This window comes from Nakamurella flava, from assembly GCF_005298075.1.
Taxonomy (GTDB): Bacteria; Actinomycetota; Actinomycetes; order Mycobacteriales; family Nakamurellaceae; genus Nakamurella; species Nakamurella flava.
Window position 1 is genome coordinate 1 of record NZ_SZZH01000007.1, and the last position, 56768, is coordinate 56768.

51 protein-coding genes and 3 tRNA genes (1 of these 54 running past the window's edge) are annotated in these 56768 nt (G+C 71.0%); 23 read left to right on the plus strand and 31 right to left on the minus strand.

Annotated features, from left to right (window positions below):
• Positions 1-39: 39 nt before the first annotated feature.
• A complete protein-coding gene (locus FDO65_RS20210) occupies positions 40-1590 on the minus strand; it encodes an alpha/beta hydrolase domain-containing protein (protein WP_137451568.1) in 1551 nt (516 codons plus the stop codon).
• A gap of 241 nt (positions 1591-1831) precedes the next feature.
• Positions 1832-2179 (minus strand): iron chaperone, encoded by a 348-nt coding sequence (locus FDO65_RS20215; protein WP_137451569.1) that lies wholly within the window; start codon positions 2177-2179, stop codon positions 1832-1834.
• Between the two features lie 69 nt (positions 2180-2248).
• Here FDO65_RS20215 and speB point away from each other — a divergent pair, with 69 nt between their 5' ends.
• The gene (gene speB / locus FDO65_RS20220) at positions 2249-3352 is read left to right on the plus strand and encodes an agmatinase (RefSeq protein WP_137451570.1); all 1104 of its coding nucleotides are present in this window, start codon (positions 2249-2251) and stop codon (positions 3350-3352) included.
• A gap of 1 nt (position 3353) precedes the next feature.
• Here speB and FDO65_RS20225 read toward each other — a convergent pair whose 3' ends face one another.
• From FDO65_RS20225 to ypfJ, 5 genes are all read right to left on the minus strand, one after another.
• On the minus strand, positions 3354-4061 hold the full coding sequence (locus tag FDO65_RS20225) for a DUF1345 domain-containing protein (RefSeq protein WP_137451571.1): 708 nt from the start codon (positions 4059-4061) through the stop codon (positions 3354-3356).
• A gap of 25 nt (positions 4062-4086) precedes the next feature.
• Positions 4087-4665, minus strand: a complete 579-nt coding sequence (locus FDO65_RS20230; RefSeq protein ID WP_137451572.1) for a bacterial proteasome activator family protein — start codon at positions 4663-4665, stop codon at positions 4087-4089.
• Between the two features lie 54 nt (positions 4666-4719).
• Complete coding sequence (locus FDO65_RS20235; RefSeq protein ID WP_137451573.1) at positions 4720-5727, minus strand: NAD(P)H-quinone oxidoreductase; 1008 nt, start codon at positions 5725-5727, stop codon at positions 4720-4722.
• Positions 5728-6205: 478 nt separating this feature from the next.
• Positions 6206-7111, minus strand: coding sequence for an EamA family transporter (locus FDO65_RS20240; protein ID WP_240757755.1), 906 nt, complete (start codon positions 7109-7111; stop codon positions 6206-6208).
• A gap of 126 nt (positions 7112-7237) precedes the next feature.
• The gene (gene ypfJ, locus FDO65_RS20245) at positions 7238-8218 is read right to left on the minus strand and encodes a KPN_02809 family neutral zinc metallopeptidase (protein ID WP_137451574.1); all 981 of its coding nucleotides are present in this window, start codon (positions 8216-8218) and stop codon (positions 7238-7240) included.
• A 292-nt stretch (positions 8219-8510) separates the two neighbouring features.
• Here ypfJ and FDO65_RS20250 point away from each other — a divergent pair, with 292 nt between their 5' ends.
• The gene (locus FDO65_RS20250; RefSeq protein ID WP_240757759.1) at positions 8511-9185 is read left to right on the plus strand and encodes a TetR/AcrR family transcriptional regulator; all 675 of its coding nucleotides are present in this window, start codon (positions 8511-8513) and stop codon (positions 9183-9185) included.
• On the plus strand, positions 9185-11602 hold the full coding sequence (locus FDO65_RS20255) for an MMPL family transporter (RefSeq protein ID WP_137451575.1): 2418 nt from the start codon (positions 9185-9187) through the stop codon (positions 11600-11602). The genes FDO65_RS20250 and FDO65_RS20255 overlap by 1 nt, the downstream gene beginning before the upstream one ends.
• A 52-nt stretch (positions 11603-11654) precedes the next feature.
• On the opposite strand, the gene FDO65_RS20260 is transcribed toward FDO65_RS20255, so the two are convergent.
• From FDO65_RS20260 to FDO65_RS20270, 3 genes are all read right to left on the minus strand, one after another.
• The gene (locus FDO65_RS20260; RefSeq protein ID WP_205850207.1) at positions 11655-12476 is read right to left on the minus strand and encodes a DUF1365 domain-containing protein; all 822 of its coding nucleotides are present in this window, start codon (positions 12474-12476) and stop codon (positions 11655-11657) included.
• A complete protein-coding gene (locus FDO65_RS20265; protein ID WP_205850208.1) occupies positions 12473-13741 on the minus strand; it encodes an NAD(P)/FAD-dependent oxidoreductase in 1269 nt (422 codons plus the stop codon). Before FDO65_RS20265 ends, FDO65_RS20260 begins: the two co-directional genes overlap by 4 nt.
• Before the next feature lie 234 nt (positions 13742-13975).
• Positions 13976-14419: a PPOX class F420-dependent oxidoreductase gene (locus FDO65_RS20270; protein ID WP_205850209.1), complete on the minus strand. Its 444-nt coding sequence runs from the start codon at positions 14417-14419 to the stop codon at positions 13976-13978.
• Between the two features lie 111 nt (positions 14420-14530).
• On the opposite strand from FDO65_RS20270, the gene FDO65_RS20275 reads away from it, so the two are divergent.
• Positions 14531-14618 (plus strand) — tRNA-Ser (locus FDO65_RS20275).
• Positions 14619-14635: 17 nt separating this feature from the next.
• On the opposite strand, the gene FDO65_RS20280 is transcribed toward FDO65_RS20275, so the two are convergent.
• From FDO65_RS20280 to FDO65_RS20290, 3 genes are all read right to left on the minus strand, one after another.
• Positions 14636-16384: an ATP-binding protein gene (locus tag FDO65_RS20280; RefSeq protein ID WP_137451576.1), complete on the minus strand. Its 1749-nt coding sequence runs from the start codon at positions 16382-16384 to the stop codon at positions 14636-14638.
• Between the two features lie 92 nt (positions 16385-16476).
• Complete coding sequence (gene hisC / locus FDO65_RS20285) at positions 16477-17568, minus strand: histidinol-phosphate transaminase (protein WP_137451577.1); 1092 nt, start codon at positions 17566-17568, stop codon at positions 16477-16479.
• 136 nt (positions 17569-17704) lie between these two features.
• Positions 17705-17962, minus strand: a complete 258-nt coding sequence (locus FDO65_RS20290) for a hypothetical protein (protein WP_137451578.1) — start codon at positions 17960-17962, stop codon at positions 17705-17707.
• Positions 17963-18047: 85 nt separating this feature from the next.
• On the opposite strand from FDO65_RS20290, the gene FDO65_RS20295 reads away from it, so the two are divergent.
• On the plus strand, positions 18048-19013 hold the full coding sequence (locus tag FDO65_RS20295; RefSeq protein WP_137451579.1) for a helix-turn-helix domain-containing protein: 966 nt from the start codon (positions 18048-18050) through the stop codon (positions 19011-19013).
• Between the two features lie 90 nt (positions 19014-19103).
• Positions 19104-20054 (plus strand): hypothetical protein, encoded by a 951-nt coding sequence (locus FDO65_RS20300; protein WP_137451580.1) that lies wholly within the window; start codon positions 19104-19106, stop codon positions 20052-20054.
• Here the strand turns inward: FDO65_RS20300 and FDO65_RS20305 are convergent, their stop codons facing one another.
• Positions 20055-21104 (minus strand): CorA family divalent cation transporter, encoded by a 1050-nt coding sequence (locus tag FDO65_RS20305; protein ID WP_137451581.1) that lies wholly within the window; start codon positions 21102-21104, stop codon positions 20055-20057.
• A gap of 91 nt (positions 21105-21195) precedes the next feature.
• Between FDO65_RS20305 and FDO65_RS20310 the strand changes: the two genes are divergently transcribed.
• Positions 21196-22002 (plus strand): lipase family alpha/beta hydrolase, encoded by an 807-nt coding sequence (locus tag FDO65_RS20310; protein WP_137451582.1) that lies wholly within the window; start codon positions 21196-21198, stop codon positions 22000-22002.
• A 31-nt stretch (positions 22003-22033) separates the two neighbouring features.
• On the opposite strand, the gene FDO65_RS20315 is transcribed toward FDO65_RS20310, so the two are convergent.
• From FDO65_RS20315 to FDO65_RS20360, 10 genes are read right to left on the minus strand one after another with little or no spacing between them, the layout of a single operon-like run.
• The gene (locus tag FDO65_RS20315; RefSeq protein WP_137451583.1) at positions 22034-22690 is read right to left on the minus strand and encodes a LysE family translocator; all 657 of its coding nucleotides are present in this window, start codon (positions 22688-22690) and stop codon (positions 22034-22036) included.
• 27 nt (positions 22691-22717) lie between these two features.
• Entirely contained in the window at positions 22718-23527 is an 810-nt protein-coding gene (locus tag FDO65_RS20320) for an ABC transporter permease (protein WP_137451584.1), read from the minus strand.
• Positions 23524-24483 carry an ABC transporter ATP-binding protein gene (locus tag FDO65_RS20325; protein WP_137451585.1) on the minus strand — a complete coding sequence of 320 codons (960 nt, stop codon included), beginning with the start codon at positions 24481-24483 and terminating at the stop codon, positions 23524-23526. The genes FDO65_RS20320 and FDO65_RS20325 overlap by 4 nt, the downstream gene beginning before the upstream one ends.
• A gap of 5 nt (positions 24484-24488) precedes the next feature.
• Complete coding sequence (locus FDO65_RS20330; protein ID WP_205850210.1) at positions 24489-25634, minus strand: LolA-like protein; 1146 nt, start codon at positions 25632-25634, stop codon at positions 24489-24491.
• A 35-nt stretch (positions 25635-25669) separates the two neighbouring features.
• Positions 25670-27319 (minus strand): dipeptide ABC transporter ATP-binding protein, encoded by a 1650-nt coding sequence (locus FDO65_RS20335; RefSeq protein ID WP_137451586.1) that lies wholly within the window; start codon positions 27317-27319, stop codon positions 25670-25672.
• Complete coding sequence (locus tag FDO65_RS20340) at positions 27316-27894, minus strand: GbsR/MarR family transcriptional regulator (protein WP_137451587.1); 579 nt, start codon at positions 27892-27894, stop codon at positions 27316-27318. Before FDO65_RS20340 ends, FDO65_RS20335 begins: the two co-directional genes overlap by 4 nt.
• Positions 27891-29399, minus strand: a complete 1509-nt coding sequence (locus tag FDO65_RS20345; RefSeq protein ID WP_137451588.1) for a serine hydrolase domain-containing protein — start codon at positions 29397-29399, stop codon at positions 27891-27893. Before FDO65_RS20345 ends, FDO65_RS20340 begins: the two co-directional genes overlap by 4 nt.
• A gap of 34 nt (positions 29400-29433) precedes the next feature.
• Positions 29434-30333 carry an ABC transporter permease gene (locus FDO65_RS20350; protein ID WP_205850211.1) on the minus strand — a complete coding sequence of 300 codons (900 nt, stop codon included), beginning with the start codon at positions 30331-30333 and terminating at the stop codon, positions 29434-29436.
• Positions 30326-31348 carry an ABC transporter permease gene (locus FDO65_RS20355; protein ID WP_205850212.1) on the minus strand — a complete coding sequence of 341 codons (1023 nt, stop codon included), beginning with the start codon at positions 31346-31348 and terminating at the stop codon, positions 30326-30328. The genes FDO65_RS20350 and FDO65_RS20355 overlap by 8 nt, the downstream gene beginning before the upstream one ends.
• Positions 31345-33015, minus strand: coding sequence for a peptide ABC transporter substrate-binding protein (locus FDO65_RS20360; RefSeq protein WP_137451589.1), 1671 nt, complete (start codon positions 33013-33015; stop codon positions 31345-31347). The genes FDO65_RS20355 and FDO65_RS20360 overlap by 4 nt, the downstream gene beginning before the upstream one ends.
• A gap of 305 nt (positions 33016-33320) precedes the next feature.
• Between FDO65_RS20360 and FDO65_RS20365 the strand changes: the two genes are divergently transcribed.
• The 6 genes from FDO65_RS20365 to FDO65_RS20390 all read left to right on the plus strand — a co-directional run bounded on the left by FDO65_RS20365 (position 33321) and on the right by FDO65_RS20390 (position 39260).
• Positions 33321-33851, plus strand: coding sequence for a hypothetical protein (locus FDO65_RS20365; RefSeq protein WP_137451590.1), 531 nt, complete (start codon positions 33321-33323; stop codon positions 33849-33851).
• 116 nt (positions 33852-33967) lie between these two features.
• On the plus strand, positions 33968-34348 hold the full coding sequence (locus FDO65_RS20370; RefSeq protein ID WP_137451591.1) for a DUF6394 family protein: 381 nt from the start codon (positions 33968-33970) through the stop codon (positions 34346-34348).
• Entirely contained in the window at positions 34345-36300 is a 1956-nt protein-coding gene (locus FDO65_RS20375; protein ID WP_205850213.1) for a potassium channel family protein, read from the plus strand. Before FDO65_RS20370 ends, FDO65_RS20375 begins: the two co-directional genes overlap by 4 nt.
• 147 nt (positions 36301-36447) lie before the next feature.
• Positions 36448-37053, plus strand: coding sequence for a carboxymuconolactone decarboxylase family protein (locus FDO65_RS20380; RefSeq protein WP_137451592.1), 606 nt, complete (start codon positions 36448-36450; stop codon positions 37051-37053).
• Complete coding sequence (locus tag FDO65_RS20385; RefSeq protein ID WP_205850214.1) at positions 37050-37946, plus strand: RNA polymerase sigma-70 factor; 897 nt, start codon at positions 37050-37052, stop codon at positions 37944-37946. The genes FDO65_RS20380 and FDO65_RS20385 overlap by 4 nt, the downstream gene beginning before the upstream one ends.
• 612 nt (positions 37947-38558) lie before the next feature.
• Positions 38559-39260 carry a PAS and ANTAR domain-containing protein gene (locus FDO65_RS20390; RefSeq protein ID WP_166442317.1) on the plus strand — a complete coding sequence of 234 codons (702 nt, stop codon included), beginning with the start codon at positions 38559-38561 and terminating at the stop codon, positions 39258-39260.
• Between the two features lie 25 nt (positions 39261-39285).
• Here the strand turns inward: FDO65_RS20390 and FDO65_RS20395 are convergent, their stop codons facing one another.
• Positions 39286-40734 carry an MFS transporter gene (locus FDO65_RS20395; RefSeq protein ID WP_137451595.1) on the minus strand — a complete coding sequence of 483 codons (1449 nt, stop codon included), beginning with the start codon at positions 40732-40734 and terminating at the stop codon, positions 39286-39288.
• 94 nt (positions 40735-40828) lie between these two features.
• On the opposite strand from FDO65_RS20395, the gene FDO65_RS20400 reads away from it, so the two are divergent.
• The 3 genes from FDO65_RS20400 to FDO65_RS20410 all read left to right on the plus strand — a co-directional run bounded on the left by FDO65_RS20400 (position 40829) and on the right by FDO65_RS20410 (position 44956).
• A complete protein-coding gene (locus FDO65_RS20400) occupies positions 40829-41848 on the plus strand; it encodes an AsnC family transcriptional regulator (RefSeq protein WP_137451596.1) in 1020 nt (339 codons plus the stop codon).
• A 113-nt stretch (positions 41849-41961) separates the two neighbouring features.
• Positions 41962-43428 carry an MFS transporter gene (locus tag FDO65_RS20405; protein WP_166442318.1) on the plus strand — a complete coding sequence of 489 codons (1467 nt, stop codon included), beginning with the start codon at positions 41962-41964 and terminating at the stop codon, positions 43426-43428.
• 313 nt (positions 43429-43741) lie between these two features.
• A complete protein-coding gene (locus FDO65_RS20410) occupies positions 43742-44956 on the plus strand; it encodes an NADH:flavin oxidoreductase/NADH oxidase (protein ID WP_137451598.1) in 1215 nt (404 codons plus the stop codon).
• A gap of 283 nt (positions 44957-45239) precedes the next feature.
• Here the strand turns inward: FDO65_RS20410 and FDO65_RS20415 are convergent.
• The 3 genes from FDO65_RS20415 to FDO65_RS20425 form a co-directional block, all read right to left on the minus strand.
• Positions 45240-45312, minus strand: a tRNA-Arg gene (locus tag FDO65_RS20415).
• 57 nt (positions 45313-45369) lie between these two features.
• A tRNA-Ser gene (locus FDO65_RS20420) sits at positions 45370-45457 on the minus strand.
• An 81-nt stretch (positions 45458-45538) separates the two neighbouring features.
• On the minus strand, positions 45539-46051 hold the full coding sequence (locus FDO65_RS20425) for a GtrA family protein (protein ID WP_137451599.1): 513 nt from the start codon (positions 46049-46051) through the stop codon (positions 45539-45541).
• A 206-nt stretch (positions 46052-46257) separates the two neighbouring features.
• Here FDO65_RS20425 and FDO65_RS20430 point away from each other — a divergent pair, with 206 nt between their 5' ends.
• Positions 46258-46737 carry a hypothetical protein gene (locus FDO65_RS20430; protein WP_137451600.1) on the plus strand — a complete coding sequence of 160 codons (480 nt, stop codon included), beginning with the start codon at positions 46258-46260 and terminating at the stop codon, positions 46735-46737.
• Positions 46738-46753: 16 nt separating this feature from the next.
• On the opposite strand, the gene FDO65_RS20435 is transcribed toward FDO65_RS20430, so the two are convergent.
• Positions 46754-47734, minus strand: coding sequence for an aldo/keto reductase (locus tag FDO65_RS20435; protein WP_137451601.1), 981 nt, complete (start codon positions 47732-47734; stop codon positions 46754-46756).
• Between the two features lie 88 nt (positions 47735-47822).
• Between FDO65_RS20435 and FDO65_RS20440 the strand changes: the two genes are divergently transcribed.
• A complete protein-coding gene (locus tag FDO65_RS20440) occupies positions 47823-48329 on the plus strand; it encodes a hypothetical protein (protein ID WP_137451602.1) in 507 nt (168 codons plus the stop codon).
• Here the strand turns inward: FDO65_RS20440 and FDO65_RS20445 are convergent.
• Positions 48301-49095 (minus strand): 3-hydroxybutyrate dehydrogenase, encoded by a 795-nt coding sequence (locus tag FDO65_RS20445; RefSeq protein WP_137451603.1) that lies wholly within the window; start codon positions 49093-49095, stop codon positions 48301-48303. The two genes, FDO65_RS20440 and FDO65_RS20445, sit on opposite strands and share 29 nt — an antisense overlap.
• A gap of 417 nt (positions 49096-49512) precedes the next feature.
• Between FDO65_RS20445 and FDO65_RS20450 the strand changes: the two genes are divergently transcribed.
• From FDO65_RS20450 to FDO65_RS20470, 5 genes are all read left to right on the plus strand, one after another.
• Positions 49513-51096, plus strand: a complete 1584-nt coding sequence (locus tag FDO65_RS20450; protein WP_137451604.1) for a PTS mannitol transporter subunit IIBC — start codon at positions 49513-49515, stop codon at positions 51094-51096.
• 204 nt (positions 51097-51300) lie between these two features.
• Positions 51301-51738 carry a PTS mannitol transporter subunit IIA gene (locus FDO65_RS20455; protein WP_137451605.1) on the plus strand — a complete coding sequence of 146 codons (438 nt, stop codon included), beginning with the start codon at positions 51301-51303 and terminating at the stop codon, positions 51736-51738.
• 5 nt (positions 51739-51743) lie between these two features.
• A complete protein-coding gene (locus tag FDO65_RS20460; RefSeq protein WP_137451606.1) occupies positions 51744-52904 on the plus strand; it encodes a mannitol-1-phosphate 5-dehydrogenase in 1161 nt (386 codons plus the stop codon).
• Between the two features lie 114 nt (positions 52905-53018).
• Complete coding sequence (locus tag FDO65_RS20465) at positions 53019-55265, plus strand: 6-phosphofructokinase (protein ID WP_137451607.1); 2247 nt, start codon at positions 53019-53021, stop codon at positions 55263-55265.
• A gap of 255 nt (positions 55266-55520) precedes the next feature.
• Positions 55521-56246: a DivIVA domain-containing protein gene (locus tag FDO65_RS20470; RefSeq protein WP_137451608.1), complete on the plus strand. Its 726-nt coding sequence runs from the start codon at positions 55521-55523 to the stop codon at positions 56244-56246.
• A 7-nt stretch (positions 56247-56253) separates the two neighbouring features.
• Here FDO65_RS20470 and FDO65_RS20475 read toward each other — a convergent pair whose 3' ends face one another.
• Positions 56254-56768: the 3' portion of a gamma carbonic anhydrase family protein gene (locus FDO65_RS20475; RefSeq protein WP_137451609.1), read on the minus strand. The gene runs 10 nt beyond the window's last position; 515 of the gene's 525 nt are visible here — the last part of the coding sequence; its start codon lies off the right edge, out of view; its stop codon occupies positions 56254-56256.

Here is a 56768-nt window from a genome sequence, read left to right on the forward strand (position 1 = left end):
CCCCCCCCACCGCCGGATCTCCATCGAGCGAGGCCTAGGTCAGCAGACCTTGACCTTGGTCGCCTCCTTGATGAGCCACCGTCCGTCCTCCCGGGTGAGGAAGCGCTGGTCGACCAGCCGGTCGACGTCCTGCCGCACCTGCCGGAGGTAGTTCCCCTGGTTGCGGTAGAGGTCCTTGAGCGTGGCCTGGTCGAAGGGCTTCTCCCAGCCGGCGATGAAGCAGAACGAGGCGCCGGTCGCCGTGCCGTTCCAGGTGCTGGTGGGCACGTCCAGGTACGGCGAACGGAGCCCGCCCTGCACGTTGCCGAACCGGTCGAGCACCGGGGCGCCGTTCTCGACACGGATCGGCTCGGCCCGCGGCGGGGCGATGCCCCTACGGACCCAGGCGTCCATGTTGCGGAGCGCCGCGTCGAAGAAGATGGCGCTGGGGAACCGGCTCCGGGGTCCCTCGTTGCAGGACAGCGGCGGGACGTCCCGGCCGGCCTGCACGATGTCGTCCGGGGCGGCGGAGTAGTAGAGCTCGTCCGGGGTGGCGTGACCGGCGCCGGCCATCTCGTAGTGCCGGTACTGATCGCCCGGAGCGTCGCTGTCCGGACGCCGGGACGCGATGCCGATCAGGTAGTCGGACTGGGACATGATCCGCATGATCGGGACGCCCACGTTGCTGAACTGCCGGCGGGGGTCGTCGACCGGCGGGGCGGCCTCGCACTGGTTCATCGGCACGGCGCCGACGAAGGCGCCGCCGGCGACCGCGACGATGTAGGCGTCGTAGACCGGCTTGCCCTGCGCGGCGACGACCCGCGGGTGGATGCCGTTGATGTAGTTGACCAGGTAGCCGCCGGTCTGCGAATAGCCGAAGCCGTAGGCCTTGGTGACCTGGCTGCGGTTCTTCGCATAGCGCAGCGGGTTGGTCGGGGCGTCGCTGCGCAGCCACGTGCCGACCTGGCTGTAGATGTCCCAGGCCAGCCCGTTCTCGGTGCTGCGGGAGCTGTCGGTGGCGACCGCCTGGCAGTTGGCCGGGTCGTCCGACGGGAGCGGATTGGCGAACGACAGGGGCGCGTAACGCTGCGGGTCGAACGTCTTCAGCGCGTCCACCGAGATGGGCTTGGCGGTGATCCCGACCCAGGCGTCGCCGTTGGCGATGATCTGCCGCTGGGCCACCGCCCAGCCGATGTTGAGGTCGAACCGGTTGGACGGGTTGAGCATCTCGACGACGACGTTTCCGCTGAACCGCTTGCCGTTGTCCGGGCGGCGGACGAGGACGCGGGTGGTGTACGGCGCGTCGGCCGTGCGGATCTCGGCCGGCCCGGGCCCGGGCCAGGTGTAGACGTTGGCCTTCCCGCTGACCAGGTACTCCTCCTCGACGTACTGGTCCTTGCGGAGGTCCTGTGGGCGCAACTGGTGGTCGGCCGCGCCGAACGGGTAGGAATCGGCGGTGACCGGGAGGGGCGCGCTGACCGTGGGGACGGGGATGCCGCCGGGCGGTGGGGACGGGGGTGCGGCCGCCGCCGGGGTGGTCACGCTGACGGTGCTGCCGATGACGAGTGCCGTCAACAGCAGCCCGGCGAATCTGCGGGCAGGGTGGGGCATCGACCTCTCCTACGAACGACGGTGTCCGGTGGGTCCGCGGTCAGGGCGCGCCGAACGGGGGCGTGGGCCTGGGGCCCGACCCGAGGGATGCGCCCTGCGATGACGCCGGGTGAGTGACCACAAACTATGTGTTCACACGATCGGTTCACAAGGTCTTCACAGAATCGACAGTCGTTCTGCGACAACGACTTTCGTTGTGCAACGGCACACTGCCGTACCGCTGCCGGCGATGGTTCGCGCGTCAGCGACCGTCGATCTGCGCCAGGCGCGCCGTGACCAGGGCGCGGACCAACTCCTCGTCGATCGGCTGATCCGGGGGGAGCCGGATCGTGCCCTTGGCGTGGTCGATCCCGGTGAGCCGGTCGGCGACGGCCTCGACGGCGGCGGCGCTGAACGGGTAGACACCGATGTGCTTGCGTGCCCGCATCACCGCCAGCAGGCCCTTGCCCCGGAACAGCAATGCGGGCATGCCGTAGCTCGTGCCCTGCTCGGCCTGCGGGGCAACGGTCCGGGCGACGGCGTAGATGCGGCCGACGAGGTCGGCGTCGGCCGGTTCCAGGCCGGCCAGATAGTCGTCGACGGTCCCCATCGAGCCATCCTGGCCGGACCGGCGGGTGTCCGCGACCGGAGCGCCACCTCTGCGCGGCACACTGACCGCATGACCCGCTACGGCTCGATGTACGGACCGGACATCACGTTCACCGGGGTGCCGCGGTGCGACCTTTCCGACCCGGCCAGCTGGGCCGACGCGCAGGCGGTCATCATCGGCGCCCCGTTCGACTCGGGCACCTCCTACCGTTCCGGTGCGCGGATGGGACCGATGGCCCTGCGGTCCTGCGACTACTCCGAACACACCGGCTCCCGGCCACATCTGGCCCTGCGCGTCGATCCCCTCCTCGACCTCGGGGTGGTCGATGCCGGAGACGTCGAGATGGCCCCCACCGAGATCACCCGGTCACTGGACGCGCTGCGCCAGGCCGTGCACACCGTCGCCGCGGCCGGGAAGATCCCCGTCGTCCTGGGCGGCGACCACACCGTCGCCCAACCCGACATCACCGCCGTCGCCGAGCATCTGGGGTTCGGCCGGCTGGCCGTCATCCACTTCGACGCGCACGCCGACACCGGCGACATCCAGTTCGGGTCGCTCTACGGGCACGGCCTGCCGATGCGCAGGCTCATCGAGTCCGGCGCGGTCCCCGGGGACAAGTTCCTGCAGATCGGCCTGCGCGGCTACTGGCCCGAGCCCCCCGAACTGCAGTGGATGGCCGAGCAGGGCATGCGCTGCTACGAGATGGCCGAGATCGGCCGCCGGGGGCTGGACGCCGTGCTGACCGAGGCGCTGGCCATCGCCGCCACCGACACCGACGGCGTCTGGCTGTCCGTCGACATCGACGTCGTCGAGCCCGGTCTCGCACCGGGAACCGGCACCCCGGAACCCGGCGGGCTGACCGGTCGGGAACTGCTGGACGCCGTCCGTCGCATCGGTCGCGAGGCGGACCTGGTCGGCCTGGAGATCGTGGAGGTCGCCCCGGCCTACGACCACGCCGACGTCACCGCCATGCTCGGCAACCGCGTCGTGCTGGAGACGCTGTCCGGGATCGCCCGGCGGCGCGCCGATCTCGCCGCCGGCACCGTCTGGGACGAGACGACACCGCTGATGGCCCTGCGGGTTCCGGGCAGGTCCGGCGCCCCGGCCGTGCAGGACGCGGTACGGACGGCGCGGGAGAGGGAACAGGACCGCGAGCACGAGCGGCCGCTCTGAGTCAGCGCAGGATCCCGATCGCGAACGCCAGCACCGCCGCGTTGAAGAAGAACGCGACCACCTGGTGCACCAGGACGTGCCAGCGCATCTCGGTGGTGGTCACCAGGGTGTCCGAGGCCGAGAACGCGGTGCCGATCGTCATGGCGAAGTACAGGAAGTCGACCGGGCCAGGAACCTCGGTCTCGGGGAACCGCAACCCACCGCCGATCCGGTCGTAATGCCCGGCGTACCACCGGGCGTAGGCACTGTGCAGCAGGACCCAGGCCAGCAGCATCGCGATGGTGCCCGTGATGGCGTGCCAGAACTGCTGCTCCTCGGTGAGCTGCTCCGCGTCGCCCCAGGCCACGTCGATCGCGGCGCCCAGACCGGTCAGGCTGACCATGGTGACCATCAGGAACGTGATCCGCAGCCGGCCGGTCCACGGGTGCCGATTCAGCACGCGTGTGCCCCGCCGGCTCCGTCGCAGCACCACCGCGCCGACGACGATGTAGACGAAGGCGACGACGTTCCACCAGACCAGGAACCACACCCCGAGGTCGTCGGCGGTGGTGAGGAAACCGACGCCCAGGACGATGAGCAGGATCTCCGTCGCCCGGACCGACGCGATGCGGAGCAACGCCGCGGGACCGGCCGACCGGGTCACCTCCATCGCCGTCGGCACGTCACCAGTAGCCGCCGGTCGCCGCCCGTTCCCCTCGTCGATCGTCATCTCGCCCCCCCGGGTCGTCCTCGGCTCAGATGTACTGGCCGGTGCCGGACCCACCGCCCAACGGATGCCCGGGTCCGCCCTCCCCGCCGCCCAGGCCGGGCGGCAGCGCACCCCGACGCATCTGTTCGAGCTGTGCGCGGGCCGCCACCTGCTGGGCGACGAGCGCGGCCTGCAGTCCGTGGAACACACCCTCCAGCCAGCCGACCAGCTGGGCCTGGGCGATCCGCAGCTCGGACTCCGACGGCACCTCGTCCGAGTCGAACGGCAGGGACAGCCGTTCCAGTTCCTCCCGCAGATCCGGCGTCAGTCCCTCCTCCAGCTCCTTGATCGATCGCTGGTGGATCTCCTTGAGCCGGGCCCGGCTGGCCTCGTCCAGCGGCGCCGACCGGACCTCCTCGAGGAGCTGTTTGATCATGGTGCCGATCCGCATGACCTTGGCCGGCTCGCCGATCGCGTCGCCCGGCGACACCGGACCGTCCTGCCCCTGGTCGCCCGACGTGGGGCCGTCACCGGACCGTCCGTCGGTGGCCGGCACGTCGGCGTAGCCCACCGGCTGGCCGTCCGGGCCGATGACCACGACCTTCTGGTTCGGCGTCTCGGTCACGTCGTGTCTCCTATCGGTGGTGGTGCTGATCCGGATGCGGACGGTACGGGTCCGTCAGCTGAACTGTTCCCCGCCGGGGGCCCGCAGCAGCACCTTGCCCAGATGTCCACCCTCGGCCAACCGGCGATGGCCCTGACCGGCGTCGGACATCTCGATCACGCGGTCGATGACCGGGCGCACGCGACCCGCGGCGATCAGCGGCCACAGGTGCTCCACGACCGCCGTGACCACCTCGCCCTTGGACCCCGGACCGGTCACCGGACGGGACCGCAGCGCCGTCCCGATGACGCCGGCGCGTTTGCGCAGCAGCGCGCCGATGTCCAGTTCGGCCGTCGTCCCGCCCTGCATGCCGATGACGACGAGGCGGCCGCCGTCGGCCAGGGCGGCGACGTTGCGGGCCAGGTACTTGGCCCCCACCACGTCCAGGATGACGTCCGCGCCCCGGCCGTCGGTGGCCTGCTGGAGCGCCTCGACGAAGTCCTCGTCGCGGTAGTTGATGGTGATGTCGGCGCCGAGTTCGCGGCAGGCGGCCAGCGCCTCGGGCCGGGAGGCGGTCACCGCGACCGTCGCCCCCAGGGCCTTCGCCACCTGAATCGCCATCGTGCCGATCCCGGACGACCCGCCGTGGATCAGCACCGTCTGCCCGGAGCGCAGCCCAGCGGTGAGGACCAGGTTCGACCAGACCGTGCAGGCGACCTCGGGCAGCCCGGCCGCGTCGACCAGATCGACCCCGGCCGGGACGGGCATGACCTGGGCGGCAGGCACGACGACCTTTTCCGCGTATCCGCCGCCGGCCAGCAACGCGCACACCGGCTCGCCGGTCGGCCACTCGGTGACTCCGTCGCCGACCGCGCTGATCGTCCCCGAACACTCCAGCCCCAGGGTCGTCGACGCCCCCGGCGGCGGCGGGTAGTGCCCGGATGCCTGCAACAGGTCCGCCCGGTTCACCCCGGCCGCGGCGACGTCGATGACGACCTCACCGAGCCCCGGCTCGGGGTCGGGCACCTCGTTCCAGCCCAGCGTCGCCGGAGAACCCGGCTCGTCCACGGTCACCGCCCACATGGGCCCGAGGGTAATCCGCCTGACCGGGGGCCCGGCCGTGCCCTAGGTTCGGTCCACTCGCATCGGCCGCCCAACCGGCGTCCCCTACCGCGCTACTGGGCGCAACACGCCGTCTCTGCGACAGAACAGCGGCGGTCTTTACCCAGTCGCGGCGGGGCGAGGGCGGGATCGAGGGAGGCGCATGACCGTTCGTCGACAACCCGCGCTCCCGCGGCGTCTCCGACCGGCTGGGTTACCGGCCCAACGGCCTCGAGTACGTCCAACGCCGACCCGGTGAACGCGCGGTGTCGCAGCGACTGATGGTGACGCCCGAGGACTTCCGCCGGCCGGACTGGACGCTGCGGGTGGCGGGTCTGGACGCCTGTCGTGGGCTGCTCGGGCTGCCCACGACCTGACCTGCTGGGCGCGACTGAGCGCAACACGCCGCCTCCGCGACAGAAACAGCGGCGGTCTTTACCAAGTCCCCAGGGGGCCGGGGTCAGGACGTCGCCGGGAGCGACGCGGCGTCCTGCGGCGGGGGACGGTCGGCGGACAGCACGATGGCCGTGCACACCAGGGCGATGCCGGCCAGCTCGGCCGGGGTGGGGACCTGGGTGAGCACGACGGCGCCGACCAGCGCGGCGGTCACCGGGAGCAGGGCCAGCAGGATCGCGAACCGGGCCGCGGTCACCCGCCGCAGCACGACCTGTTCCAGCGCGTACGGCACCACTGAGCTGAGGACGGCGATGCCGAGCACCGCGGCCAGCCGGCCGAGGTCGGCGACGACCGGGGTGATGACGGTGACGCCGAGCGGCAGGTAGAACAGCGCCCCGGCGGTCATCCCGACGGCGAGCGACGAGATGCCGTCCCGCCGGGCGGCGATCCGCCGGCCCAGCAGGATGTAACCGGCCCAGGTCAGCCCGGAGATGCCGATGGCGATCAGGCCGACGACGGTTCCGGACTCGCCGGTGCCCAGCTCCACGATCGACAGCAGGACGACGCCGCCGGCGGCCAGCACGATGGCCACCCGGTCCCGCCACCCCGATCCGGTGATGGCGGCGACGGCGACCGGGCCGAGGAACTCGATGGCCACGGCCGTGCCCAGGGGCAGGTGATCGATGGCGATGTAGAACGAGACGTTCATGGTCGCCAGCACGACCCCGAACACCGCCGAGTGCAGCAGTTCCGTGCGGGTCCAGCGGCTGCGCCACGGTCGCCGCCAGGCCAGCAGCACGACCGCCGACGCCGCGATCCGCCACCAGGCGATCCCGGCGGCCGTCACGACGGTGAACAGGCTGACCGCGAGGGCGGCGCCGAGGTACTGGCTGATGCCCGAGGCCAGGAACAACAGCGGGACGGGGATGCCGCCCGGTCGTCGACTGCGGACGGATGAGTCGGCGGGCACAGCGAGTCACTGTAGGTGCCGACGGGGTTCGACTCCGGACCTGTTGCCGACCGTCGCCGCGACTGGGGACGACACGCCGCCTCGCCGACGGAATAGCGGCGGTCTTGACCAAGTCGCGGGTGGGGCTCAGCCCAGGTCGTTGGTCTCGAACGTGTTGCAGGCCTGCGGTTGCCCGGTCTGGTAGCCGGTGGTGAACCACTTCTGCCGCTGGGCGGAGGTGCCGTGGCTGAACTGGGACGGGTCGACGCGTTGGCCGGCGAGCTCGGACTGGATGTAGTCGTCGCCGATGATGCCGGCGGTCTGCAGCGCGTTGTTCAGGTCGGTCTGCGAGATGTCGGTGATGAGGACCTGACCGTCGGCGCCCGGCGTGGACGTGGCGTGGTTGGCCCACACCCCGGCGTAGCAGTCGGCCTGCAGTTCCAGGCGCACCGCACCGGACGTGGCTCCCACCGCGTTGCCGACCCGGTCGCTGGTCCCGAGCAGGTTCTGGACGTGATGCCCGTACTCGTGGGCCAGGACGTAGGCCTGGGTGAAGGGCGCGTCGTTGCCGCCGAAGCGGTTCTTCAGCTCCTCCCAGAACGTGAGGTCGACGTAGACCCGCTGGTCGGCGGGGCAGTAGAACGGCCCCATGCCCTTGTCGCCGGGGCCGCAGCCGGTGGGCGTCTGGCCGGAGTAGAACACCGTGGTGGCCGGTCGGTAGGTGACCCCGGACGCCGCGAAGGTGTCGGACCAGTAGTCCTGGATCGAGTTGATGAACGCGACGTTCGCGCAGTCCTCGTTGGTCGCGGCATCCGCGCCGGTACGGCAGGAGCTCGCCAGCTGACCGCTGTCGAGCGAGGAGTTCGATCCGCTGTCGGCCAGTCCCTGCAGGAGCCCGGGGGAGCTGCTGGCGCCCCCGCCGCCGCTGACCATCGACAGGATCACGAAGACGATGATGCCGATGATGCCCAGGGCGCCGCCGCCGACGGCCAGTCCACCCTTGCCGGACGGCATCCCGCCGAAGCCACCCCCGGAGCCGCCGCCGGTGGGCACGGTGACCCGTCCGCCGCTGCGCCGCCGGTCCTGGACCTGCGAGGTGTCCAGCCGCGCATTCGGGTTGAACTTGATGGCCCCTCCTCAGGACGGTGGCGATGTCGGCTGCCGCCGGATCACCGGTCGATCACCCGCGCAGGTGGCGGTGGCCACAGGTTAAGCGGTGGGGCCGACGGCGGCTCGGGCGCGGGTCGGGACGACACCCGATGAGGTTTCCGATCGGGTGAAGACGGCCGCTGATCTGCCCGGGCCGCTCGGCGGACCACGCACTGTGAAGGTCGGTGACTCTCGCGGCTGTGACCGGTCCGGCATTTTTGCCCGGGAGGAAAGTTTGCGCAATGGGCAAGATCGTCGTTACTGTGGCCCGGTGAGCACCTCCACCCCCACCGCCGAACCGGCCGTCGGCCTGCGCGAGCGCAAGAAGGACGCGACCCGGCGGGCGATGGCCGACGCGGCCCTGGCCCTGGTCGCCGAACGTGGCTACGACCACGTCACCGTGGCCGACATCGCCGAGCGGGTCGGCGTCTCCCGTCGCACCTTCTCCAACTACTTCTCCGGCAAGGCCGAGTGCCTGGTCGCCGTCAGCGCCGGCTGGCTGGACGACGTCCTGCAGACCGTCCGGCAGGCCCCGGCGAGGACGCCCCTCATCGAGGTGCTGGCCACCGCGCTCGAGCGGCTGGCCACCGACCTGCCGCATCGCTGGGAGCTGCTGCACGAGGTCTGCGAGGCCGAACCCGAGGTCCAGGCCATGAGCACGGCCCTGGAGACCGAGCTCGCCGCCGACCTCAGCCAGGCCCTCGGCGAGTTCCTCGACGTCCCCGCCGACGACCTGCAATTGCGCCTGTTCGCCGGCTACGCCCTGCTCGCCGGGGGCGAGTGTCTGCGCGACTGGTTCGACGCCGGTCGCCCCGACGGTCTGCTCGGCTTCCAGCAGCGCATCGCCCTGGCCTTCTCCTTCATCGACCTGACCGCCCTGCCCGGGGCCGCATCGCGTCCGGCCGCCCCCACCACCCGCCCCGCCCGATCCGACGGAGAGAACTGATGGCCACCTTCCTGTACCGACTCGGACGGCTGGCCGTCGGTCACCGTCGCGCGTTCCTCATCGGCTGGCTGGTGATCTTCTTCGGGATGGGCACCGCCGCGGCCACCCTGGCCGGCACCTTCACCACCTCGCTGTCCATTCCGGGCACCCCCGCCCAGGCCGCCCTGGACGAGCTGAACGAGAAGATCCCCGGCTCCGGCGATGCCACCGGCCGGATCGTCTTCGTCGCCCCCGAGGGCAAGACGTTGGCCGACCCGGCCTATCAGCAGGCCATCGGAACGGTCGTCAAGGAGGTCTCCGGGCTGCCCGGCGTGACGTCGATCGTCGATCCGGCGACCGCACGCACCGTCTCGCCCGACCAGCGGGTCGGCTTCGCGACCGCGTCGTTCAAGGGGCAGCTCACCGAGATCCCGCTGGAGACCCAGAACGAGATCAAGACCATCGCGGACGCCAACCAGGTCGACGGTCTGCAGATCTTCCGCGGCGGCGGGACCGTTCCGCAGGCCCCGTCGGTCGGGTCCACCGAGGGGCTCGGCGTCATCGTCGCGCTGGTCGTCCTGATGATCACCTTCGGCTCGTTCGTGGCCGCCGGTCTGCCGATGCTGACCGCGCTGATCGGGGTGGGCACCGGGGTGTCCGGCATCCTGTGGGCCTCATCGGCCATCGAGATGTCCAACACCGCACCGATCCTGGCCCTGATGCTGGGCCTGGCCGTCGGCATCGACTACGCGCTGTTCATCGTGTCCCGGCACCGCGCCCAGGTGAAGGGCGGGATGGCCATCGAGGAGTCGATCGCCCGGGCCAACGGCACCGCCGGCAGTGCCGTGGTGTTCGCCGGCCTGACCGTGCTCATCGCCCTGGCCGGGTTGTCGGTCGTCGGCATCCCGTTCCTGTCGATCATGGGGATCGCCGCCGCCGGCACCGTGGCCGTCGCCGTGCTGATCGCGATCACCCTGCTGCCCGCCCTGCTCGGCTTCGCCGGCGACAAGGTGCTGCCCCGCAAGGCGCGCGCTGCGGCCGCCGCCCTGCGCGACGGGTCGGCCGGGTCGTCGGCCACCGTCGAGCACCACGAGCCGAACCGGTGGATCCGGGCCATCGCCCGCAAGCCCGCGCTGTTCCTCGTCGGCGGCGTCGTCGCGATGGGCGTGCTGGCCATCCCCGTCACCTCGCTGCAGCTCGGCCTGCCGGACGACGGTTCTGCGTCCCCCGACACCACCCAGCGGCAGGCCTACGACGCGGTCACCTCGTCGTTCGGCGCCGGGGCGAACGGGCCGCTGCTGGTCACGGTCGCGCTGAACCCGGGCACCGACCCGGCCTCGATGCAGCAGATCCTGGGCGGCGTGGCGCAGTCACTGCAGACCGCCAGCCCGGATGTCGCCGTGGCCCTCCCGGCCGGGGCCAGCCCGGACGGCAGCTACGGACTGATCACCGTCGTTCCGAAGTCCGGGCCGTCGGACGAGGCGACCGTCGACCTCGTCCACACCCTGCGCGATCAGGCCGGCCCGCTCGGCAGCCAGGTCGGCGCGACCCTGAAGGTGACCGGGCTGACCGCCGTGGCCATCGACATCTCCGACAAGCTGGCGTCGGCGCTGCCGGTGTACCTGCTGATCGTCGTCGGGTTGGCGTTGGTCCTGCTGCTGCTCGTCTTCCGGTCGATCGTCGTGCCGGTCGTCGCCGCCCTCGGCTTCCTGCTCTCCATCGGCGTCGCCTTCGGCGCCGTCGTCGCGGTCTACCAGTGGGGCTGGTTGTCGGCGATCTTCGGGGTGGACACCCCAGCGCCGATCATCAGCTTCCTGCCGATCCTGCTGATCGGCGTGCTGTTCGGCCTGGCCATGGACTACCAGGTGTTCATGGTGTCCGGTATGCGCGAGGCGTACGTGCACGGCGCCGACCCGAAGACCGCGGTGGTCACCGGTTTCGCCAACGGCTCCCGGGTCGTCACCGCCGCGGCGATCATCATGACGTCGGTATTCGCCGGCTTCATGCTGGCGCCGGACAAGATCATCGCCTCGATCGGGTTCGCGCTGGGTCTGGGTGTGCTGGTCGACGCGTTCGTCGTCCGCATGACGCTGACCCCGGCGATCATGCGGCTGCTCGGCCAGGCCGCCTGGTACCTGCCGGCCTGGCTGGCCCGCATCCTGCCGAACGTCGACATCGAGGGCGAGAAGCTGCTGGCCCAGCTGGACGCCGACCGTCCCGCTCCCGCGATGGTCGGGGTGGGCGCTGGTGGGGCCTCGGGTCCGGACTCCGACGGTGCGACGGTCCGCGGTGCGCACGCCCGGGTCGACGGCCAGCCGGCCTCGGGGCTGACCGCACCGCTGGACGGGGCCGCGAGCGACGGGTCGACCAGCAACGGCGCCGCGACCGACGGGTCGGCCGCCCAGCCGGCCGGCGGACGGCACCGCGCCCGGGACTGATCCTGATCGCCGACGAGCCGCGATCCCCGGGTGGGGCGCGGCTCGTCGTCGTTCAGCGTCCGTCTTCGGCCCGGGTGGCGTCCGGCGGCCGGGGCTGCACCGGCACCCGGCGCAGCCACAACCGGATGCCCTGCCAGCGGATCAACGCCGCCGTCCGCAGGGTGACCAGGGGCCAGCGGAGCAGCGTGAGCAGCACGTTCGCGGTGGTCGCGGGCCGGCGCCGGCCGGTGAGGGTGGCGACGAACGGGGTGGCGCCGTCCTGCTGCAGGGCGATGGAGACGGCGAGGTTCTCGTCGGGTGGGGGCACGCGCATCAGATACCGGCCGCCCATCGGCAGGAACGGCGAGACGTAGAACCGTTTCTCGGTGGTGTCCCGCCCGGTCCCGTCGGGGCGGAGCAGGTAGACGTGCCGGCCGCCGTACGTGTTGTGCACCTCGGCGATCACCGCGTCCAGCCGCTCGGCGCCCGGTTCACCGACCAGGCAGTAGAAGACCGACAGCGGGTTGAAGACGTGGCCGCCCACCCGCGGGCAGGTCAGCAGCAGGATCCGGTCGGCGCGGAGCCCCGCCTCGGCCAGCACCGCACGGGCGTTGGCGGCCAGGCTGCGGTCCGGGTCCCCGAGGTGGTCGGCGCTCCGGAAGCGGGCGAACGGCCGCAGCGGGCGGGCCACCGGTTCCCGTCGGGCGAGGACATCGACGTCGACCAGCCAGTAGTAGCTGCGGTAGCGGAACTGCCGGGTGACCGCCCCGGGCGCCGACGGGTTGCGGCGGTGCCCGACGGTCGCCGGGTACAGCCAGGCCCACGCCTCGCCCCGGTCGTCGAGGTGCGGAGACGGGTCCGACTGCCCCGCGGCCGGGCGGTCCAGGGTGGTCACCCGACGTTCCACCCCGCCCCGAACGCCGCCGCCGCGCGCACCCCGGACGCGCACCCGTCCTCATGGAAACCCCAGCCCTGCCAGGCCCCGGCGAACGCGGTCCGGTCGGTGTTCAGTACGCCGATCTCCCGCTGGGCGGCCACGCTGTCCGGCGTGTAGGTCGGATGCGCGTACTCCATGCGGGCCAGCACCCGGGCCGGGTCGATCTCGTGATCGGGGTTCAGGGTGACGACGTGGTCGTCACGGTCGTCGACCCGCTGCAACCGGTTGAGGTCGTAGCTGATGTGCACGCGCTGGTCGTCGGAGGCACAGGAGGCCATCCGGTAGTTCCACGACGACCGGGCCCGCGGCGCCGACGGCAGCAGCGACCCGTCGGTGTGCAGGAACGCGGTGGACGGGACGTAGCCGAAGCGGGACAGCAGCCGCTGCTCGTCGGCCGTTGCGTCGGCCAGCATCGCCAGGGCCTGATCGGGATGGGTGGCCAGGACCACCCGGTCGAAGCGGTGCACCTCGTCGGTCTCGTCGCGGAGCTCGACCCCGTCGGCGTGCCGGGTGACGGCGCGGATCGGGGTCGCCGTCGCGACCGACGACAGCTGCTTGGCCACCCGCTCCACGTACGTCCGGGACCCGCCGGTGACGGTCCGCCACTGCGGCGACCCGGTGACCGTGAGCATCCCGTGGTTGTCCAGGAAGCGGAACAGGTAGCGCGCCGGGTAGGTGCGGGCCCCGTCGAACCCGCACGACCAGACCGCCGCGACCAGCGGATACAGGAAGTGGGTGGTGAAGTAGGTGCCGAAGCGGTTCGTCCGGACGAACTCGTCGAGAGTGACCGCGTCGGCGGTCGGCGACTCGTCGTCCAGGAGCTGGCGGGCCCGCGCGTGGAAGCGCTTGACCTGCAGCAACATGGCCAGGTAACGGGGACGGGCCAGGGACGACGGGCGGGCGAAGAGGCCGCTGAGCCCTTTGGCGCCGGCGTACTCCAGCCCGCACCCGTCGCAGCAGACGCTCATCGACATCTCGGCGTCCTGGGTGGGCACCTCGAGCTCGGCGAAGAGTCGCAGCAGGTTCGGGTAGGTGCGGTCGTTGTGGACCAGGAACCCGCTGTCCAGGCCGGCGACCCGGCCGTCGCGGAGCGGCACCTCGTGGGTGTGGGCGTGCCCGCCCAACCGGCCGTCGGCCTCGAACAGATGGACCTCACCGACCCGTCGCAGCAGATAGGCCGAGGTCAGCCCGGCGACCCCGCTCCCGATGACCGCGATGCGCACGTCAGTGACCCCTCTCCTCGCCGCCCGACCCGCGCTCGTGCCGGGCCGTGCCGGTGATTCGGAGCGCCGACCCGTGCAGATGGTTTCTCCGGCGGGTGCCGGGCCCAGTGACGCAGCTGCATGCAGTGGCGGGATCACAGTATGCGTGCTGACGGCCGCAGATTCGGGGCCTCGCGGTCGGCCCTCGACGGCGGGCGCTGGCGCCGATGAAGCGGGCCGCGGGGTCACTTCACGTCAGTCCGCCGCACCGACCGGCGAGATCCGCAACCAGCAGCGCTTCCGGCGGCCGAGCGTGGCCACCGCGCCGACGAAGGTCAGCGCGCGGAACGCGAACGGGTACGACTCGGCCAGCCGGCCGTACGCCCACTGCTGCTCGTCCGGGTCGGTGATGATCCGGGCCCGCCCAGGGGTGCGCACCACGTCCGGGTCGACTTCCCCGCGCCGCCCGCACGGGGCCAGTTCGACCGCACCGTTGTTGCGGATGCGCTTGACCTTGCCGCTGTCCGGGGCGGTGAACACCACCAGATCACCGTTGCCGGCGCCGATCCAGACGGGTGTGCGGACCGGGACGCCGTTCTTCCGGAACGTCGTCATCTCGACGTACTTCTCGCGGCCGAGGCGGTGGAAATCGGCGGCCCCGGCCGGCGACGACGCGGACGAATCGGATGATGTCGACACGAAGACCTCCCTGGGATGTTCGTCCCAGTGTCCGGTACGGCGCCCTGTCCGCGACCGCCGAACGGCGGAGCTTGTCCGGACGACGCTCCGCCGCCGACTAAGCTCCCGGCCGGAGGCGTGTCCGAGTGGCCGAAGGAAGCCGCCTTGAAAGCGGCCAGGTGTCAAAGCCTCGGGGGTTCGAATCCCTCCGCCTCCGCCAGTAGTAAGGCAGTCCTGTCAACGATCAGTCGGGGTGGGCGTATCTGTCGCCCAGCGGTAGGTACGCGTTGGACTACGAGCATGACCGATCGCTTCGACAGCACCGGACTCGATGAGCTTGTTGAGTTGATTGACCACTGCAGTGCGGCTCAGTCCGGTGTCCTGGACGAGATCGGCAGCTTTGGCTGTTCCGCGTTTGACCAGGGCGCCGATCAGCGAGGCGGTCCGGCCTTCCGCCTGCCTGAGTGGCGAAACCTCCCCGAAAAGGTCTGGCTGTGAGTCGGCCGGAGATCCCGGAGCCAAGGTGTACCTCGCGTATCGGCGCCCTCCGTCTCTGATGGCCAGGTTCTGGTCGACGATGTCTCGCAGAACGGCGCCGGCCTGAATTCGATCGATGCCCCACTGTCGCAGCATCTCGTTGGTGACCGGCCCTGATCGCAGCAGTGCGATGGCGATTCGGTGGTGATTGGTCGGGAGGTTTGCGCGCAGAGAATCGATCCACTTCTGTGTTGTGGGACCGAGCAACTCGGAACGATCCATTGAAACCACAAATCGCGAGATTGTCGTGGAAAAGTGCGGAGGCGAAATTCCGCGGCGTCTTGCCGCCGCCATCATCGAGGGGATCCCAGTCGCGCGATTCTCGCAGACCAGGTCATCGGAACTCGGCAGGTAGGTCTCCGATAGGAGACTGGCGAGGGTCGCATTGCGGGATGACGAGATGCCCTCGTCCCCCAGTGACTCGATCAGCACGCCTCCGAAAAGCCCCCCCGGACTCGTGATTTTCAGCTGCTCAGGCGTGATGTCGACCTGAACCTGTGTCCCTCGCGTGGTCGGGCTGTAGTCGCGATGGAGGAGAGCGTTCACGAGCGCTTCGCGCACTGCGACGGCAGGGTAGTCCGGCTCATCCTGCCGCCCACCGCGTTCGCTGATCGTCGACCTGACGGCCGTGTTCCGCTGGATGACTCGGAGGGCGTTCTCGACCATTTCAGGAATAGCCCCCCTCACAGTCTGGTTGTCGATGAATCGCACGGACTCTGAGTCCTGCGGAGGGTGTACGACCACTGACAACATGAGCTGCGGAAAGAACTGCTGAGGAAACAATCCATAACACAGGAGGCCGGCCAGCGTCAGCGGCGCGTCCTCATCCGAACCTGTCGTGATGCCGAGCCGGTGCGTCAGCGCGGTGTCGTCTGCCTGGGCCGCCCACCGGTGCCCCGAGCTACGAATTCGGCGGAGCGTCCGCTGCAATTGGTCCACATCCAGATCTGCCCTGCTGGAACCCAGCACCGGTTCGCGGTCATAGACGGGCTGGCCCCGTCCGGCAACGCTCAAAGCAATCTCGGCCTGTGTCATGCGTCTGTCACCGTCGCCGCCTCGGATGTACGAGCCGGTGGCGAGGCCCTGGGCGGTGACGTACACCGGCCGGGCATCTGACGGAGCCGCTGGCACTTCGGCAGCAACAACCAGGTGTCCCTCCAGCTCCGTCACCTCAGCAGCGATCTGGAGTGCTGGTGTGATGTCGTCCCGCGCCATCTGGACGAGGCCGTCTCGAAGTCCCATGGGGTCCGCCAGGTTGATGACTGCGAAGCCAGCGGACTCGTCGACGCCCAGGATGATGGAGCCACCATCGGTGTTGGCAAAGGCAGACAGGGTCTCGCGAAGAGACTTGGGGAGGCCACCCTCGGCCTTCTTGGCCTCGATGTGGCTGGGTTCCCCGCCCAGTCGGCGAAGAAGCGATAGGACGGCAGCAAGGTCGGAGTCGTCCATCCGCATGACGCGAACTTACCACTTCACTGACCACTTACCACGATGTTGCAAGTGCGTTGTAAGTTACGACAAGGGATGGACGTCGCCGGCCATCAGTCGCTGGACCGCCGCCCTGTCCACGCTGCCGCGGCGGCCAGGAACGCGTCGTTCTCCTCGGGGCTGCCGATGGTCACCCGCACCCCGCCGGCGGCGTCGGGGAAGGCGCGGACGACGACCTTGTGGGTCTCGCAGTGCTCCGCGAACGCCTTGGCGTCCTCCCGCAGCGGCAGCCAGACGAAGTTGGCCTCGGTGGGCGGGATCTCGTAACCGCCGGCGGTCAGCGCGGCGACCACCCGGGAACGTTCGGACACCACCTGCTCCCAGCGGGGCACCAGTTCGTCCCGGGCCTTCAGCGCGGCGATGGCCGCGACCTGGCCGATGCTGGACAGCGCGAACGGGATGGCGACCTTCCGCAGCGCAGAGATGGTCTCCGGGGTGCTCACCGCGTACCCGACCCGCACGCCGGCCAATCCGTAGGCCTTGGACAGCGTGCCCAGGGCCACGACGTTCGGCCTGCTCAGGGCCAATTTCACCCCGTCGACGGGATCGGTCGACCGGTCGAATTCGCGGTAGGCCTGGTCGATGACGACGAGCACGTCGTCGGGGACGGCGTCGAGGAGCTCGACCACCTCGGTCTGCGTCAGTGCGGTGCCGGTCGGGTTGTTCGGGGTGCAGACGAACATCAGCCGGGTCGCATCGGTGACGGCGGCGGCCAGGGCCGCGAGGTCCAGCCGGTGGTCGGCGGTGTTGGGCACCAGGACCGGCCGGGCGCCGGTGATCTGCGTGACGATCGGGTACGCCTCGAACGAGCGCCACCCGAACACGACCTCGTCGCCGTCGCCGGCCACCGCCTGCACCAGCTGCTGGCACAGCGCCACCGACCCGTTGCCCGTCAGCACCGCGTCGGCCGGGGCGTCCAGTTGCTCGGCGAGCAGCTCCACCAGGGAGGCGGCCCCGTTGTCCGGGTAGCGGTTGATCCCGGCCGTGCCGGTGTCGGCGCCGACCGCCGCGGCGATGGCCTCGCTCACGGCCGGCAGCGTCGGGAACGACAACTCGTTGGACGCCAGCTTGATCGCCCCGGGCACCGTCCGGCCGGGCGCGTAGGACGGGAGGGTGGACAGGACCGTCCGGATGCGCACTGCCACTGGATCTCCTTCGCCCGCCGTTGATCGCGGGACCGACCCTATCCCCGGCCTGCAGACCCATCGACAGGACGCTTGTGCTGCGCTACCGACCCGGCAGCGCAGCACAAGCGTCCCGTCGATGGCGTCGAGGTCGGGGTCATCCGACGAGATCGACCTCGTCGGCGTCCAGGCGGGCCCGATGCCACGGGGTGGCGGTACCGGCCGCGGCGAGGAGGCCGACCAGGCGCGCCGGGCCAGTGTGGGCGCGGATCGCGGCGAGCTCGGCGGCGACCCGTTCGCGGTCGGGGTGATCGTCCGAGGGCAGGGCGTCGGTGCGGCGGTGGGCCCGGTGCAGGGCCAGGTCCAGGACGGACAGCAGCAGGAGGAGGGCGGCGAGGGCGAGGTATCCGGTCATGGCAGAAATCCTGCGCTGAGGGTGATCCTGCCACCAGTGGCATGAAAGACAGGCGTCGAAGGAAAACTGCCATTACCGTGACGGGATGGCTCTGCAGTCCGTCGCCGCCCTGCTCATCGAACCCATCGGCATGTTCGAGTACGGCCTGGCCCATGAGGTGTTCGGCCTCGACCGCACCGCTTCCGGCGTGCCCCGCGTCGAGTTCTCTGCGGTCTCCGAACAACTGGGGCGGCCCCTGCGGGTCACCGGCACGGACGTCGTCCATCTGACCGCCCAGCACGGTCTCGACCGGCTCGCCGAGGTCGACCTCATCGTCGTCTGCGCCACCGCCGCGACCGAGTACAGCCCGGCCGTCCTGGACGCGCTGCGCGGGGCCCACGAGCGTGGGGCCATCATCCTGACCGTCTGTTCCGGGGTGGCCGTGCTGGCCGCGACCGGCCTGCTCGACGGGCGGACCGCCGCCTGCCACTGGTACCACGCGGACTACCTGGAGCGGACGTTTCCCCAGGTCAACCTGGACGCCGACGTGCTGTTCGTCGACGACGGCACCATCGTCACCAGCGCCGGGACGTCGGCCGGGATCGACGCCGCCTTGCACCTGGTCCGTCGCGAACTGGGGTCGGCCGCGGCCATCGCCATCGCCCGGCGGATGGTCGTGCCCCCGCAGCGCGACGGCGGCCAACGCCAGTACATCGACCGCCCGGTGCCCGAATGTCAGGCCGACAGCCTCGCCCCGCTGCTGGCCTGGGTCACCGAGCGGCTCGACGAACCGCACAGCGCGGCGACGCTGGCCCGCCGGGCGGCCATGAGCGAGCGGACGTTCGCCCGCCGGTTCGTCGCCGAGACGGGCACCACGCCGTACCAGTGGCTGACCTCGCAGCGGGTGCTGGCCGCCCGCACCCTGCTGGAGGAGTCGGACCTGTCGGTGGAGCAGATCGCCTCCCGGGTCGGGTTCTCGTCGGCGGTGCTGCTGCGCGACCATTTCCGCAAGATCCTCGGGGTCGCGCCGGCCGAGTACCGCCGTCGGTTCACCGCCCGCGTGCCCGCCTGACCGATCCGGGCCCCGGTGCACGACAGAGTTCACCGCCGGCCCCGGCCCGTCCTGCCCGACGGACCAAGGCTCCCGGTGTAGGAACTGACGGTGACGACATCACCAGCGGTGCGGCGGGGGCCGGCGCGACGCCGCACCGGGGGCCTCGGCGTGGTCCTGACGGCGACCCTGGCTCTCCTGCTGGCCGGTTGCGGCAGCGCCGCGGACGGCGCCGGCCCGTCGAGCGACGGTGCCACGGACCCCAGCCCGGTGGTGGCCACCGCCGCCCCGTCGAGCACGCCGGCGGTCGTCGCGAGCGGGCCCACCCTGGTCGTCACGGTGCCGGACCTGCCCGACGCCGCGGCCGTGCCCGGGGGCGACTCGCCGGTCGCCCCCGATCCGAGCTCGGCCACGTCCGCCGCGTCGGAGGCGCCGCCGCCACCGGCGAGCACACCGGCCACCGCGACCGTCGCGCAGGATTCGGCCGAGTCGCCGGCCGCCACGACCGCCGTCCCGGACCCCGCCGCCCCGACCGCCGCGATCAACGTCCAACTGGCCAACTGCGACAGCTGCACGGTGCTGGCCACCCACGGCGACGTCGCCGGCGGCCTGTCCGCCGCCCTGGTCTCGTCCCCGGGCGGCCGGGCCCTGCTGCTGTCGGTCCGCAGCGACGGGACCGTCGCCGGCGTCATCAACGTGCCCTACGGCGCCAGCTTCCCGACCCCGCCCGGCGGGGTGCTCGCCTGCGACGGGCAGGCGCACTGTGCGGTGCAGGGGGTGCAGTCCGACGGCCGCGCGCTGCTGTCGGCGTTCGCCCTGACCGACACCGGGGCGTGGCGCAACATCTCCGGCGACGACGCGTTCCCGTCGGTCACCGACCGCGCCGCCATCGTCGACCTGGACGGCCAGCTGGGCTTGGCCGTCCAGGACCAGGGCACCGGGGATCCCGTCTGGTTGCTCTACCGGTGGCTCGGTGACCGGTTCACCGTGGCCGGGTGCACGGCGGGCGCCGACGCCCCGACCTCGGTCGCGGCGGTGTCCCCCGACCAGTGCCTGTCCTGATCAGGACGGCGGCACGATCGCGGCCAGGGTGGGGACGGCCCGGGCGCGGCGGCGTGCGGTGATCCGGAACCACGTCAGCAGCGCCACCGACGGCAGCACCAGCGCGCCGAGGCCGTAGAGGAAGAACGACTGGCCGCTGCCGATGTGGTCGACGAGCCAGCCGAAGTTCTGGCCGAAGAACCCGGTGACGAACGTCAGCGGCAGGAAGATCGTCGACAGCTTGGTGAGCGTCTCGATGGTCGCGTTCTGCTGCACGCCGACCGCGGTCTGCTCGGCCGACATCACCGCGATGTTGGCCTGCAGCACGGTCGAGAGCAGATCGCGCTGAGCCGCGACCTCCTCGTTGACCAGGGCCAGGTTGTCGGCGACGTCCCGCAGGTAGGGGGCGAGCGGTTCGGGTTCGGAGCGTTCCACCGTGGTGACCACGGCCTGCAGCGGGTGCACGGCCCGGTAGAAGTCGGAGACCTCGCGGCGCAGGTGGTAGATGCGCTCGGTCGGGGCCACGGCGCCCGAGAACACCGTCGCCTCCAGCTGTTCGATGTCCCGCTCGACCTCGGCGATCACCGGGGCGTATCCGTCGACGACGGTGTCCAGGATCGCCCACACCACCGCCTGGGTGCCGGTGCGCAGCAGTTCCGGGCGGCGTTCCAGGCGGGCCCGCGCGCCGCGCAGATCGCTGGCCGCGCCCTGCCGGACGGTGATGACGAAGTCGTCGGCGACGAACACGCTGATCTCGCCGAAGTCGATCTCCTCCCGGTCGTCGTCGTACCGGGCGGTCCGCAGGATGATCAGCTGCACCGGTTCGCCGGATTCGCGGGTCGCGTCGAACTGCTCGATCTTGGGTCGCAGGTGGAACTCCTGCGCGTCCTCGACCGCCAGTTCGTGCAGGCCGAACACCGCCCGGATCTGGTCCAGCTCCCGCGGGGTCGGGTCCATGGTGCCGAGCCAGACGAAGTCGCCGACCTCCCGCTGCGACGCGATCTCCTCCACCGGCATCGGCCCGGACTGCCGGCGCCTCCCGTCGCGGTAGACGGCGCAGTCGACGATCACGGGACCTCCAGAGGGCGGGTGGGTGCTGCCATCCTGCGCCGGTACCGGGCCGCCGCTGCGGGTGGGCCCGGCGGCCCGGCACAGTGGAGGGGTGTTCTCCGGACTCGCACCCGCCCGCCGTCGCCTGCTGATCGCCGTCCTTGCCATGGTGACGGTGGCCGTGGTGACCCTCGGGGTGCTTCTGGTGGTGCCCGCGGTGCGGGACGAGGGGCGGCCGACCGACCAGGCGGCGCCCGGTCCGGTGTTGCTCGTCCCCGGGTACGGCGGGTCGACCGGGTCGCTGGCCGGATTGGCTGCGGAACTGACCGCCGCCGGCCGGGACACCGCCGTGGTCCCACTGCCGGGGGACGGTCGCGGCGACCTGACCGAGGCGTCGGCGGCCCTGGGGCGGGCGGTGGACGCGGCGAAGGAACGCACCGGCGCGACGACCGTCGACGTCATCGGGTACTCGGCCGGCGGGGTGGTGGCCCGGCTGTGGGTCACGTCCGGCGGGGCCGCATCGGCCCGTCGGGTGATCACGCTGGGCTCGCCGCACCACGGCACCGACCTGGCCGGCGCGGCGACCGACCTGGTGACCAGCGCCTGCCCGCTGGCCTGCCAGCAGCTGGCCCCGGACAGCGACCTGCTGCGTCGGCTCAACGTCGACGAGACCCCGACCGGCCCGACCTGGGTGTCCATCTGGACCGACCAGGACGAGGTGGTGACCCCGCCGGACTCGGCCGTGCTGGAGGGCGCGGTCAACATCGAAGTGCAGGCGGTGTGCGCGGACGCGGTGGTCGACCACGGCGGTCTCGTCGGCGACCCCCTCGTCCGCGCGATGGTGCTGGCCGAGTTGGCTCCGGGTGATCCGGTGCCGCTGGGTCCGGGCGACTGTCAGCGGCTGCAGGCGGCCGGCTGACCGTCACCCCCGGGAGGCCCGGTCGGGCCCGTCAGGTCCTGGCCGTCGCCGCCTGGACGACGGTGCCGGCCCCGAGCAGGGCGAGCAGCCCGCCGGAGCCGGCCTCGATGCGTCGCTGCACGTGGGGGCGGTGGAGCCGTCCGACGATCCGGGTCGTCAGGGCGGCGATCACGGCCAGGTAGGCCAGGGCGACGAGCGCGTCGATCACGCCGAGGACGAGGGCGGCCTGCACGACCGACCCGCCGTCCGGCAGGAACTGCGGCACCACCGCCAGGAAGAACAGGCCGACCTTGGGGTTCAGTAGGCAGGAGCCGAAACCGGCCAGGAAGGGCCCGACCAGCGATCGGCCGGGCCGGGCCGGAGCGGCGTCGGCGGATGGGTCGTCGACCGGTGCGGCGGACGTGTGTCGCGCGGCGAGCAGCGACCGGACCCCGAGGTAGAGCAGATAGCAGCCGCCGACGATCCGCAGGAGACGGAACGCCTCCGCGGACTGCTCGAGCAGGGCCGCCAGCCCGCCGGCGACCAGAGCGGCCCAGACGATGCTCCCGGCGGCCGAGCCGACCGCGACCGCGATGCCCCCGCGCCGGCGTCGGGTGCTGTGACGGATGACGAGGAGCACGTCGGGCCCCGGGGTCAGAGCCAGCAGCAGGCACAGGCCCGCGAAGCCGAGGAGGGCGGCGGTGTTCATGGCCGCCGATCGTAGGGCCCGCCGGGTTCAGCTGGTGACGTCCCGGGTGGTGAAGTTGGCCCACGCCGCAGCCAGCAGCACGCCGACGTACACGGCCTGCAGGACGAGCCCGTCGACCACCTCGGTCCAGCGGATCGGGTCACGGAACAGGTCGACGAACGCCAGCCAGTAGCGGGTCGGCAGGTACGCGGCGATCGGGTCGGCCGCGTCCAGGGTGAGCAGCAGCGACGAGCCGACCAGGACGGCCAGCGCGCCCAGCGCCGCGGACAGCGGGGAGTCGGTGAACGTCGAGAAGAACAGCGCGAACGCGGCCACCCCGCACATCGAGACGGTGACGTACCCGATCGACAGGGCGGTGCGGACGGCGATCTGCTCACTGGTCAGCGTCGTGCCGGAGACCGACGTCCCGGCCACCGGTTGCACGTCGAACAGGGTGATCCCGGCGAGGTAGCCGACCCCGGCGACCAGGACCACGCTGACCAGTACGAACACCAGGACGGCGACGAGTTTGGCGACCAGCAGCCGGGTCCGCCCGGCCGGCCGGGCCAGCAGGTAGCGCAGTGTTCCCGCCTGGGCCTCGCCGGCGATCGACTCGCCGGCCACCACGGCGACGGCGATGGGCAGGAACAGCGGCAGCACGATGGCCAGCGCGGCCAACGGGAACAGGGTGCCGTTGGTCAGCACCGCGGACAGGAACGCCGGGCCCCGCCCGGGGCGGGGGGCCAGGTTGGTGACGGCCAGCAGGATCGCCACGATCAGGGGTAGTGCGTTGAGCGCGACGATGGTTCCCCAGGTGCGGGGGCGCCGGAACAGCTTGCGGAGCTCGACGACGATCATCCGGTTGCCCTCCTGGCCTGGTCGCCGCGGCGGGGCCCGCCGGCGTTGACCCCGGAACCGTCGATCCGGTCGGCGCTCGGTCCGGCGGCGGCGAGCACGACCTCCTCCAGCGTCGGTCGCTGCCGCACCAGTTCGACGACCGGCACCTGGGCGGTCACCAGGCGGGCGTTGACGGCGTCGGGCTCGCCGTGGACGACGAGCCGCTCCCCGTCCCGGGACAGCACGGCGCCGCCCAGGACCCGGACGGCGGCGTCCGGGTCCGGGCTGTTGATGACGGTGGCGCCGGTCGGGGCGGTCAGCGTCGCGAAGGTGTCCTGCAGGACGAGCCGCCCGCGGGACAGCACCCCGACCCGGGTGGCCAGCTGCTCGACCTCGGCCAGCAGGTGACTGGACAGGAAGACGGTGGTGCCGGTGCGGTGCAGGTCGAGCAGCAGGTCGCGGATCTCGACGATGCCCTGCGGGTCCAGGCCGTTGGTCGGTTCGTCGAGGATCAGCAGCTCGGGCCGCCGCAGCAGCGCCCCGGCCAGCCCGAGCCGCTGCCGCATGCCCAGCGAGTAGCCCTTCACCGGGCGGGACCCGACTCCGGCCAGCCCGACCTGTTCCAGGACCTCGGCGATGCGGGCCCGTCGGGTGCGACGGGGGCCGTTCGGGCCGGAGGCGTCCAGCAGCGAGAGGTTCTCGGCCCCGGGCAGGTGCCCGTAGAAGGCCGGGCCCTCGATGAGCGCCCCGACGCGGGGGAGGACCCGGCGGCCGCCGCGCGGCATCCGCTCGCCCAGCACCTCGACCTCGCCGGCGGTGGGCAGCACCAGGCCGAGCAGCATGCGCACGGTGGTCGTCTTGCCCGAGCCGTTGGCGCCGAGGAACCCGTAGATCTCGCCGGGCTGCACGTCGAGGTCGATGTCGTCGACGGCGGTGACCCGCCCGAACCGCTTGGTGACCCCGCGGGTCCGGATCACGGGCGTCACGAGGCGGCCCGCAGCCCGGGGAGTTCGCCCGCGGCGACGGCCAGCCCGTCGACGGTGACGGTGCCGGTCACCAGGTAGGAGCCGCGGCCGCGGACGTCGGAGGTGAGCAGATAGCCGAGCGGGCCGGTGGCCAGGCGGACGCCGAGGTCGTCGCGGATCGTCGTCGGGTCGAGGTCGGCGGCGCGCGACAGATCACGGGCCAGGCCGCCGGGGAGCGGCACGACGGCCAGCGCCGTGACCCCCCGGCCGTAGAGGGCGACGGTGTCCGGGGTGTCGGCGTCGGCGCGCCGGGGCAGCCCGGCCAGCGTGTCGGGGAGGTCGATCAGCGGCAGCCGCCGGGCCGCCTCGGACAGCACCTCGGAGGTCCCGCCGGTGCGGACCCGGGCGGTGGCCGGGGGGCGGAACGTGGTGATGTCGGTCGTCGGGACCGCGAGATCGACTGCGGTGAGCCGGGTGTCGAGCGCCGGCAGATCCGTGTCGCGGCCGACGACCTGGACGCCCAGCGGGAGCCCGGTGTCGGCGTCGACCCACACGTCGACCCGGGCGACCGAGGACACCTCGGCGGCGGGGGTGATGCTGATGCCCAACCCGGTGCGCCCGGCGATCCGGGCGGCTCCGGTGCGGCTGAGCTCGGACGGGTCGGCTTCGGACAGCAGGCGGCGGCCCAGGGTGCCGGGCAGCAGGTCGGGGGCGGTGGGGATGTCCAGGCCGGACCCGCCCGAGTCGGTGCGGGTGGCCCGGTTGTCCTCGTACTCCCACACCCAACGGCCGGCGGCGTCGGTGTACGTGTCGGTCTCGCCGGTGCTGGTGAGCACGTCGACCCGGTGCTCGTCACCGGACCGCCACCACACCCGCATCGTGGTGCGCGAGCTGAGGAGGTCGGCGACGGTGGCCGAGTCGGCCTGGGCGGTGGCGGCGTCGAGTTCGTCGGCGGCCGGGAGGGCGAGGGTGCCGACGGATTCGGCGGCCCCGGAGAACGGGACGTCGACGCTGGCCAGGGCGGCCTCGCGCAGCTGCGCGGCGGACCGGTCGGCCTGGTCGGTGGCCGGCCACACGCCCGACACGACCGGGATGGCCACCAGGACGGCCAGGACGGCGGCCACGACGGCCCACCGCCGCGCGGTGCCGTCCGTCCGTCGCATGATCTCCACCGTACGGACGGCCCCTGGGGACGAAGTCAGGCCGGGATCGCCGCCGGCCGCCGGGCCGCCCGCCGTTCGCGCTGCACGGCCGGGTCGGCCACCGGGGCCGAGGCCAGCAGGGTCCGGGTGTAGGAGTCGGTCGGGTGGCGCAGGATCTCGTCGCGGGTGCCCTGCTCGACGATCCGCCCCTGATGCAGCACGACGACGCGGTCGCAGAGCTGGTCGACGACGGCGAGGTCGTGGGTGATGAACAGGCACCCGAAGGCGAACTGGTCCTGCAGGTCGGCCAGCAGCTCCAGCACGGTGGCCTGCACGGACACGTCCAGCGCCGAGGTGGGCTCGTCGGCCAGCAGCAGCCGGGGCCGCAGGCTGACGGCCCGGGCGATGGCCACCCGTTGGCGCTGTCCACCGGACAGCTCGTGCGGGTAGCGGGCCGCCCAGTTCGCCGGCAACCGCACCGCCTCGAGCAGGTCGCCGACCCGTTCCTCGAGTCGCCGACCCCGCACGCCCTCGTGGACGAGCAACGGTTCGCCGATGGACTGGCCGACCGTGTACCGGGGGTTCAATGCGGCGGCCGGGTTCTGGAAGACGGTGCCGATGCCGCGGCGGGCGGCGCGCAGGGCGGCCCCCCGCAACCCGAGCAGATCGGTGCCGCCGAGGACGATGCGGCCGGCGGTGACCGGGGCCAGGCCGATGACGGCCCGCCCGATGGTGCTCTTGCCCGAGCCGGATTCACCGACCAGGCCGACGATCTCGCCGGCCGCGATGCCGAGGTCGACGCCGCGGACGGCGGGGACCGTGCGGCGGCGGGTCGTGTAGGTGACTTCCAGGTCGGCGATCTCGAGCACCGGCGTCCCGGCCGCGGCCTGGGTCCCGGTGCTCTCGGTGTTCTCACTATCCACGCGGGGAACGGCGGCCAGCAGCATGCGGGTGTAGTCGGCCTGGGGGTCGGCGAACAGCCGGGTGGCCGGCGCCTGCTCCACCACCCGGCCGTGCCGCAGCACGACGACCCGGTCGGCCACGTCGGCGACCACCCCCATGTCGTGGGTGATGAGCAGCACCGTCATCCCGAGGCGTTCACGCAGACCCACGACCACGTCGAGGATCTCCTGCTGCACGGTGACGTCGAGGGCGGTGGTGGGTTCGTCGGCGATGAGCACGTCGGGTTCCCCGGCCAGCGCCATGGCGATCATGATCCGTTGGCACTGGCCACCGGAGAACTGGTGCGGATAGTCCTTGACCCGCAGGGCGGGCTGCGGGATGCCGACCAGCTCCAGGAGTTCCACGGCGCGTTCCTTCGCCGCCGCCCCGGACAGGTCCGGGTGATGCGCCCGCACGGTCTCCACCAGTTGCGCGCCGACGGTGAACACCGGGTCCAGCGCTCCGGACGGATCCTGGAAGATCACCGCGATCCGCTTGCCCCGGATGCGGCGCAGGGCCGCCTCGTCCAACCCGACCAGGTCGACCCCGTCGAGCAGGATGTGGCCGTCGACGACGGCGGTGGGCGGCAGCAACCGCACCGCGGACAGCGCGGTGACGGTCTTGCCGGAACCGGATTCACCCACCAGGGCGACGATCTCGCCGCGTTCGACGTCGATGTCGACCCCGTGCACGACGGTGGTCGAGGTCTTCCCCCGGCGGAACGCGATCGTCAGGTCACGGAAGCTGAGCAGAGGGGCGGTCACGACGATCTCTCCGTCTCGGCCGGTGCCGGCTCGGTGTCCACGAGCGGCGGGACGTGGGAGTGCAGGTGGCGGCGCCAGTCCCGCAACATCTGCGCGTTGTAGGTGCCGAGCCAGCGCATGTACTCGCGGGCCACGAGCACCCGGTGCCGGGCCGGCGCGTTGAGCGGCAACCGGTCTCCGGCCTGGTCGAGGACGGATTCCATGCGGAACACCCAGCGGCGTTCCCCGGACAGGAACCCGCCCCAGACGTCGTCGTCGGCGGCGAAGTAGTGGGAACGGTCGCCGGGCAGGCGATGTCGGCGGATGAAGCCGAGGGCGACCATGTTGCGGGTGGCCATCGACACCGCACCGGTGGCGATCCCCAGGGCCTGGGCCAGTTCCCCGGACGACACCAGCGGGGCGGACGTGACGAGCAGGTAGGCCATCACCCGGCCCTCCATGCGGCCGTAACCGCCGTCGTACCAGTTCTCGGCAAAATCTTCGATGAACGCCCGCATCTCCTCGGTGAGCGGCTCCGGCGGCGTGCTGCCGTGCTCCTCGTCGACCATGAGTGCGCCCTCCTGCGACCCGGTCATGGACCGGGCTCCGTCAGCCGGTCCGATGCGCCCGGTCGGGCTGATCGTCCCATTTGCTCGCGGCGGCGAGCCCGGAAGGCGGCCTCCGGCCAGGTCGTCATGCCGCCCACCCGCACGTGGTCGACCGCCCCGGCGGCCGGGTCGGCCCCCTCGGACCGGGCGATGAGGACCGGTTCGCCGGCCGATCCGAAACCCGGTCGTTCGGCCATCCGCAGCCGGTCGGGAGCCTCGACCGTCAGCTCGATCGCGTCGGCGGTGGGATCCTCCTGGTCGGGATGCAGCAACATCAGCCGCCGACCGAGCCGGGCGACGACGGTCCGTCCGAACCCGGCGGCGGTCCACAGCGGCAGGCCGGCGGGGTCGTCGGCCGGGTCGCTCGGGTCATTGATGGGGGTACGTCGGGCCAGGTCGATGAGCTTGACGATCCCGACGGCCAGTTCGTGGGCCGGGCCCCGGCTGGCGTTGGTCAGCACGCTCACGACCAGGCCGTCCTGCGGGTCGACGAACGTGCGGGTGACGAACCCGGGGAAGCCGCCGCTGTGGCCGACCAGCTTCCGCTCGCCCACGGTGTGCAGTTCCAGGCCGAGGCCGTAGCGGCCCTGTTCGGTGCCCTCGACGGTGACGATCGACTCGGTGCGCTGCATGAGCCGTTTGTCGCTGTCGTCGAGCAGCCGCTCGTCGCCCATGACGTGGGCGGCGGCGTAGGCGGACAGGTCCTCCGCGCAGGCGACGAACCCGGTGGCCGCGGCCATCGCCCCGGTGGCCGGGTTGTCCAGGACGAAGTGATGGTCGTCCCCGTCGAGCAGCAGTGAGTGCCCGGCGGCCAGTTCCCCCGGGTCCGGCCCGTCGGCCCCGCCGAGGTCGGGGTGCACGCGGGGCAGGTCGAGCACGTCGAGGATCTCGGCCCGCACGGCGTCGGCGAACGGCCGGCCGGTGACGCGCTCGATGACCGCGCCGACCAGCGAGTAGCCGTAGTTGGAGTACTTGAAGTGCAGGTTCCGGTCGAAACTGGCGGCATCGTCCTGGTGCAGTTCGGCGCCCAGCGCGGCCGCGTCCGGGAACGGGCGCATCAGCTGCCAGTAGTCGCAGTCGTCGCCGTCGCGGATGACCCCGCCCTGGTGGCCGAGGAGTTCGCGGACGGTGCGGTCGGCCAGCGGCGTGCCGGCCAGCTCGGGCAGGTGCTGCTCGACGGTGTCGTCCAGGCGCAACTCGCCCCGGGCCACCAGACGCATGACCGTCGTGGCGGCGAACGTCTTGGAATGCGAGGCGATGCGGAACAGGTGGGCGGTGGTCAGCGGCAGGCTGGCTTCGGCGTCCGCGGTGCCCAGGGCGCCGCTGATCAGCAGCTCGTCACCGACCCGGACGGCCACCTGAACCCCGGGGGTGCGCAGCATCCGGCGACGGAGGTCGACCCAGTCCAGGACGAGAGGGCCCAGGCCGCGGATGGTTTCGGCCAGTGGCGGGGAGTCGGCGGCCGGGTCGGCAGCGGCGGTGGTGGTGACCATGGGGTGGGGGATGTCCTTCGTCAGCCGGGGCGGTTCAGCGGGAACGGGGGTCGAGGGCGTCGCGCACCATGTCGCCGAGGGCGATGATCGCGATGACGGTGACCGACAGGAACAGGCCGGGGAAGAGCAGCATCGACGGGTACTGCTGGAACCGGGCCTGCGCGGAGGCCAGTTGCAGGCCCCAGCTGATCGACGGGGCCTGCAGTCCGACCCCGAGGAACGTCAGCGTCGACTCGGCCACGATGACGCCGCCGACCAGGATCGTGGCGACGGCGAGGACCGGCCCGATGGTGTTCGGCAGGACGTAGCAGCGCAGGATCCGACCGGTGGTCAGTCCCATGGCCCGCGCGCACTGCACGTACTCGGCGTCCCGGACCTGGCGGACGGAGCTACGGACCAGCCGGGCCATCGCCGGCCAGGAGAACAGGGCCAGGACGGCGGACACCACCAGCACGCTGCGGGTGCCGACCGAGTTCAGCACGATGATCGCGCCGAGGATGAACGGGAAGCCCAGGAACACGGTGGTGATGCGGCCGAGGACGGCGTCGACCCAGCCGCCGCGGTAGCCGGCGAGCACCCCGACGACCAGGGCGACGGCCAACGCGAACGCCGTGGTCAGCAGCCCGATCGACAGGGACGTGCGGGTGCCGTAGACGACGTTGCTCCAGATGTCGCAGCCCTGCAGGTCGGTGCCGAACGGGTGTCCGGCCCTGGGTGGATCGGCGCTGTCGCTGATGTCGCACGCGTACGGGTCGCCCGCCCCGAAGAGTGCGGCGATGGGGCCGGGGAGGACAGACAGGAGGGCCAGCACCGTGATCACGGCGACGTACACCCAGAACATCACCCGCCCGCGCAGGCTGGGCCACAGGCCGCGGCGGGCCGCGACGTCCGGTTCCGGCACCAGGGCCGGGGCGGTGAGCAGGGGGTCAGTCACGCCGGATCCTCGGGTCGAGCAGGGAGTTGATGACGTCGACCAGCGCGCCGAGCAGCAGGAAGATCAGGATCAGGGTGGTGGCGACGCTGACGACGGTCGGGCCTTCGTGGTTGCGGATGGCGGTGAACATCAGCCCGCCGATCCCCGGCATGTTGAAGATGCCCTCGACGATGATCGCGCCGCCGAGCAGGAAGCCCAGGTTGATGGCCGCGTAGGTGACGACGGGGATGCCGGCGTTGCGCAGGACGTGGATCCCGACGATCCGCCGGGACGACAGGCCCTTGGCCCGCAGGGTGCGGACGTAATCGGACTGCAGGCTGTCGACGACGCCGCCGCGCATCAGCCGGGAGACCGCGGCCAGCTCGAAGACGGCCAGGCAGGCGGCGGGCAGGATGAACGCGACCGGCCAGCCGGCGGTGGTGCCGGCGATCGGGAGCCAGCCCCATTTCAGGCCGAGGAAGAACTGGGCGGCGATGGCCATCACGAAGATCGGGATCGACGAGATCACGATGGTGCCGAAGAGGATGGCGCGGTCGACGGTGCGACCGTGCCGCAGGCCCGCGATCAGGCCCAGGACGCAGCCGATGACGAGCTGGATGCCCCAGGCGGTGAGGGCCAGCACGATGGTGATGGGCCAGCGGGAGGCCATCTTCTCGCTAACCGGCCGACCGGTGAAGTCGGTGCCGAGGTCGCCCTGCAGCAGTCCGCCCAGGTAGTGCAGGTACTGCTGCCACAGCGGGTCGTCCAGGTGGTACCGGGCCCGCAGGGTGGCGATGACGTTCGCCGGCAACGGCCGGTCGCCGGCGAGCGAGGCGATGGGGTCTCCCCGCAGGGCGAACACCATCGCGTAGATCAGGAAGGTCACGCCGAGCAGCACGATCACCAGCTCGAGCAGCCGGCGGGCGATGTGGGCCAGCAGCCGCCCGCTCACGATCGAGCGGCGGCGGGCGGGGGCCGACCCGCCCGCCGGCGTGGGAACACCGGCGGGCGGGAGCTCGGGGGGTGCGACCGTCACGCGACGGTGACCTGCGACCAGATCGGCGAACCCTGCGAGGACGGCAGGGCGGTGACCTTCTCGCTGGTCACGAACATGTACTTCTCGTAGAACATCGGGACGATGGGCAGCTGCTCGGCCAGGGCCTTCTGGGCCTGCTGGTAGTAGTCGATGGCCTTGGCCTGATCGACCTGGCCGTCGGCCTTGGCGATGAGGTCCTGGACCTCCTGCGGCTGCAGGGCCGAACAGTTGGTGCACCCACCGCCGCCGCCGGGCACGAAGAACGCCTTGAGGGTGTTCTGCTGGCTCGGGTACAGGGCGCCCCAGCGGGAGAAGTACGGGCCGTTCAGCTTGGCGTCGCCGCGCAGCTGGGCGAACTCGGCGAAGTCGGTGGTCGCCTTGGTGGTGACGTTCTCGATGCCGAGGTTCTTGCGGATCTGGTTGGCGTACGCCTTGTACAGGTCGTCCAGGCCGAAGCCGCCGGGGTAGGTGATCTCCATGTCGCCGGTCCAGCCGCCGGCCGCGGCGAGCAGTTCCTTGGCCTTGTCCGGGTTGTAGGTGCAGGCCTCGCCGCAGACGCCCTCGGGGGTGCCCGGCTCGGTCGGCGGGGTGAACGAGGTGGCCGGGGTGTAGCGGCCGGCGTAGATGGCCTGGTTCACCGCGTCCCGGTCGATGGCCATCGAGATCGCCTGTCGCACGCGGACATCGGAGTACCGGCTGTCCCACGTGGGCAGGCCGAGGAAGGCGATGCCGGGGGCGTCGTTGACGTACAGCCGGTCACCGAAATCGGTGGCGGCGGAGGCGATCTTGGCCGGGCCGACGCCGACGATGTCGATGTTGCCGGCCTGCGCGTCGGTGTACGCGGTGGTGGTGTCGGCGTAGATCTTGAAGGTGATGGTTTCGGTCTTGGCCGGGGTGCCGGCGTACTTGTCGTAGGCCTTCAGGACGATGTCCTGGTTCTCGGCGTGCGGCCCGGTGATCATGTAGGGCCCGTTGCCGATGGGCTGCTTGTTGTAGGCGTCCAGGTCGGTGAACGCGGCCTTGGGCATCGGGAAGAAGCCGGTGACGGCCTGGCTCAGCTGCAGCGGGAACTGCCCGTCGGGAGCCGACAGCTGCACGGTGAACGTGGTGTCGTCGACGACCTTCAGACCCGACATCTCCTTGGTGGTCGGCTCGCCCGACGTCGGGTTGAGGTCGGAGTAGCCGACGATCTCGGCCAGCTGGCCCGAGTTCGGCCACGCGTTGGGGCCGTAGGCGGTGGCGTTCCAGGCGTCGACGTACGACTGCGCGGTGACCGGCTCGCCGTTGTGGAACGTCCAGCCCGGCTTGAGCTTGATGGTCCAGTTGGTCGCGTCGGGGCTCTCGACCGACTCCGCGGCGGCCATCGTGACCGTGCCGTCGGTGGCGACGTCGGTCAGTGAGGTGAACATCGCCATGTCCTGGTCGTAGGCGGTGATCTGCTTGCCGGGGGTGAGGTCACCGGGTTCGGTCGTCGCCACGATGTAGGAGCTGCCGGGCACGGTCCCGCTGGGCGCGGCGCTGGAGGCGCCGGCGGCGGTCGCGCTGGACGAGCTGTCGGTGCCACCGCCGACGGAACAGGCGGTCAACGAGAGCGCGGCCACGGCGAGGCCGGCCGTCAGCAGGTGCAGGCGCCGGAGCCGGTGCTGCGGCCGGAGGGATCGGGTCATGGGGTGCCTTTCGGAGCGGGCGCGGCTGGGGGAAGCACTGGCGAGACGCAGGGGAGGCGGGCACGAGTATCACAGCTTTCAGAAATTTCTGAAGAGTCAAAGTGTTGTTTCGTTGCTGTATCGAAAGGGGATGGGCCACCCCATCGGCAACGGACGGGCCGAAACCTCCCGAACAGCTGGTGACCGGCCCGACCCGAAAGGGTCCAGCCGGGGTTTGAGCCCCGTCCCCACTGGGTCCTGTTCGGTACAGGCGCGACTACGGAAGTCCAACCCGGGCACCGCACCGCGCCCCCTCGGGAGCTCCCATGAGCAGCAGCAATCTCCTCGTCCGCAGCCTGCACGACGTCGGCCTCGCCTCCTGGTTCGGCGGCTCGCTGATGGGCGCCATCGGCCTGAACGGGGCGGCCAACCACGTCAGCGACCGCACAGAACGCGCCCCGGTCGCCGCCGCCGGGTGGGCCCGGTGGGCCCCGGTGAACGCCGTCTCGATCGGCGCCCACCTCGTCGGCGGGATCGGCCTCATCGTCGGCAACCGCAAACGCCTGGGCCACCAGGGCGAGGCCCGCGGCAACACCGTGGTCAAGGCCGCCCTCACCGGCGTGGCCCTGGCGAGCACCGCCTACAGCGGCGCGCTCGGGGCGAAGGTCGCGGCCCAGTCGCCGTTCCCGGCCGACGGCGGCGTGCTGCCCGCCTCCGACACCCCGCCCGACGCGACCAAGGTGCTGCAGCAGCTACGCATCGCCCAGTGGGTCACGCCCGTCATCACCGCGGTGTTGCTCGTCCTCGGCGCCCAGCAGGGCGAACAGCAGCGACCGGGGCGCATCCTGCAGCGCTGAGCCGCCGACCGCGTCCGCCGGCCGTGGCCGGCGGCGCGTCGCGGTGCCCGATCGCGCCCGGCCGGGGACGATGCTGCTGACAGCCGTCAGGGCATCCGGTCGGGGACAGGGGATCGATGAACCTCGAGAAGGTCATCTTCGGGTTCTTCGTGCTGCTCGCCGCGGCGTTGAACCTGGGCTTCTTCATCGGCGACATCAGCAATCCCGAGCTCCACAACGTCTACGAGCTGTTCGCCGCGCTCACGGTCAGCCTCATCGCCACCGTGCTGAAGTTCGGTGACCGCACCCAGCTCGGGGCCGTCCACCTGGCCACCAGCCTGGTCGCCGACCTGCAGTTGATCGCCGCCGGCGTCTACTGGGTCATCGCCCATGACGGCGGCGCGCTGACCGCGGCGGAGACCGCGAGCATCGTGTCGCTGTCCGGCGGCGCACTGCTGGCCAACCTGGTGTCGGTCGTGCTGCTGGTCACCGAGACGGTCGGCTACCACCGGCGGTGACCGATCCCCCCGGCCGGGGCGAGCGGACCCCGGCGTCCTCCCGACGCGGCCGGCCGGGCCGTTCCACGGCCCCCACCAGCAACCCGCTGCGGGTGTTCTGGCGGCAGCTGTGGGCGGCCGACCAGCCACCCGGGCGGGTCACCCGCCCCCTGGCGTCGGGACCCGAACAGCAGGCCGCGATCTTCCTGGTGCTCCGGCGGATGCGGGCGCCGCTCATCACGCTCATCGTCATCTTCACCGTCAGCGTGGTCGGCCTCGCCTTCATGCCGGGGGTCGACCCGACCACCGGGCAGCCGCAGCGACTGACGCCGTTCGACGCGTTCTACGTGGTCAGTTACACGGCCACCACCATCGGTTTCGGCGAGCTGCCGGTGCCGTTCACCACCGCGCAGCGGATGTGGGTCACCTTCGTGATCTACCTGTCCGTCGTCGGATGGGCCTACGCCATCGGCACCCTGCTGTCCCTGCTGCAGGACCGCTCGTTCCGGGCCGCGCTGGCCCGGCAACGGTTCGGGCGGGAAGTCGCCCGGCTGCGCGAGCCGTTCCTGCTGGTCGCCGGATTCGGGCGCGCCGGTGAGCTGCTCGGCCGATCGCTGGACGACCTCGGCCAGCAGTTCGTCGTCCTCGACGCCGAGCAGGAACGGATCGACGCCCTCGACCTGTCCTCGTTCCACCAGGAGATCCCCGGCCTGGCCGGTGACGTCGCCGACCCGCAGCAGTTGGCCCGGGCGGGTCTGGACTCGCCCTACTGCGTCGGGGTGGTCGCGCTGACCGACGACGACGAGGTCAACCTGGCCGTCACGATGGCCGCGACGCTGCTGCGACCGGACATCCCGGTGGTCGCCCGGACGACGTCGCGGGCGGTCGGCCGGCGGATCCAGAGCTTCGGGCGGGCCTCGATCATCAACCCGTTCGACCGGTTCGGCGACCACCTGCGGGTGGCGTTGCGGGCCCCGGCGACGTTCCAGCTGATCACCTGGTTGCAGGCCGGCCCGGGGGCCCCGCTGCCGGCGCGGTCGAGCCCGCCCACCTCCGGTCGCTGGATCATCTGCGGCTACGGCCGGTTCGGGCGGGAGATGACGATCGACCTCACGGCGGAGGGGTTGGAGGTCACCGTCATCGAACCGCGCAAGAACCGGGGCCAGGATCCGGGGCATCCCGCCCCGGGCCCGGGGTCGACGGAGATCGTGCACGGCGACGGTTCGGAGCCCGACGTCCTCGCCGAGGCCGATCTGCCCAACGCCGTCGGCTTCGTCGCCGGGACCGACAACGACACCACCAACCTATGGATGCTGGCCGCCGCCCGTTCGATCAACCCGCACCTGTTCCTGGCCGGTCGCCAGAACCGGCCGGCCAACGCCCCGCTGTACGCGGCGATGGACCTGGATTCGTTGCTCGTCCCGGCCGAGACGGTGGCCCACGAGGTGTACGCGCAGCTGTCCACCCCGCTGCTGTGGCGGTTCCTGCAGGAGGTGCCCGGCCACGACAACGCCTGGTCGGAGGCCTTGATCGACCGGCTGACCACCGACTGCGGCCGGCACCTGCCCGCCCTGTGGCCCGTCCGGCTCACCCCCGACGGGGCGCCCGCGCTGACCGAATGGCTCGACTCCGGGACGGCCCGGCTCGGCCAGCTCCTCCGCGACCCGGACGACCGGGACGCCCGCCTGCCGGTGGTCCCATTGATCCTGGTCCGCGGCCGGTCCGGCGCCCCCCGGGGTGCCCGCCGGGCCGGCGAACGGTCGGGCGAGGTCATCCTGGCGCCCGGTGACGACGTCGTCCTGCAGGCCGGCGACGAGCTGCTGTTTGCCGGGCACGCCGTGGAACGCCGCGAACTGGAGGGCACCCTCGCCGTCGAGGCGACCCGCGAGTACGTCGTCACCGGTCGGCAGGTGCCCGCGTCGTGGATCTGGCGCAGGCTCTCCCGCACGCCCCCCTCGCCCCCGGGTCGGTAAAGCCTGCCGCTGTCCGTCGACGAGAGCGGCATTCTTTACCGACCCGGGCGGGTTTTGCTGCGCGGGCTGTCACTCCTGACGGTCGGCCGGTGTCTGAAGGGGCGTGCGGGTCGACCAGTGGGGTCGTCCGCCGTCGAGGAGGACACCATGAGCACGCAGCTGGACCCGGGCCCGGGCATCGAGCAGGCCGCGCGGGAGGCGCTGGCCCGGGTGCCGATCGCCCAGCCGCCCGGCCTGTTCGGCCGGATCCTGGCCTGGGTGGGGCGGCGGATGGGCGGGCAGCCGATGGACGTGGCGTTCGCGATGAGCCACCACCGCCGGCTGCTGTGGACGATGGGTTCCTTCGAACGAGGGGTGGCCCGCTGGCACGCGGCCGACGCCCGGCTCAAGCACCTGGCCGAACTGGCCGCCGCCGCGCAGGTCGGGTGCAGCTGGTGTGTCGACTACGGCTATCACCTGGCTCTGAACGCGGGCCTGGACGAGGCCACGTTGCGGGACGTCGGTCGCTGGCGGGACAGCGACCGGCTGACCACGCTCGACCAGCAGGTCATCGAGTACGCCGAGGCGATGACCGCGACCCCGCCGACGACCACCGATGAGATGGTGGCGGCCCTGCGCGGTCGGATCGGGGATGCGGCGCTGGTGGAACTGACGATGATGGTGGCCGTGGAGAACCAGCGGTCCCGGTTCAACGACGCCCTCGGCCTGGTCGCCCAGGGCTACACCGCCGCCTGTCGGGTGCCCGGCCGGTGACCGACCCGACGGCGGTCTTCGCCGAGCATCGCGCGCTGCTGTTCACCGTGGCCTACGAGATGCTCGGCTCGGCCGCCGACGCCGAGGACGTCGTGCAGGAAGTCTGGCTGCGCTGGGCGGCCCCACGTTCCGATGAGGCCGACAAGCCGGATGAGATCACCCATCCCCGGGCCTATCTCGTCCGCATCACCACCCGGCTCGCGCTGAACCGGCTGCGCACCCTGGCCCGACGACGGGAGGACTACGTCGGGCCGTGGCTGCCCGAACCGCTCTGCACGACCGCGGATGTCGCCGACGACGTGGTGCTGGCCGACTCGGTGTCGCTCGCGGTGATGGTGGTGCTGGAGACCCTCTCGCCCCGGGAACGCGCGGTGTTCCTGCTGCGCGAGGTGTTCGGTTTCGACACCGACGAGATCGCCGTGGCGGTCGACCGGACGCCGGCGGCGGTCCGGCAGATCGCGCACCGGGCCAAGTCCCACGTGCAGGCGAGGCGACCCCGGTTCCCCGCGGCCGCCGACGAGGTGTCCACGGCGATGGAGAAATTCCTGGCCGCGTTGACGTCCGGGGACATCCAGGGCCTGATGGACGTCCTCGCCCCGGACGTGGTGTTGCTGTCCGACGGCGGCGGCAAGAAGTCCGCCGCCCGCCGTCCGGTCCGTGGCGCCGACGACGTGGCCCGCTTCCTGCTCGGGGTGCTGGCCAAGTTCCCGGCCGACGTCCGCGTCGACGCCGCGGACGTCAACGGAGCCCCGAGCTGGATCGTGCATCTGAACGGCGAACTCGATTCCGTGACCCAGGTCGTCGTCGTGGACGGACGCATCACGCAGGTGCTCTTCGTCCGCAACCCGGACAAGCTGTCCCGGCTGGCGCAGCCCCTGCGCCTGACCCGCTGAATCCGGACCCGTCCCGGGGTCGGTCAAGGCTGCCGCTCACCCGTGAGCGGATGCGGCAGCTCTGACCGACCTCGTGGGTGGTCGAGGTGTACCCGGCCGCCGCACTGCCTGCCAGACTCGGTGGGTGCGCGTCGATGAGCACCTGCTCCCGTTCCGAGGCACGCTAATCTGGTTGACCACCGAGCAGGGCGGACGTCGGTCCGGACCGCCACCGACGCCGGCTGGAACCGTCTACGCGTCCATTGCTCACGTACCGCCGGCGACCTGGCGTACTGGATCGGCGTCGTTCTTGATCGACGCGGACGACCGCACCGTCTGGCGCAGCCCGGCCAGGGCAGGATGGCTCGTGGCAGCTGCCGTTGAGACGGAAGTCGTCCCGGGGACCGTTGTCGTGGTCACCGAGGGAGCCAGGGACGTCGCCTACTTCCACGTCGAAAGCGTCGACGAGTGAGGCGCTCGGCTCGAACGGTCCTTGAGCTGAGGTCCTGGAGGACCAGCGACCCGGCAGCAGCCGCAGCGACGGCAGTCGCCCACTCGTGCCTGAGCACGGATCGCCATGCCGGGATTTCGGGGGACAATGCTCCTTGGCAGCAGGCAATGACAGGAGCGTCGATGGGCAACCAGTTGGAACCGGTGTTGGCGGCCATGGCCGGTGGCACCGCGGAACCGCTGGGATGGTTCGAGTACGACGTGCCGTCCGGGGCCTGGTCGTGGTCGGCCAGTCTGTTCCAGATGCACGGTTTCGAACCCGGCGAGATCGTGCCGACCACCGAGATCTTCGTGTCGCACAAGCACCCGCAGGACCGGCCCCACACCGACGAGGTGCTGGCCGCGGTGCTGGAGACCGGACAGCCGTTCTGCTGCCGTCATCGGATCATCACCTCGCAGCAGCAGGTCCGGACCGTGGTGACCATCGGGCGGGGCGAGCTGGACGCGGATGGTCGGGTGCGTCGGGTCTTCGGGTACTTCGTCGACATCACCGACGCCGGCCGACGGGCGCTCGCGGAGGAGATTCAGGACGCGGTGGAGAAGTCGGCCGCCACCCGGGCCGTCATCGAACAGGCCAAGGGCGCGCTGATGGTCGTGCAGGGGCTGTCCGCCGATGACGCCTTCGCTGTCCTGCGGTGGCATTCCTCCCACGCCAACCGCAAGCTCCGCGACATCGCCACCTTCCTCACCGAGGGCATGTCGGTCCCGCAGACCCCGGACGAGACCCCGAACCAGCGCATCGGCCGGCTCCTCGCCGCGGTGGTGCCCCAGTTCGACGCTCCGCGGGAGCTGAGCGTCGGACGGACGGACCCGTCCCCGGGCTGACCCGAAGGGGCGTTCCGGGGCGGTGTCACGCGGACGGGGCCTCGACGGCAGGTGTCGGGCTTGACGGCGACTGGGCCGGGCTGTGGGCAACGAAGTCCCGGTGACGGATGGTGAGCAGGGCGCAGACCCCGCCCACCACGGCCACCGCCGCGCTGACGATCAGCAGCGTGTCGAGGGCGTCGGCGAACGCGGCGGGCCGGCCGGTCGCCGATCCGCCGGCCTCGGACGAGGCGAGCCGGGCACTGAAGATCGACCCGTAGATGGCGATGCCGACCGCGATGCCGACCTGTCGGAACGTGTTGTTGACTCCGGACGCCATGCCGGCCTGGTGGACCGGGACCACCCCGACCGCGGTGGAGGCCAGCGGCGCGTTCACCAACCCGCTGCCGACCCCGGCGACGATGAGACCGGGAACGAGGTGCGTCCAGGTCGAGTCGGCGTCCAGCCCGGACATCAGCAGCAGGCCCAGTCCGACGATCACCAGGCCGGGTCCGATCAGCCACCGGGTCGGCACGTGGGCCGACAGCCGGCCGGCGACGATCGCGACGAGCAGCGTCGACCCGGACAGCAGCAGCAACCGCACCCCGGTCTCCAGCGCGGTGTAGCCGAGATCGTTCTGCAGGTACAGGACGAGGTAGAGCAGCATCGCGAACAGCGACCCGTTCATGGCGAACGCGGCCACGGAACCGCCCAGGAACGTCGGGATGCGCAGCAGTCGCAGGTCGAACATCGGCTCGGCGGTCCGCATCTCGACGATGACGAACGCCCCGAGCAGCACCGCGGCGACGACGAACGAGACCACCGCGGTGGTGTCGGACCAGGACGAGCCGCCGGCCGTGGTCAGGCCGTAGACCAGGGCGAACAGCCCCAGGCTGAACGTCAGCATGCCCGGCAGGTCCAGGCGCCGCGGGTGCGGCGACCGCGATTCGGCAACCAATCGGAGGGCGACGACCAGCGCGACCGCACCGATCGGCAGGTTGACCAGGAAGATCCACCGCCAGGACAGGCCGCTGGTCAGCAGACCCCCCAGGATCGGGCCCAGCGCGGTCGAGACACCGGTGACTGCGCCCCACACGCCGAAGGCGACACCCCGGTCGCGACCCCGGAAGGTGGTGGCGAGCAGGGCGAGCGAGGTGGCGAACAGGATCGCCCCGCCGACGCCCTGCAGGCCGCGGGCGGCGATGAGGGTGCCGGCGTCGGGCGCGGCCGCACACAGGGCCGAGCCGACCGTGAACACGGCCAGTCCGACGGCGAAGAGCAGCCGCCGGCCGAACCGGTCGGCCAGGGACCCGGCGGTCAGCAGCAGGGACGCCAGGGCGAGGGCGTAGGCGTCGGTGACCCATTGCAGTTGGCCGAAGCTGGCCTGCAGGTCACGTTGGATGTCCGGCAGGGCCACCACGACGATCGTGACGTCGAGCAGCAGCATGAAGGTGGCGGCGCAAACCACCGCCAGGGTCCACCAGGTGCGGTTCATCGGGACTCCTTGATCGGAAACGAGGACGTCTTCGAGCCTGCGTCCGGCGCCCTTGATATCCGTCACCGCGCCGGGCGAGACGTAGATTTCCGTCATGAGCGGTGCATCCCTGTCCACTTCCTCCACGCTGGACGCCATGGACGCGCAGATCGTGCGCTGCGTCCAGATCGCTCCGCGGGCTCCGTTCAGTGCGATCGGCGCCGTGCTGGGGGTGGCCGAGCAGACGGTCGCCCGCCGTTACCGTCGGCTGCGCCGCGACGGTCTGCTGCGGGTGACGATGGCCGTCGACCCGCGGGCGATGGGCGTCACCGTCTGGACGGTGCGGGTGCGGTGCCGTCCCGAGGGGGCCGTCGGCATCGCGCAGGCGCTGGCCCGCCGGGACGACGTGGCCTGGGTGACCGTCTACTCCGCTGGCTGGGAGGTGGTCTTCAACCTGCGCGCGTTGAACGAGGCCGACGCCAGCGACCTGCTCACGCGGATGCTGCCGAAAGCCGCACCCGTGCTGGACGTCTCGTCCGCCGCGGTGCTGCACACCTTCGTCGGCGGGGGTGCGGCCGACTGGGCGGGCCTGCGCTCGGTGCTGACCGCCGAGCAGGAAGCGGCGATGGGGGACACCCGGCCGTCCCGGGAGCCGGGCCGCGACCCCGGTCCGCTGACCGACGAGGACCGCGCGCTGCTGCCGCATCTGCAGATCGACGGGCGGGCCCCGGTGTCCACACTGGCCCGGTTGACCGGGCAGCCGGCACATCGCATCTCGCGGCGGCTCGATGCCCTGCTCGCCTCCGGAGTGGCCTACCTGGACGTGGACGTCGCGCGGGTGCTCAGCGGTCAGCAGTCCGTCCTGCTGTGGTTGTCCGTGCAGCCCGGCAGGCTGGCGGAGACCGGCAGCGCCCTGGCCGCGCATCCGGCGGTCCCGTTCGCCGCGGCCATCACCGGACCCACCAATCTGGTCGCGTCCGTGCTGACTGAGGACGTCACCGGCATCTACGGATTCGTGACCGGCGCGCTCGCCGCCATGCCCGGGGTGACGGGGTACGAGACCGCGCCGGCGCTGCGGCAGTTCAAGCAGGCCGGTTCGCTGGTGCACGGTGATCGACTCGTCCCGGCCCGATAGCGCCACCGGGATCGGCGGGCCGGCTGTGCCCCCGTCGCCGGGCCGTACCCTTCGTCGGGAACGACGGGTGGGATCGCGGCCAGGTGGGGCGTCCCGGTGACGGGGGAGCGTACGTGGCGCAGGAGACCGGGCCGGGTGCGGGTGCGCCTGCGGCGCAGGACGGTTCGGGCTGGTACGCCCGGCTGATCGCGCAGGCCGGTGGTCGCCACCAGCTCCTCGTCGTCGCCCTGCTCTCGGCCACTCTTGGCTTGGCCGCCGGCTACCAGACCATCGTCGGTGCGGTCGCGCCGGAGTTGAAGCACGACCTGCGGATCGACAACGCGCAGGTCGGTCTGCTCATCACGGCGGCCAGCCTGCTGGGGGCGGCGACGACGCTCCCGTTCGGGGTGCTGGCCGACCGGACGTCCCGGATCCGGCTGCTGGCCATCTGTCTCGTGTCCTGGTCGGCCAGCGTGCTGCTGGCCGGGCTGGCCCCGTCGTTCACCGTGCTGCTCATCGCCCAACTGGCGTTGGGCGCGGGGATCGGTGCCGCCACCCCAGTGGTGGCCTCGCTCATCGGCGACATCTTCGGCAGCGGAGACCGCGGCCGCATCTACGGCTTGATCCTGACGGGCGAGTTCGTCGGTGCGTCCATCGCTCTCGTCGTCGCCGGTCAGGTCGCGGCCTGGTTCACCTGGCGGGCCTCGTTCCTCGTGCTCGTCGTCCTCGGTCCGCTGGTCGCCTGGGGGCTGCTGCGGATGGTTCCGGAACCGGCCCGCCGGCAGGACAGCGTGGCCGCCGCGGTGGAGGGCGTCCAGCACGACTCCGCGCTGACCAGCCTGGTCGCCCGCAGCGGGACCAAGCCCTATGGCGACCAGGTGCTGCGGGAGGACCCGACGCGCTGGCCGCTGTGGACCGCGATCAAGTACGTCCTGACGATCCGCACGAACGTCCTGATGATCATCGCTTCCGCGCTGGTCTACTACTACGTCGCCGGGTTGCAGGCGTTCATCGTGGTATTCCTGCGCGGCCGCTACGACCTCGGCCAGGGCGCGGCCACGTTCCTGCTGACCTTCGTCGGCGTCGTCGTGGTCATCGGCACGCTGATCGCCGGACCGTTGTCGGACCGCCTGGTGGCCCGCGGCAAGATCTGGGCCCGCCCGGTGGTCGGCGGGCTGGCCTGCCTGTTCGCGGTGGCCTTCGCCGCGCCCGGTCTGTTGATCCCCGCGTTCCTCGTCGGGTTCCCGATCATCCTCATCGGCGGGATCGGGATGGGCGCGGTGAACCCGCCGCTGGACGCCGGGCGGCTCGACATCATGCATTCGCGGCTGTGGGGACGGGCCGAGAGCGTCCGGACGTTCCTGCAGACCCTCGGCAAGTCGTCCGCGCCGCTGGTCTTCGGCTGGCTCTCGGTGGCCCTCAGCCCGATCGGCGCCGACCCGAACCGCGAGCAGGGCGGGGGCGCCGAGGGGCTGACCAACGCCCTCATCCTCGGGCTCGTGCTGCTGGTGATCGCCGGGTTGCTGCTGCTCGTGGTCGCCCGGCAGACCTATCCGCGGGACGTGGCCACGGCGATCGCCTCGGAGGCGGCCACCCGCTGAGAGTTGACCACAAGGACAACTGTCGCAGCCGAATGTCACACGACGGGGGCTTCAGTGACATTCCGGTGGTGCTGCGGCGCTGATCGGCGGCGCTCTCCCGTGGATCGGCCGACCCCGCTCGCCGCCGCCGGCATGCGCTGTTGCGCCGTCGTTCCGCGAGACGCACGGTCTTCCATCTGTCTGTGAGCAGGCGGTTACCGGTGCGGCACCGGCCGGAAACCGCAGGTGCGCGCGGCGCTGCTGGGATACGAGTCAGTGGAATCACCGTGGCTTCCCTTGTCGCCGTCCGCTCGATCAGACCCGGGAGCTCACCGTGCCCAACCTGTTCACCCCGTTCACGCTGAAGGGCGTCACGGTGCGGAACCGCATCGCGATGTCGCCCATGACGATGTACCGCTCGGTCGACGGGCGGATGGACGACTACCACGTCTCCTACCTGGGGGCCCGGGCCGCCGGCGGGTTCGGCCTGATTTTCCCTGAGCAGCTGGCCATCACCCCGGACGGCCGCACCACCGTCAGTTGCGGCGGTATCTACGACGAGAGCCAGCTCGAGGGTCTGGCCCGGGTGTGCTCGCTGATCACTGAGCTGGGGGGCGTCCCGGCGATCCAGCTCGGACACACCGGCCGCAAGGGCAGTGTCGTCACTCCCTGGGAGGGCGGGTACATGTTGCCGCCGGAGCATCCGAACGGCTGGCAGACCGTGGCGCCGTCGGCCATCGCCTACGGCGGCGACCTGCCGTACACGCCGAAGGAACTCACCGTCGAGGAGATTCACGAGCTTTACGCGGCGTACGCGCAGTCCGCTCGGTGGGCCGCCGAAGTCGGCTTCAAGTGGCTGGAGATGCACTACGCGCACGGTTATCTCGGAGCCGAGTTCTTCTCGCCGCTGGCCAACCAGCGCACCGATGAATACGGCGGGTCGTTGGAGAACCGCACCCGCTTCCACCTAGAGGCGCTGGACGCCGTCCGCGAGGTCTGGCCGGAGGAATACCCGCTCACCATGCGTCTCGGGTCGGACGACCTGCACCCGGACGGAGCCCGGTTCGACGACGCGGTGGTGGCGATCGGCTGGATGAAGGAACACGGTCTGGACCTGGCCGACCTGAGTCTGGGTTTCAACACGGATGCGATGCAGTCGAATCCGTTCAACGACCCGGGTTTCATGGTCGAGCGGGCCAACCGGGTGCGCCGCGAGGTCGGCATCCCCGTCGCGGCCAGCTGGAACCTGGGGCGCCCGGAGGCGGCCGACTCCGTCATCAAGGACGAGCTGATCGACATGGTGTTCCTCGGCCGTCCGGCGCTGGCCAATCCGCACTGGCCGGTGTGGACGGCCCGAGAGCTGGGCTACGACAATCCGTTCGCACTGGTGCCGGAGGACTGGGGCTGGTGGCTCCGCAACTTCCGCGGGCACCAGCCGTCGATCGGATTGCCGGAGCCCACCGAGTCCGTGGTGGCCGCGGCGGCGACCACGAACGAGACTCGGGGTGTCCGGGTCGACTCCGATGCCGGGGTGTCCGAGGCCGCCTGAGGGTGGGTTCGGCGATGGGGAAAACCGGTGCCACCCGACCCCCACCGGGTGGCACCGGGTGCATCTGGAAGCGTTCGTCCTCGGATAGCGATCATCAGTGGAACTCTCGCCCAGGCCGCCGGGATCAGCGGCCCCCGCCACGGGCTGACCCCGCTGCTGCAGACCGATCCGGTGGCGTTCGGCCTCGCCGCGCCGGTCCCGTAGGCAGCACGGACGACCCCCGGGAACGACAAAGCCCCACTCACCGTCGCGAGTGGGGCTTGATCGTCTGTCTCAACCAGAGTGCGCCCGGAGGGATTCGAACCCCCAACCTTCTGATCCGTAGTCAGATGCTCTATCCGTTGAGCTACGGGCGCATGTTCATTTGGTCAGGCACGCGGGGCGCCTGGGTGGTGCTGTCCTACCTTACTGCGCGGAAGCGGAGGGATTTGAACCCTCGGTGCCCTTGACGAGCACAACACATTAGCAGTGTGTCCCATTCGGCCGCTCTGGCACGCTTCCGGAGGCCGCCTTGCGGTGGCCACCGGCGGATAACAGTACCTGGCTGGTCCGCCGATTCCCAAACCGGCTCATTCGTGCAGGTCAGGGCCCCGCGAGCGCCGTCGACGGCGCCGAAACGACCCCTATCGACGGGGTGTCGTCCACCATCGCTACCGCTCGACGGCCGGTCAACCACCACCGCAACAGGACGAATCGACCGGTCCCGACGGTGCCGTTGACGGCCAGTAGCAGGGCGGTACCCAGCAGGCCGGACGGATTGCCGGCGACGGCCAGGACGGCCGAACTCAGCAGGAGGGCGGCGAGGGAACTGGCCAGGTTGACCAGGTGGTCCCGTTCGCTGCCCGAGTGGTCCAGGCGGAAGGTGAACCGGTGGTGGGCAACGCCGGCGATCACCGTCGCGACCGACCACGACAACACGTTGGCGACCTGCGCGCCGACGCAGTCGGCGACGAAGGCGTAGAGGGCCAACTGGAGGACCGTCGCGCCGCCACCGACGGCCGCGAACCGGGCGGCCTGCCCGGCCAGCGCGCGCACCCGCGTCGACGGCCGCCAGCGGAGCCGCGACGACCGAGCGGCCGGGGGTGATGCGTTCATGGTCCGACAGTCCCCCGTTTGGCTGGTGGCACACTGAGCCGAACCTTTTCGTTCGCTGTGCGAAAGGTTGAGCGTCGCGGGACGTCCCGTTGTTCCCGTCGCCGATGAGATGACGGAGCGAAGCCCGGGATCGCATGCCCAGCTGACCTGGGTGAATCGTCGGGTCCACGGGCATCGCCCCGGGTGCCCCGGGGTAGAAGGACGCTGTGAGACTGCCGGGCCGCATCGTCTTCCCCTCGTTGGGACTCGCGGTGTTCACAGTGACCGCCGTCGCCTTCGCCTTCATGAATCCGCTGAGCGCGGCGCAGCGAGCTGGGGTGCTGGTCGTATTGACTCTGGCCCTGCTCTGGCTGATGGCGCTGCTGGGGAGCTTGCGGCGAACCCCGGAAGGCCAGGACCGGCTTCGTGCCGTGCCGCCGCTGGCCCTGGACCTGCTGCCGTCGCTCGCCGTGGTCCCCGTCGCGGTGGTCATCGACGAGATGGGTTCCCGTCACAGCGAAGCCGCCTGGTTCGCCGGACTCATCGCCGGGGCGGTGCTGTCGGTCCCGTTCTCGCTGACCATCCGATGGTTCTGGTGGGAACGTCAGCGCCGTCAGGCGGATCGCCGGCACGCCTTGCCGAAGCCGCTGACTCCCGAACGCGACAGACCGGCCGGCGGGGCCGAGCTCGACGGCCCCGCGCAATGAAGACCGGGTCGGACGGTCAGCGACCCACCATGCCCAGGCCGGCCTCGTTGTAGCGCTCCCCGGTGACCTGCTCGGCGAGGGCGTCGAGCCGGGCGAGGTCGTCGCCGCTGAGCTCGACCGCGGCGGCGTCGATGTTCTCCTGGACGCGTTCGGACCGGCGGGTGCCGGGAATGGGGACGATCCACGGCTGCTGGGCCAGCAGCCAGGCCAGTGCGATCTGGCCGGGCGTCGCCTCTCGCTGGTCGGCGAGGGCGCGCACCTGGTCGACCAGAGCCTGGTTGGCGGAACGGTTGTCGGTGGTGAACCGGGGAATGCTGGCCCGGATGTCGCCCGCGCCGAACTCCTGCGACGAGTCCACCGCACCGGCGAGAAAGCCTCGACCGAGGGGGCTGAACGGGACGAAGCCAACGCCCAGCTCGGCGCAGACCGGGAGGACCTCGGCCTCGGGATCGCGGGTCCACAACGAGTACTCGCTCTGCACGGCGGTGACCGGGAAGACGGCATGGGCTCGGCGGATCGTCGCCGCCCCGGCCTCCGAGAGGCCGAAGTGCCGGACCTTGCCGGCGGCGACCAGCTCGCCGACGGTGCCGGCGACATCCTCGATGGGCACGTCGGGGTCGACCCGGTGCTGGTACAGCAGGTCGATGGAGTCGATGCCCAACCGCCCCAGCGACGCATCGACGACCTCACGAATATGGTCCGGCCGGCTGTTCAGCCCCACCGAGGCGCCGTTCTCGATCCGCCAGCCGAACTTGGTCGCGATGACCACCTGGTCCCGCAGGGGGGCGAGCGCTTCCCCGACCAGTTCCTCGTTCCCGAACGGCCCGTAGACCTCGGCGGTGTCGAAGAACCGGATGCCCTGGTCCACGGCCCGGCGGAGCACACCGATCATGTCCGCCCGGCTCCCCGGGTTGGGCCCGTAGTTCTCCGACATGCCCATGCAGCCCAGGCCGATCGCGGAGACGGCCAGATCCTGGCCGAGTGTGCGCTGCTGCATCGTCGTTCTCCTCTGCTCACTGCTCGATCGGCCTCGATCGCAGTAGTACCCCTGAGTCCGACAACGCGGAATGGGGTATCGATATGCCATGGCTGCCGCCGATGACGACGAGAGCGACGATCGCCCCACCGTTCCCGTTGCCGCCGTCGACTCGAAGAGGCGCCAGCGCCGGCGCGTGTGGACCATCTATGGCGTCACTGCGGTCGTCGCCTTCGTTCTGGCCGCGACCGTCACAGTTCCCGGGTGGCAGCGAACGGTGGTACTCGGCGCCGTCGTCCTGGGGGTGGTCGGCATGGCCGCCGTGAAGCCGCTGATCAAGCGCGCCCCACGGTCGGCCGACGGCGACGAGGACCGACCGAATTGGATCTACGGAATGGGTGGTCCACCGACAGTCCTGGTCGGCAACCTCATCCGTTCCGCTGGTCCTCAGCGTGGCGGGTTCTGGGCACTAGTGGCCACCGGCGTGGCCGCTGTGTTCGTCGTGTCGCCCGTGCTGTTGGCCCTCGACGCCGGCCTGCGCATCCGACGCGCGCGCAAGGTCGCTGATCAGTCGGCGACGCTCCCGGTCAGCGAGCCCCCCAACCCCCGTCCATGACGAGCTGCGACCCGGTGATGGAGGCACTGGCCGGGCCACAGAGGAACAGCGCGGCCTGCGCGACCTCATCGGGTTCGATGAGGCGCTTGACCGGCGACGACGTCAGGATGACCTTTTCCAGGACCTCGTCCTCGGGCATTTTGTGCGCCGCGGCCTGGTCGGCGAGCTGCTTCTCGACCAGCGGCGTGCGGACGTAACCCGGGTTGATGCAGTTGCTGGTCACGCCGTGCGCAGCGCCCTCCAGGGCGATGACCTTGGACATGCCCTCCAGGCCGTGCTTGGCCGTCACGTAGGCGACCTTGTAAGGGCTGGCCCGGCGGCCGTGCGCGGACGAGATGTTGATGATGCGGCCCCAGCCGCGCTCGTACATCGTGGGCAGCACGGCCCGGCTGAGGACGAACGGCGCGGTCACCATCAGTCGCTGGATCAGTTCGAACTGCTCGACCGGGAACTCGTGCACGGGCTGGACGTGCTGGATGCCGGCGTTGTTGACCAGGATGTCGACCATCGGGGCGACCTCGGCGATGGCGTGCGCGATGCCCGCGGTGTCCGACAGGTCGGCGACCACGGCGGTCGCGCCGATCTCGATGGCCTCGGCGGCCACCGCGTCCGCGTTGCGATCGACCAGGACGACCGAGGCCCCGGCCGCGATGAACCCGCGGGCGATGGCCCGGCCGATGCCGCTGGCTGCACCGGTGACCAGGGCGGTCCGCCCGGCGAGCGGCTGGGCGGCGGTGGGCGCGGACTGGACGGCGTCGTCGGTCATACCGGACAGCCTAGGAGCGCGGACGAACGGGCTGGCAGGGGGGTCAGAGAAAGAATGCCGACGCATACGAATACGCCGCCGTGCCGCATTCCCCCCGGCGCCCGAAGCAAACCCCGCGGACATAATTGCGTCGATATATCGAACGCAGCCAGGAATAAGTTCGTGGCGCGATCAAATCGTTACGCTTCCATCCCGTCTGACGGGCCTTCTCCGGTTGCGGCGGTTGCCGGCCGGTCTACTGTGACGACCATCGCCAGGGCCGAGAGTCGGCCTGGGTGAGCAGCTGTCCAGGTGGACGACGGTGCAGCGCCGCCCGCCCCGGGAGATGGCCGCCGGCCATTTTCCGTCGATTCCGGTTCGCAGCCGGCAGCCGGCGAGACCCCCGCGGTTCGAGGCTTTCCGGCGGGAGGGTTCGCCATGGCCACAACGACGCAAACCGGTACCACCAGCAGTAGCGGTGGCGCTCGAGTTGCGGTGCAGAAGTTCGGGACGTTCCTGTCCGGGATGATCATGCCGAATATCGGTGCGTTCATCGCGTGGGGTTTGATCACGGCCCTGTTCATCGAGAAGGGCTGGTTGCCGGTCGACAAGATCGGTGGGTGGGGTGACTACGCCGACGGCGGTCTGGTCGGCCCGATGGTGCGGTTCCTGTTGCCGATCCTGATCGCGGTGCAGGGTGGCCGGATGATCTATGGCACCCGGGGTGCGGTGGTCGGCGGTATCGCGACGATGGGCGCGATCATGGCCACGACGCAGCCGATGTTCCTGGGGGCGATGATCTTCGGTCCGTTGGCGGCGTGGTTGATGAAGAAGGTCGACGCGCTGTGGGACGGCAAGATCAAGCCGGGTTTTGAGATGTTGGTGAACAACTTCTCGGCCGGCATCCTGGGCGCTGGTTTGGCCGTGTTCGGGTTGTACGTCTTCGGGCCGATCGTGGATGGGATCTCGAACGCGTTCGGTAACGGCGTGAACTGGTTGATCGAGCACAGTGTGCTGCCGTTGGCCAGTGTGATCATCGAGCCGGCCAAGGTGCTGTTCCTGAACAACGCGATCAACCACGGGGTGTTGACGCCGCTGGGTATCCAGCAGTCCACCGAGCAGGGCAAGTCCATCCTGTTCCTGTTGGAGGCCAACCCCGGTCCGGGTGCGGGCCTACTGCTCGCGTTCTGTGTGTTCGGCGTGGGCATGGCCCGCAGCACGGCCCCGGCGGCGTTCATCATCCAGTTCTTCGGCGGTATCCACGAGATCTATTTCCCGTACGTGCTGATGAAGCCGGTCCTGATCCTGGCCACGATCGCCGGTGGCATGGTCGGCATCCTGACCCTGGTGATCTTCAACGCGGGTCTGGTGGGTCCGGCGGCGCCGGGATCGATCATCGCGGTCATGTTGGCGACCCCGGGTGGCAGTTTCGTCGGGGTCATCTTGTCGGTGGTGTTGTCGGCCGCGACGTCGTTCATCATCGCGTCGGTCATCCTGCGGGGCAGTCGCCGCAGCATGCTCGCGGCGGAGGAGGCCGAGGGCGGTGGGTTGGCCGCGGCCACCTCGCAGATGGAGGCCATGAAGGGCAAGAAGTCGTCGGTGTCGGGGGTGCTGAACCGGGAGGCTCTGGACGAGGCGTCGGCGTCGGGGATGACGCCCGCGCAGATGGACGCGGCCGATGGGATGCACCGCACCGGGGGTGGCACGAGTGTGGCGGCCCGGCCGATCAGCAAGATCGTGTTCGCCTGTGATGCCGGGATGGGCTCGAGTGCGATGGGCGCGTCGGTGTTGCGGAACAAGATCAAGAAGGCCGGTTTCGGTGATGTCAGCGTGACCAATGTGGCGATCGCGAACCTGACCGATGACATCGATCTGATCGTCACCCAGGAGACCTTGACCCCGCGGGCCAAAGGCATGGCGCCCAGCGCCGAACACGTCTCGGTCAGCAACTTCATGAACAGCCCGCGGTACGACGAGATCGTCTCGCACCTACGGGAGACGAACGGAAACCCCTCGACCTGACGGGTTCACCAGCCGTCGCCGAGAGAGGGGGAGCGCCCATGGCGCTCCCCCTTTCCGGCATGGACCCGCCGTCGGGTAGCGCGGCCGCCGGTCTTCTCCGGTCGCCCGGCGGGACCGCCGATCCGCTGCGAGACTGACCGAGACCCATGATGTCCCAGTGAATGTGACTGCGTTTGGACCGAGAAGAAGGGAACCCACCACGTCATGAGTGACATTTTGAGCCCCGCCCAGATCAAGGTTCCGGGGACGGCGACGTCGAAGGACGAGGCGATCCGGGAGGCCGGTCAGATCCTGGTCGATGCTGGTGCGGTGAGTCCGGCGTACATCGATGCGATGTTCGAGCGGGAGCGGTCGGTGTCGACGTACATGGGGAATTTCCTGGCCATTCCGCACGGGACGAACGAGGCCAAGGAGGAAATCAGCAAGTCGGCGTTGTCGGTGGTCAAGTACGACCCGCCGATCGACTGGGACGGCAATGAGGTGCGGTTCGCGGTGGGGATCGCCGGTTATGAGGGTGGGCATCTGGAGATCCTGTCCAAGATCGCGATCATCTTCAGTGATGAGGATGAGGTCGCCAAGTTGGTGCAGGCGCAGTCGTCGCAGGAGTTGTACGGGATGCTCGACTCGGTCAACGAGGACTGAGCGGGGTGGCTGGGGACAAGGTCGCGGTCCATTTCGGTGGTGGCAACATCGGCCGCGGTTTCGTGGGGTTGATCCTGCATCGGGCCGGGTATCGCCTGGTGTTCGCTGATGTGGCCGATGTGCTGATCGATGCGTTGAATGCGGCGGACTCCTATCAGGTGCGGGAGGTCGGTCAGGACTCGCGGACCGAGACGGTCGATGGTTTCACCGGGATCAACAGTCGCACTGATGAGGCCGCGGTTATTGAGGCGATTGCCGGCGCGGATGTGGTGACCACGGCGGTCGGGCCGACGGTGCTGAAGTTCGTGGCCCCGGTGATCGCCGCGGGGCTGCGGAAGCGGGACCCGGCCGCGGCGCCGCTGGTGGTGATGGCGTGTGAGAACGCGATCAACGCCACTGATGTCCTCAAGAACCACATCCGCGACGGGGCCGACGATTTCGACGTTTTGAACGGCCGGGCGGTGTTCGCCAACACCGCGGTCGACCGGATCGTGCCCGGCCAACCGCATGACGGGCTGGACGTGACGGTGGAGACGTATTTCGAGTGGGCCATCGAGCGGGGCCCGTTCAACGGTGACGAGCCGCAGATCCCGGACGCGACGTTCGTGGACGATCTGGCCCCGTACATCGAGCGGAAACTGTTCACCGTGAACACCGGTCATGCGGCGACCGCGTATTTCGGGTTCGTCCGCGGGATCACCAAACTGTCCGATGCCCTGGATGATCCGGAGGTGCGGACCAACGTGCAGGGCGTGTTGGCCGAGACCAAGGCGTTGTTGGTGGCCAAACACGAATTCACCGCGCAGGCGCAGCAGGCCTACATCGACAAGATCATCACCCGGTTCGAGAACCCGTACCTGCCGGACACGGTGGACCGGGTCGGGCGGCAACCGCTGCGCAAACTGTCCCGCCACGAACGCCTGATCGGCCCGGCCGCCGAACTGGCCGAACGGGGCATCCACCCGCCGGAGTTCCTGCTACGGGCGGTCGAGGCCGCGTTGCGGTTCGACGTCCCCGCCGACCCGGAAAGCGTCCAGTTGCAGAAAGCGCTGCGCACCCGCACCCCCGACGAACTGGTCCGCGAGATCACCGGTCTGCAGCCCGACCACCCCCTGTACGACGACGTCCTCAGCGTCTTCGGACGCCGGGTCGCGGCGGTCTCCTGACCGCAGCGGCGCCGTCCGCCTTCCCCCAGCGTCTGCCTGCCGCGGGCGCCGGGGGAAGATGGGACCCGGACATCGCCCTACGGCACGCCGAGTACCGGGAAGCAGGAACGACACATGGTCGAGCAGGCCCCTTCGACGTCGCGGCGCCGGGTCGCCGTTCTGACCAGCGGTGGCGATGCGCAGGGGATGAACCCGGCGGTGCGTGGTGTGGTGCGGACCGGGTTGAACCGGGGCGCGGAGATGTTCGCCGTGTACGAGGGCTACCAGGGGCTGGTCGACGGCGGGGAGGCCATCCGGCACGTCGAGTGGGACGATGTCAGCGGCGTCCTCAACCGCGGTGGCACCGTGATCGGGACGGCGCGGTCCAAGGACTTCCGGGAGCGTGATGGTCGGCGGACCGCCGTCAAGCATCTGCTGGAGCACGGGATCGACCGGCTCGTGGTCATCGGTGGGGACGGCAGCCTGTCCGGCGCCGACCTGCTGCGGTCGGAGTGGGCGTCCCTGGTCCAGGAGCTGGCCGATCGGGGTGAGATCGATCAGGACACGGCCGACCGGCATCCGGCCCTGATGATCGCCGGGCTGGTCGGGTCGATCGACAACGACATGCTCGGCACCGACATGACGATCGGGGCGGACAGCGCCCTGCACCGCATCGTGGAGGCGATCGACTCGATCGGGTCGACGGCGGCCAGTCATCAGCGCAGTTTCGTGGTCGAGGTGATGGGCCGGCACTGCGGGTATCTGGCCCTGATGGGGGCGATCGCCGGCGGCGCCGATTACGTGTTGATTCCGGAGGACCCGCCGCTGCCGGGGTGGGAGCAGAAGATGTGTGCGTTGCTGGCCTCGGGACGGGAGGCCGGGCGCCGGAACAGCATCGTGATCGTCGCCGAGGGCGCCCACGACCGGGACAACAACCCGATCACCAGCGAGTACGTGCTCAACGTCATCCGCGACACCCTGAACGAGGATGTGCGGTTGACGATCCTCGGGCACGTCCAGCGGGGTGGCGACCCCAGCGCCTACGACCGGTACACGAGTTCGATCCTGGGGTACGCGGCGTTGGAGGAGGTGCTCAGCGCCAAGCCCGACGGGGTGTCCAAGCTGATCGGCACCCGCGGGAACCGGGTGTCCAAGGTGCCGTTGATGGAATCGGTGGCCCAGACGCGGGCGTTGGCCGACGCGATCGCGGCGAAGGATTTCAACACCGCGATGGCGATGCGCGGCAACGAGTTCACCGAGATGGAACACATCTTCCACGCGATCTCGCACGCCCTGCCGACGGTCACCCGCAAACGGAAGTCCACCCGGCTCGGGATCCTCAACGTCGGTGGTCTGGCCCCGGGGATGAACGCCGTCGCCCGCGCCGCGGTCCGGTTGGGTCTGGACCGTGGGCACACCATGGTCGGCATCTCCAACAGCTTCCAGGGCCTGGTCGACGACGAGGTCCGCGAACTGCAGTGGGGTGATGTCGAGGGGTGGACCAGCCGGGGCGGCGCCGAGCTGGGCATCAGCCGGCGGGTGCCCACGGTCAAGGATCTGTACGCCATCGGCCGGGGCATCGAGAAGCACGGGCTGGACGGTTTGCTGATCGTCGGCGGGTGGGACGCGTTCGCCGCGGTCAGCACGATGCGCGCCGAGCAGGACCGGTACCCGGCGTTCCAGGTGCCGATGATCGTGCTGCCGGCGACCATCGACAACAACATGCCGGCCTCCGAACAGTCGGTGGGGGCGGACACCGCCCTGAACCTGATCGTCGATTCCATCGACCGGATCCGGCAGACCGGCACCGCCTCCAAGCGGGTGTTCGTGGTCGAGACGATGGGCGGGTACTGCGGCTATCTGGCGTTGATGGGCGGCCTGTCCGGTGGGGCGGTGAAGGTGTACCTGCACGAGGAGGGCATCACGCTCAAGGACATCGCCGCCGACGTGGAGAACATGGTCGATGCCTTCCGCGCCGGGCAGCGGTTGTTCCTGACGGTCCGCAACGAGAAGGCCAGCCCGATGTACACGAGCGACTTCCTGGTGCGGGTGTTCGAGCAGGAAAGCCAGGACCTCTACGACGCGCGCGAGATCGTGCTGGGTCAGACCCAGCAGGGTGGCAGCCCCACCCCGATCGACCGGATCCTGGGCACCCGGCTGGCCGCGCATTCCATCGACTGGCTCAGCCACCAGGTCGACCTGCACAAGCACGACGCCGCGATGATCGGCATGCAGGAAGGCACCCCCCGGATCCGCACGCTGCGGCGGGTGGAGGAGATGGCCGACTGGGAACACCGCCGCCCGGTCCGGCAGTGGTGGATGGAACTGCGACCGGTCATCGACGTGCTCGCCGCCCGACTGGCCCTGCCCGAGAACGCCTGATCCGGGCGGCGGAGCGTGGCGCGGGGCGGACCGAGTCACCTGAACGGCTGGTCGGCGGAGTGAAACCGTCACGATGAGTCGACGGGCGGAACGGGCAGCAGGTACCAAAGGTATGGCGCGCCCTCCCTGCTCGGCCGGGTGCGTCGAGGTATCTGTAGGGGTATCCAGGCCTGTGCTCCCGAGCTGTCACGGACGGTCATCGCAAATGGTGTGTGCTCAACCCGACGTACGGGACCCCCGGCCCGGAGTGGGTCGGTGACCGCGGGCCCCGGCCGCTTCGGACAGCCCGACCTTCCCGACCGGCCGCCGCCGGCGGGCCTGTTCACCCGCGGCTACGACAAGGCGAGCACCGACGAGCTGGTCAACGAGCTCCTCGCCCAGATCCAGGAACGCACCACCCGGCTCTACACGGTGGAGCGGGAGAACCGCCGGCTGCGGGCCGAACGGTCGGCCGAGGTCCACGCCGCCCGGGTCTCGGAGGTGGAGGACAGCATCGCCGTGCTCTCCACGGCGCAGCAGGACGCGGACCGGGTGATGGCCGAGGCCGACGCCTACCGCGAACAGGTGGCCGCCGAGGCCGAGCGGATGCGCAAGGAGGCCCGTCGCGCCGCCGAGGCGATCCTGGCCGAGGCGCACGCCCGGTCGCAGGAGGTCGACCGCCGCGAGCAGCAGATCCAGCTCACCCAGGACGAGCTGCGCCGGCAGACCGAGTACCTGCGGTCCGTCCGGGACGCAGCCGGCACCCAGGTGCTGCGGTTCCTCAACGGCATCGTCGACCACGTGGCGGCCGAGTTCGGGGCGGCCGACCCGGCGGCGGTGACCAGCGGTGCCGCCCAGCCGCCGCGGGACCCCGGGTCACCGGGGCGGCCGTTCCCGCAGTTGCCCCCGGCCCCCGGCGTGCCCGGAGCCGCGGCGTCGCCGACGCGGGCCCGTCGTCGTCGCGAACCCCGCGGCCACGTCCGGCACCTCGCCGGACGCTGATCCGGCCTCAGGCCGCCGGGCCGGTCTCGTCCCGATGGGCGCGGGAGAGCTCGACGTAGCGGTGGGCGCTGCGCCGGATGCGGTCCTGCTCGTCCTCGGTGAGCGTGCGCTTCACCGTTCCCGGCACCCCGGCGATCAGCGAGCCGGGCGGCACCGTGGTGCCGCCCAGGACGACGGTGCCGGCAGCGACCAGCGAACCCGCGCCGATGGTCGCCCCGTTCAGCACCAGGGCGCCCATGCCGATCAGGCAGTCGTCCTCGACGACGCAGCCGTGCAGCACGGCGCGGTGGCCGGCGGTCACCCCGGATCCGATGACCGTCGGGTGGTGCGGGTCGGAGTGCATGACCACGCCGTCCTGCACGTTGGTCCGGGCGCCGATCGTGATGGTCGAGGTGTCGGCGCGCAGGACGGCCCCGTAGAAGACCCCGCTCTCCGCTCCGATGCGGACCGCGCCGACGACGGTCGCGTCGGCGGCCACGAACGCGGTCGGGTCGACCTCCGGGTGGGTGTCACGAAAGGGCA

Bases quoted from the DNA above. Each gene is read 5' to 3' on its own strand.
- FDO65_RS20210 (WP_137451568.1), bottom strand. From the start codon at position 1,590: ATGCCCCACCCTGCCCGCAGATTCGCCGGGCTGCTGTTGACGGCACTC.
- FDO65_RS20215 (WP_137451569.1), bottom strand. From the start codon at position 2,179: ATGGGGACCGTCGACGACTATCTGGCCGGCCTGGAACCGGCCGACGCC.
- speB (WP_137451570.1), top strand. From the start codon at position 2,249: ATGACCCGCTACGGCTCGATGTACGGACCGGACATCACGTTCACCGGG.
- FDO65_RS20225 (WP_137451571.1), bottom strand. From the start codon at position 4,061: ATGACGATCGACGAGGGGAACGGGCGGCGACCGGCGGCTACTGGTGAC.
- FDO65_RS20235 (WP_137451573.1), bottom strand. From the start codon at position 5,727: ATGTGGGCGGTGACCGTGGACGAGCCGGGTTCTCCGGCGACGCTGGGC.
- FDO65_RS20255 (WP_137451575.1), top strand. From the start codon at position 9,185: ATGGCCACCTTCCTGTACCGACTCGGACGGCTGGCCGTCGGTCACCGT.
- FDO65_RS20280 (WP_137451576.1), bottom strand. From the start codon at position 16,384: ATGGACGACTCCGACCTTGCTGCCGTCCTATCGCTTCTTCGCCGACTG.
- FDO65_RS20290 (WP_137451578.1), bottom strand. From the start codon at position 17,962: ATGACCGGATACCTCGCCCTCGCCGCCCTCCTCCTGCTGCTGTCCGTC.
- FDO65_RS20295 (WP_137451579.1), top strand. From the start codon at position 18,048: ATGGCTCTGCAGTCCGTCGCCGCCCTGCTCATCGAACCCATCGGCATG.
- FDO65_RS20315 (WP_137451583.1), bottom strand. From the start codon at position 22,690: ATGAACACCGCCGCCCTCCTCGGCTTCGCGGGCCTGTGCCTGCTGCTG.
- FDO65_RS20320 (WP_137451584.1), bottom strand. From the start codon at position 23,527: ATGATCGTCGTCGAGCTCCGCAAGCTGTTCCGGCGCCCCCGCACCTGG.
- FDO65_RS20330 (WP_205850210.1), bottom strand. From the start codon at position 25,634: ATGCGACGGACGGACGGCACCGCGCGGCGGTGGGCCGTCGTGGCCGCC.
- FDO65_RS20340 (WP_137451587.1), bottom strand. From the start codon at position 27,894: ATGACCGGGTCGCAGGAGGGCGCACTCATGGTCGACGAGGAGCACGGC.
- FDO65_RS20345 (WP_137451588.1), bottom strand. From the start codon at position 29,399: ATGGTCACCACCACCGCCGCTGCCGACCCGGCCGCCGACTCCCCGCCA.
- FDO65_RS20360 (WP_137451589.1), bottom strand. From the start codon at position 33,015: ATGACCCGATCCCTCCGGCCGCAGCACCGGCTCCGGCGCCTGCACCTG.
- FDO65_RS20365 (WP_137451590.1), top strand. From the start codon at position 33,321: ATGAGCAGCAGCAATCTCCTCGTCCGCAGCCTGCACGACGTCGGCCTC.
- FDO65_RS20370 (WP_137451591.1), top strand. From the start codon at position 33,968: ATGAACCTCGAGAAGGTCATCTTCGGGTTCTTCGTGCTGCTCGCCGCG.
- FDO65_RS20380 (WP_137451592.1), top strand. From the start codon at position 36,448: ATGAGCACGCAGCTGGACCCGGGCCCGGGCATCGAGCAGGCCGCGCGG.
- FDO65_RS20390 (WP_166442317.1), top strand. From the start codon at position 38,559: ATGGGCAACCAGTTGGAACCGGTGTTGGCGGCCATGGCCGGTGGCACC.
- FDO65_RS20395 (WP_137451595.1), bottom strand. From the start codon at position 40,734: ATGAACCGCACCTGGTGGACCCTGGCGGTGGTTTGCGCCGCCACCTTC.
- FDO65_RS20400 (WP_137451596.1), top strand. From the start codon at position 40,829: ATGAGCGGTGCATCCCTGTCCACTTCCTCCACGCTGGACGCCATGGAC.
- FDO65_RS20425 (WP_137451599.1), bottom strand. From the start codon at position 46,051: ATGAACGCATCACCCCCGGCCGCTCGGTCGTCGCGGCTCCGCTGGCGG.
- FDO65_RS20435 (WP_137451601.1), bottom strand. From the start codon at position 47,734: ATGCAGCAGCGCACACTCGGCCAGGATCTGGCCGTCTCCGCGATCGGC.
- FDO65_RS20440 (WP_137451602.1), top strand. From the start codon at position 47,823: ATGGCTGCCGCCGATGACGACGAGAGCGACGATCGCCCCACCGTTCCC.
- FDO65_RS20445 (WP_137451603.1), bottom strand. From the start codon at position 49,095: ATGACCGACGACGCCGTCCAGTCCGCGCCCACCGCCGCCCAGCCGCTC.
- FDO65_RS20450 (WP_137451604.1), top strand. From the start codon at position 49,513: ATGGCCACAACGACGCAAACCGGTACCACCAGCAGTAGCGGTGGCGCT.
- FDO65_RS20455 (WP_137451605.1), top strand. From the start codon at position 51,301: ATGAGTGACATTTTGAGCCCCGCCCAGATCAAGGTTCCGGGGACGGCG.
- FDO65_RS20465 (WP_137451607.1), top strand. From the start codon at position 53,019: ATGGTCGAGCAGGCCCCTTCGACGTCGCGGCGCCGGGTCGCCGTTCTG.